Below are 57,671 nucleotides of genomic sequence, written 5' to 3'. Positions count from 1 at the left end.
CCCGTCTTCGGCATCGCCGCCATGGGCCGTGCGCGTGCGCGCCACATCAGCCACGCTGCGATGATGAACGCGATGCCGGCGAGCACCACCACCACGATGAAGACCGTGCTCATGGATGAGTGCGTGGTGACCGGCGCGGTCATTTCACCCCCCCGATGGTGTCCAGCAGCGACCAGGTCAGCAACAGCCACACCAGTGACGACAGCACCAGGTAGATCAATGCGCCGTACGCCACGCCCCGCAGCCACGGCGACAGCGCCACGCGGGTATTGTCCCGGTCCACCACCACCGTGTATTCGTAGGCCTGCGAAAACGCGCGCGCCGCCTCCGCGCCCAGTCGGCGGCCACTGGCCAGCGGATAAAGGCGCGTGCGGCATTCGCGGATGCGAGGGTTTTCCTGGCCATCGTGGCGCCGGTACATGCCCTGAAAGCCGAGCTGCAACGCGATCAGCAGCACCGCCGCCAGGTCCGCATCAAGCACTGTCCGCTCGCTGACACCCATCAGGTCGTTCACGAATTCATAGAAGCGGCGTCCCGCGAGCCGGGTGCGTTCCACGGCGTACTCAAGCATGTGTTCGGGCCAGTGCTCCGCGCCGGGCCACTGAAGATCAAGGATGAATATCTCATCGGCCAGAGCCACCATCACATAACGTGCGCGACGATACGCGCGCAGTTCCGCCTCGGTGGCTGCGGCCACCACATCGCGGGATTGCCGGTCCAGCACACCGAGCAAACGCGTCGACACCCGTTCGGCCAACTGGTGCGCATCAATGGCCGCATGCGGGTCGTCCGGCTGCAGCAGGCGCACCAGATCCCCGCTTTGCGCGGCAAGCTTGATCTTCGCCACTTCCTCGTAGAAGGCGGCGAAGCGGGCAAGCAGGAAGCTCGGGCTGGCGATGCTTGTCACCATGGCGTCAGCGGGCGGCCTCGCGCGGCAGGTATAGCGTGATGGCCGACGGCACGTCGCTGTCCGGCTCGCCCAGGATCACCAGCGTCTGTCCATCGGAGATGAAGTGCCGGTTCGTACCTGCCGCCGTCTGCATGCTGCCGTTGCTCAGCTCGTACACGAACGCACCGGCACGCAGATTCAGCGCCGTGACCTGCGCGGGCGTCGCAGCATGAATGGACGCGCCGGTCATGCGCTGGCGAACCAGCGTGTAGATCAGCGACTCACTGCCGATGCGCGCGCTGGTCATCCACTCGTTGAGCTTCGCCGGGAGCTGCCCCTGACGCGGCGTCACTTCGATCAACAGATTGTCCGTGGCGATGCCCGCAGGCAGATCGCAATGGAAACCCGAGGCCCCTACCCGCCTGAAGTCCAGCACGCGGTAGTCCGCGTTGAGATGAGCCAGCTGCTCGCGTATGTAACTGATGGCCTGCTGGAACTGCGGCAGGCAGTCATTGTGATCGTAGCCCTTCATCGCAGGCGGCTGCCGCGCGCCGGCCGTTGCCGCTACAAAGCCCACGAGTTGGGAAAGCGCCAGATACATCTGCCAGGGATGGGTGGTGCCCGCGTGCAGCAGCGCGTCAAATGTCGGCAGGCCCATTACCAGATAGCGCGCGGCCTGAATCTGCACGCTCGCCTCTCCGTCATAGCGCGACTGGCCGCGGTCATCCACCCGGACGCCCAACAGCTCGCGGTACTTCTGCCACAGCGCATCGGAAAGCAGGCTCAGCTGCCTTTGCAGCGCCGACTGGCCGAGAAAGCCCGACGCGTCGGTTCGCAGCATGGGGGGGTGGAACGGTGCCAGGTGCACACCGAGGGAATCGCCAAACAGGCGCAACAGTGGAAACGAACAGTAGCTGCGCGCGACGGTGGCTCCCGCAACCAGGCTCATGCACGGACGCATGCGGTCGACGATGATGTCGTCCTTGCCGGTGTTCTCGTCCGACTCCGGAGCACCGCGCTCGATGGTGTAGCGCTGCATGTCACCGACGGAACTGGCCGCGCCCTTGCCACGCACGGGCACGCGCACGTGCACAACGACTTCCGGCTGCGAACTCCAGTCGTGATCCTTCAGGTCGAGCATGAGGTCAAACGACTCGAAGTAGCCCGGGTAGTCGATCAGCAACCCGTCGGGCATCACACAGCGCAGACGCGAAAGCTGTACGCGCCCCTTGCTCAGTTCCGTGGCATCCAGTGCCATGTCCAGCACGCCCCATCCGTAGGGCTGCAAGAGTGCAAGGCGCTGCTGCAACAACTGGTTCCAGAAGATGTCGTTCTGCTGGAAGTGCTGTGGCGAAAGCAGCATGCCCTCGGACCAGGAGACGGCCTCGGGCAGCATGGGTGTTGTATCAACGACGGCGCTCATGGGAATTCCTACTGTTCAGTCACGGCAATCTGGCTTGCCGCCAGCCAGATCACGGCGTGACGATTAGTGGTGATGTCACCGCGCGCCTGCCCGTCCTTGCTCTGGTAATTGGCGAACGTGTACACACCGATGGCCTTGCCCGCCCGATCAGGCAGGCGCACCGTATCGACCACCGTGGCCGGCGGGATCTGTAGCGACACGACGTCCACGTTGCGGCCGAGGCCCGTCATCAGCGCCGTCTTTTGCGAGAACCACTCCGGCGCCGTCTTCGGCAGCATCGCGGTGGCCGTCGCGTTGTAGACGAACACCACGTCCAGTGCCACGGCCGAATTGAGGTTGGCACCGGGAGGTGCGGCCACACGCAGGCTGGACAGGCGCGTCGTCGGCACATGGCCTGGCATCAGCTTCGCAATGGCCCCGCACCCGGCCAGCGTCAGCAGGCATGCCAGAAGCATGACGATGCGCGTATTCAACTGAGCACCACGACGCTGACCTGCGAGGGCGTCAGGGAGATGCCCACCGCATTGGGCAGCAGCCCGTTCTGACCCATGATGCCGAGCATCTTCGTGCATGGCATCACCCCCATCATCACCTTGAAGCTTCCCAGCAGCGAGCGGAATGGCCCCATGAACATGTGCGAGACCACGCCGCCTTGCAGACCGGGCGTGTCGCCGTTGCTGATGGCACCGACCGTCACGATGTTCTCGGCCAGCCCGCCGCCGACGATCACCTGGAACTGCGCCGGGATATCCGCGAACGACAGGGCAATGTTGGGGAACGGCGCGGGTGTCGGAATGCCCAGCACGGGAATGAAGCACACGTCCGGAAACGCGAGGCTGAGTACGCCCAGGTTGGTGTTCACGAACATGTCTGTCAGCCCAGACTGATGCGTTCGGCATCAATCTTGGCGTCCTGCCTCGCCGTAATCATGGTCTGCTCACCGTGCAGGCGCAGGAGCTGGCGTGCGGTCAGCAGGTACTGTTCCATCTGACCGATATAGGTGCGTGCGGTCTGCACCAGCGACTCCGCAGCGCCCAACACAATGCGCCGCGCGTTGAGCGATACGGCACCTTCCACGGAGGTGACCTCCACCGCACCGCGCGCGCGGACGGCGATGGTCTGGCTGGCAATATCCACGTGGTCCTGGCGGATGGACATGCCATCGGCACCCGGCACGGCCAGCGTGGCGCGACCGCCCTGATCCCGCGACAGCACATGCACGACGAAGCATTCGCCCGAGGCCGAGGCAAGCAACAGCACGGCATCGCCGGGCTGCGGCGTCACCAGGCACGACACGGCCTGCCGTGCCGAACGGCCGTCGTCCAGGCGCCATGCGTTGCCGTCCAGAGGCGCGCGGATCACGCCTTCAGACCAGGCGGGCGCGAGAGGGGAAACCTTGCTGCGATGGGCGGCGAACATCAGTGACTCTCCAGCGATAGGGAACGAGATTCCGCCACAAGCCGCGCGGGCGACGTGCCACGCACGCCGGTCTGGCGACTTCCGTGCAGATCCACGGTGATGAAATGCGTGTTGTGATGGCTGCCATGGGAGAGATTGGCGTCGCGAAAGCCCAGTCCCTGTGCGCTGGCATGATCGAAGCGGGCGTAGCGCAGATCCGCTCCGGTGAGGTCCACGTCATCCAGCATCGCGTGGTCCCAGACCGTTCCCGTGGCGCGCGCGGCGTGCATCCTGACCCGGACCATCACGGCAGACTGGAACAGCGCGCCTTCGCAAATCAGCGACGAGGCATCCACGTCGGTCCACTTTGATTCGAGAAACAGCGTATTGCTGGCCTGCACATCGCGCATGTCGCAGGACATGAAGACGGCCTGGTGCGCGTTGGCCTCCCGCAGGTCGGCGCCGCGCAGGCACGTGCCGGTGAAATCGGCCGATTCCATCAGGCAGCGCTGGAGCGAGAGGCCACTCAGATCCATGGCGGAGAAATTGGCTGCGCGAAACACGCACGCGAACGCCTTCATGCCGGCGAGCGTCAGGGTGCGGAAGTCCGCATCGGGCATCACCACCAGATCAAGCGACGCGCCCGCGAAGGAAAGCCCCGTGATGTCGCACTGGGCAATCACGGAGCGATGCAGGCTGGCCGTGGAGAAGTCCGCGCGGACCAGCGAGGCCTGCGTCAGTGTGCTCAGCGCGATGGATGCACCCCGCCACTGACTGCCTGCTGCGCTGCCTTGGGTGATGGCGGTCTGCTCCAGGGAGGCGCCATCCCATAGCGACCCGTCGAGCTGGCAGTGCGTGAAGCTGCAGCAGCTCATGACGGCGCCGCGGAAGTCCGCGCCGCGCAGGTCGCAATCCACGAAGGAAACGTGCTTCAGATGACTATGCGTCAGCACGGCGCCCTCCCAGCTCACGTTGCTGGCCACCAGCGTGTCAATGTGCCGGCCCGTGCCGTCCAGTCCAACGATGGTGACGTCCGTGATCGGACGGCCAAGTCGCTGTGCCTGCTCGATGTCGCTCCAGGTCGTCATACCCTGAGCCTCCGGCCGGGTTCCAGGCGCACGCCATCAAGGCAGGCTTCCGCGAACAGGGCCTCTGTGCATTCGGCCTGCACGAAGTTGGCATCGCGAAGATTCGCCGAACGGAAATCCGCACGGCGGCACATGGCCTGATAAAAATCGGCCGACTGCGCATGGCAGGCCGTGAGCACACCGCCCATGAACAGCGAACGATAGAACAGCGTGCGCTCCATCAAGGCGTGGGTGAGCGTGGTGCCGCTGAAGTCGCATTCGCGGAACTGGCCTTCGCTGAGGTTGGCATCGGCGACGCTGGCATCCCGCCAGCTCGACTTTTCGGCGCGCACGCGGCGCAGATCAGCCCGTGCCCAATCGGCACCACCGCCGCCCTGCACGCGGGTGAGCGTTGCACCGGTCCAGACGCTGTCCGTCAGGCGGCTTTCCATGAGGACGCAACGCGTCAGCGATGCCTCCTGCCAGTCCGTGTCTGCCAGCTGCGAGCCCAGCGCCACCGTACGCTGCCATTGGCTGCGGGCCCAGCGGCTGCCCTGCGCCCGCGCGTGAAGGAACACGCAGTCGTTGAGCGTTGTCTGTTCGCAGTTCGCGCGATCAAGCACGATGTTGGGTGCCACGCACTGGTCGAAGCGTGCGCCGGTCAGGTCCGCATCGCTCCAGTTGGCATCGCTCGCCTGGGTGTTGGTGAAGATCGCTCCACGGAAGCTCGTGCGCCGCGCGAGGGTGCGTCCGAGGTTCGCCCCATCGAAGCGTGCTGCTGCGCAATTGGCACGATCCAGCGTGGCACCGGCAAGTGCCACTTCGCTCAGGTCGGCGCCATCGAGCTGGGCATCGCTCAGATCAGAGGCTTCCAGCAGCGCCCCGCGAAGGTCCGCACCGGAAAGCATCGCGCCACGCAGGTTCGCCCCTGCCAGGTCACAGCCATACAGCGAGGCGCCCTGGCGAACCCGCGACAACACCCACTGCCCGACCGCAGCCGCCACTTCGGGGGCCAGTGCGGGCAACGGCGTCTCGGGCGCCGGAGAGGCCAGACGGCCGCGCCGCTGCAAGTCGTGAAGCTGCTCGATGGATGCGGCGGGCACATCGAACATCGTGCTGAACTCCGCCAGCGATGGCATCGCTCCACCGTTGCCTTGTGCACGTGCGAGCGCTTCGTCCACCGTCATCGGATCAGAAGCGGCGGCCTGGGTAACGCTCGCCAGATCGTCGGCGCTCTGTTTGCGCAGGGCATCGGCATCGGCGCTGGCCTTATCGGCCACCGCTTGTGCGGCGTCAAGCAACGCGCCCATGTCGAAGTCACCGCGTGCAATAGCCGCTTCGCCGGGTAACGGGAGATCGGGCATCGGCGGAGCCGGTGCCGCAGGAATGCCGCTTTCGGCTTCCAGCTCCGCTGCGATGGCGGCATGGCGAACCACATGGGCCGCCTCCCGGCGCTTGCGCTCTGCCTGATCTTCTTCCAGCCGGGTAGCGCGAACGCTGGCATCGGGCTCGGGGGTGAGCTGCGATTCGTTGAACACGTGACGGGCGGCCGTGTCGCGATTCATGCGCAACGCCAGCACCTGTCCGTAGTGCGCGAACGAGCGCGGAGCGTCACCGGCATGTTCGTAGGCAACCATCAGCGCCTCGACATCCATCGCCAGGCTGTCGTCCACATCCACTTCGCCGCGATGAATGGCCACGCCAAGCGACACATCCGGGAAGAACCAGACCGTGTCGAAGCTGAGCGACACCTCGTCCACGGCATCGGCCGGATGCCCCGCCCGATGCACAAACGCGCGCGGCCGGAACTCCGGAAGCTGGCCCTCGATCATGGCCCGCTCCGGATGCATGCCTTCGAGCTGATAGGTTTCGCCACCTTCAAAGAAGCCCGGCAGTCGCTGGTCCAGCGGCGCTGCGTTGAAGAATTCCGGGTGCGTATCATCCGCCAGGCCCGGATATGGCTCACTCTGCCAGGCCTTGCCATAGGTGCCGATCCACTGGCTGCGCGGCATCCAGCCAACATCCAGCTGACCAAAACCGGCGGGCGCATAGCGGCGGCGCAGGCCACGCACCGGCATACGGGGATCTTCGATGTTGGGCATCACGCCATGGTTGCGCCCCACCCACGCGCGCACGGGCGACGGCGTATAGCCGCGGCCTTCCGGGTTGGCCGGGTGCCGGGCGCCGCCATAGGCGCGATCCCAGGTCAGCGGCATGGAAGTGAAGGGTTTCGGCTCTGTCACACTGAAAAACGGCAGCATGCCGTAAAGCCACTCGCGATCACCGAGCACGCGCAGGCTCTTGTCGATGGCACCCACTTGCAGACGGACACGCTGCTCGGTCGTGGCGATGCCGTGGGCCGCATACGCACTGCCCGCGACCAACGCCTCGCCGCGCGCCTTGGGCATCAGCTCGTCCAGTGGCTTGCCGGCTGGCAGGCTCGCCATCACCTTGCGCCATTGCAGGTTGTCACGCAGCAGGTACTGCACGCGCCCGCCCAGATCGAAGAAGCTCAGCGTCGCGACGAGCAACCGGTGCTTGCCCCGCCAGCGGTACGGGCGGTGCATCACGCCGAGCGTCATCGGTTTGACAATTTTCATGCCTGCCTCATACGTACACGAAAATGATGGGGATATTGCAACTGATACCGACGATCTCGACGGTAAGTCGCGCGCCTGCAATCGTCATGGACGCACCCGTGCCGGTCACATCCACCGAGGTGGATGAGCCATGAAAACCGAAGCGCGTCTCGCTGGCTGTCACGCTGACATCCGAACTGCTGCCGGTCACCGAAACACTGGTGCTCGCACCGGTCACACTCATGCGCGTGCTTGCACCGGTCAGGCTGATGTCGTTGCTGCTGCCGGTGAGTCCGACCTGCGTGCTGACGCCGGTCAGCGATGTGGTGGAGCTCAGGCCGGTGGCATGAACCTGCGTGCTGGTACCCGTGGCCGACATGGCAGTGGAAAGTCCGGTCACCGACGTGCTGTCGGTCAGGCCGGTGATCTGCGCATCGGAGCGCAGGCCGGTCAACGCCACGCTGCCGGCGATACCGACCGTGTGCACACCCATGCTCGCACCCGTCGTCGACACCGCACTGGACAGGCCAACGAGGTCAATGCTCGAGGTCAGCCCCACCATGTTGGTGTTGCTCTGCATTTGCGTGGTGGAGGTGCCCAGCACGATGTTCTGCGAGGAAATGCGCGTCGCCGTGCCCGTCGTCGTGTCTTCGGAGTGCGTGTCGCCATTGACCGTGGAGTAGCTGATCGAGCCACCAAGGGTGCTCTTGCTCCACACCTCTTTGGCTTCCTGCGTGTTGTACGTGCTGCCGTACGACTCCGACCGGCTCAGCAGGCCGTCGGCGCCATTCTCCGACGTGGAATAGCTGTAGCTGGCGCCCTGCGAATAGCTGGTGTCGCGATAGTCGCCGGTATCGTATGTGGAGTTGACGATCTTTACGGCGTTGTTGAGGTTGTACTGCGAGGTGCGACCGAAGCGGATGCTCTGGCCGTCGCCGTAGCTGGTGGAGTAGCTGCTGCCGACGTGCGTGTTCGCACTCCACCCGGCAGGCGTAATGACCAGGCTGCCGTTGGCTTGCACCACGCTCTGTACTTCAGGCAGTTCCGATTCGTCGTTGGCACGGGTGACCAGCACGGTCACGCCGATCTCCGGCACGGTCGTCATGTGCGCCGCCAGCTTCACCCAGGTGGGCGTGGCCGGCGATCCGGGCGTGGAGAACTCCACATACACGCCGCGCGCCATCAGGTCCTGCGGTGCCGCCTGGGTGTCACGCAACCGGCTCATTTCCGGATCGAAGTTCTTCGGCTCATAGAACCGCCAGTCGATCGGGCCGTGACCGGCCTTGTCCACCACCCTGGCCAGGATGGCACCCATCTGCGTGTCACCCACCGAGAACGGACTGAGCATCGCGTTCGCATCGGTCGATTCAAAGCTGTTGCTGTAGCCACCGTCTGCCGATGCCTTGTGCTGCACCTTGTTGAGCACGAACGCCACGCCTTCCAGCGACGGCCGCACGGGTGACGGGTGCAGGCCTGCGGCCATCTCACCCTTCAGGGTGAACTGGTAGCCGACCCGGAATCCGGAACACGTGCACGACCCGGTCAACTGGCGCGATGCACCGGCCATGCTTGACGCGGTGTTGCGTACGTATTCGCGCACCGTGGCACTGCTCATGCCGTACTGGTAGCTGCGGTACTGCTGAAACGGCAGCTCGCCCGTATCAGCCGGTGCATACGAGGCGAAAGTCTGGAATGTTGGCACCGGATCCTGGTCCGCCGCGTTCTCCTGGTGCGTGAACCGACCGTTTACGCCCGTGCTGGTAAGGGACTGCTGGAACGCGTACTGGAAGACAACGTCGTCCTGCTGCATGCCCGCCTCGTCCAGCGAGGTGTGGGTGTAGCGCAGCGGGCGATCCCCGAACGCCTTCGGATAGGCGGGCCGGTTGGCGAACACCACCGTATGCCCCTGCCCGGTATGGCGGAAGTAGTAGTAGATGTGCGCCTTGGACATCATGCGGCGCAGGAACTCGAAATCGCTTTCGCCTGCCTGGAGCCAGTCCTGCGTGCGGGCTATGGCGATGTTGTCGTGCCCGGAAACCGCCTCCAGTGAATAGTCGATGTAGTGCATGCGCATCAGCTTTTCGATCACGTCGCGCACATTCATCTGTGCATGCACGCAATAGCGGTTGGTCAGCGTCAGCCGCCACAGTGCGGGCTTCATACCCAGCCGGTAGACGCCAGGCTCTTCCATCGCGAACGAGGTGACCAGGCCGTTGTACAGCGTCATGCCCGGCGCACTGCCTTCGCGAATGGCACGCGCAAAACGCGCTGCTGCATCCGCAGCGCCATCCGGGAACGGACGGTTGAGCCCGACCGTCACCGGACGCCCGATGATCGACTCGAAAGTCAGTGCGCGACCGTGCCTCGGCGACGTGTTGCCGCGCAGTTGCAACTGGTAGTCGAACGGCTCGGAGATGGACTCCTGCCCTTCAAACGACAGCAGCCGGAAGGTCTCATCGCCCAGCCACTGGTTGCCCGCCAGCGAAATGCCGCAATGCAGATACAGCAGCGGTGAGTCGGCCTCGCCCAGGTGGCCGATGGGCTTGATCGCAGTCTGGCCCACGCCTTCGGTGACCCACGCGCTCATGCGCTGGCTCCGCTGTCGTCGGCTGTGATGGAGAAACGCACGCGGCGCGGTTCACCCGGTGCGCCCGATACCCAGCTGGTTTGCCCAAGCCGTGCGCCGAACGTGTTCTGTGTACCGCCCGGCACTCCCGTGCCGCCGAGGCCCGGTATCGGTGCGCCATCGTCGTCGAGCGTCACTTCCACCTCGACATCGACGTGGCGATCAAACAGATAGCGGACCAGAGCGACCAGCCCGCGATAACCGTCGCCAAAATGGAGCACGCCTTCCTCGTTGTGGTTTACCCGATCATTCAGCAGCGTGCACAGGCGCGCGTACGGAATCGGGCCCACGTGCAGCCGGATGCCGGCATGATTCACCCATACACGCCTGCCCAGCGGGGCCGTGTCTTTCAGCCGGCGCCGGCCAAGCCGCGTCTGGTCTCGTGCCTCGATGGGTCGCCACGCGCCGACCCATTCCTCGATGCGCACCGGGGCGTCGAGATAGATGCTGAGTATCAGCCGCGCCGGCGCCACACTCTTGCGCCCCTGCCCCACCAGCCCCGCCAGCGCGAGCAATGCGCGCTTGGGCAACGGCACTTCGCGTTGCAGGATGGTCGCGCCTTCACCCTGAAACGCCGTAAGACCCATCAGTGCGCCCACGGCATCGGCATAACGGGTGTATTCGGGACGAACCGCATCGAACGCCGGGACGCTGGCCGCCTTCAGGGCGTAGCGCAGCGCACTCAGACGATGATTGAAGATGTCCAGAAACTCGGCCATGCCCGGGTCGCTGTCGATCAGGCGCTGGCGAATCCATTCGGCGAAGCTGTCGGGCATCGGCCCGAGAACGCCGGACAGCACAAAGTTTGAAACAAACAGTTCCGTACGCTTCGTGCCATCGCGCCGGCTGACCGACAAGGCGCGCGTCCGTTCCTGGCGCAGGCGCCCGGCGGAAATCTCGCTGCCCGGAAACACCGGAGACATCTCGTTGCGAAAACGCAGGTGCCCGCTGGCCTCGCGTGCGCCGCGCTGGCGCGTGCGGATATCAAGCGTGCCTGCGCCTGGCCACGATTGCAGCCGCACCCACTGGAAGAAGTCGAAACTGGCCGGCCGCGCGTGCAGCCGCTCGACTAGAGGTTGACCTGTGCGCCAGTCAGGGGTTCCCATGACTTCAGCTCTCCTCGGCGGTCGGATGTTTCCAGAACGAGTTCGACGACGGTGTTCACTTCCGAATACAACGCGAGGAAGCGATGCAACACGCTGCCGAACAGCACGGCGCTGCCACCTTCAAAATGTCCCGGGTCCACCTGGGCGCGCACTTGCAGGCAATCCACGAAGCCACGCCATGCCTCTCGTCGCGGCATGCGTCGCTGCACGCGCCGGCTGCTGAGCGAGCGGATGCCGTCAATCTGCCGGAAGCCGGTCAGGCTGGCGGGTCCGACATGCAGCCGGAGCATGTTCTTGAGCACAGGCGGGCCACGGTCGCCGTCGATCAGGGAGAGATGGTTCAGGCACAGCTGCGACACGAGCGCCCAGGGCCGCTCACCCACCATCTGCGGTGGCTGGTTGGGCGTGGGTTTGCTGGCCACACGAAGCGAGCTGACCGGGCCGGCGCCCTCCAGATACAACACGGTACCAACGAGAAGCTGTTGCGGCAGTCGCCGGTTGGTGCACAGCGCCGTGCCCCCGATCAATTCGTCGGCAGGCAACGTGATGTCGAACTCCGCGTCCAGAAACGACACGAACGTCTCTGTGCCATGCACCGCGCCAGTCTGGTTGACCTCGCGCCGGGTAGCGTAGAAGTAATCCAGCTTGTCCATTTGCTGGAAGTTGTCCAGCGAGAAATACGGCGCGACCGGCCTCGGGCTGCGATCAGGGCGCAGCGACACCAGCTCTTCGATCCGGTAGATCTCGCAATAGCGATGGTTCTGCTCGTCACCGATCACGCGGTATTCGTAGTGCGCCTGATCCAGCGCAAACGGCTCGATGCGCTGGCGGAACAGATTGATCAGCGGCAGGCAGTTGAGCTTCAGCAGCGGCGTGTCGTACTGATCTTCCCGCGTGGCAGGCACGTCAACCAGGAACGGGTCATCCAGCAGAAACAGCAGCTCCCACTCTTCATCCACGCCGGCAAGGTCCATACCGGCAACATCGAAGAACATGAATTTCTGCGGAAAAGCGAAGTATTCCTGGAGCAGGCGATAACCAGGGTGGGTCAGCGTGTTGATGCCCAGCACCGCCTGATTTTCGTCGAAACCACACCAGGTGAGCTGGTTGGCGTCCAGATAGCGCAGTTCGCCCGTGGAGGGAATCCGCACGGCCATGCGCACCAGATGCAGGGAGAGCGCGTCATATAGCGCATAGGCCTGCTTGTGTTCGGCATTGATGCACAGGCGCAGCGACGACATGTTCATCGCGTGCACCGGCTCCTTGCCTGTGCGGGCGATGCGCGCGCAGATGACCGAGGCCGTGAGCGTGTCGCTGGCGTCCAGTGGATACGTGTTGGCTGCCACCACGTCCAGGCCGGCGATCCGCAGCGGCCACAGTGGTGTGTCGTAACACGTGCGGAAGCGGCAGCGGACCTGCTGGCCCAGGTCGTTGGTGGCCAGCGCATAGACGTAGCGATCGCGCTCGAGCGTGGCGCCGTGGGCGAAGTTGGCGCCGTCAGAGCGGACGTCGATTTCGCCGATCATCATGGACGGAAGCGGCGCTTCCAGGTGCGGATAGAGGATGCCCAGCAACGCGTTCGGCAGCACCGCCTGATCCACTTCCAGCTGATAACGCAGGCGGCCAGCCAGCCAGGCGAATGACTGGAGCAGCATTTCCACGTGCGGATCGCTGCTGCGCCCGCCGCTCATTTCCAGCGTGCGGGCCAGGGCCGGGAACGACTGACCGAACTGCACGGCCTCGTTCCGCAGGGACGACAGTTCCTGCTCGAACCACATCTTGAGGCGAGGCACTTCGACGCTCATGCCATGTCGCCCGGGCACGGCATCTCGAACCGGAACGGAGCCGGTTCGTTGTTCTGCCATAGGTTTCCGTGCACCACCATGGCATAGGGCCTGAGCGCCTTGCCGGTGGTGACCCACTCCAGCCGCGGTGCAAGCAGGCGCGGCTCGAAACGCACGATGGCTTCGATGAGGTGGCTACCGTAGACCTGGTGATCGGGCATGCCGATGCCCGAGTCCACGATGGGAGGCATTCCGAAGTCGCACACGCGCGCATCGTTGGCCCCACGGAACGGTCGGCACTCGACGATGCGCTGGATCTGCGCGGCGACCGCCTGGGCGAGGTCGAATGGCGGCGCCAGGCCAAGGCCTGTATCCGTCCGGTTGACCAGTCGCTCCATCAGGAACTGCATGCCACCCACTCCTTGAACTGCATGAGGCGGATCAATCAGCTCGTGAACTGACCGATGGGACGGTTGCGCGCGATACTCCAGCCAGAGGCGAGGTTGCCGGAGGTGTTCATGTCGGTTTCCTGGACGGTGTAGGTCCACAGGATTTCGGTGAAATTGAGCTTGAACTGCTCGGTCGGCATGTCTTCCGGATTGGACTGGAACTGAATCTCGCTGATGATCGCGTCACGCAGTTCGATGGTGAGAATGTTGGCGGTCTTCTCGCCGGAGTTGCGCGCGATGTAGATCTTCGTCGGTGCCTTCTCGCCCTTGCCCAGCGGCTGTGCGCGAAGGCAGTACTCGTAGAACTTCACCGAAGTCTTGTCCACGTACTTCACGCACGTGAACTCGGTGATGATCGGACGACCCGACGTACGGGCCGAGTTGCTGACGTCGGTGGTGATCTGCTGCTTCATGCCCTGATGCACCGAGACAAGTTCGAGGCACTGGCCAAGCTTCAGCACTTCATCGCGCCACTGGTCGTCGATGAGGCTGCCGCCGCCCTTGAAGCCGTTGGGTCCGCCAAAGATGGATGAGTCGCCGGGCTGTAACAGAATGAGATCCATGGTCGCTCCTGGTTGAGATCGCGGGGCCGAACACGCGCGTGGCGCGTCAGCCCGCGGGCAGATCCGCCACCAGGCGAATCGACGTGGTGAGTTCTTCCAGCTGGAAGTGCGGCTTGATGAACACCGTGGCCTTGTACGAACCCGGTGAGCCCGGCACCTCGGTAACGGTGACCTGCGCCGCGCGCAGCGGGTAGCTGGCCTTCACTTCCTGGGATGCGTTGTCATCCAGAAGCACGTACTGGGAAATCCAGCTGTTGAGATACGCCTCGATGTTGCCGCGGGTCAGGAACGCGCCGATCTTCTTGCGCATGATGACCTTGATGTAATGCGCAAATCGCGAAGCAGCCAGGATGTACGGAAGCATGGCCGAGAGCTTGGCGTTCGCATTCGCCTCGTCGCTGATGTACTGGCGCGGGAGGTTGGTGGTCTGGCCGCCGAAGAATGCCGCCTGCCCCGTGCCCTTGCAGTTGCACAGTGCGATGAAGCCCAGATCGTTGAGCTCTTTTTCGCGACGGTCGGTAATGGACACCTCGGTCGGACAGATCATGTTCACCAGATCCGCGCTGTCGCGGTAGGTGTACACGGGCAGGCCGTCCACCATGCCGCCACCTTCCACGCCACGGATCGCAGCGGTCCAGTGATACAGCGCGAACGCGTGGGTGATGCGCTCGGCCAGTGCCCAGGCCGCGTTGCCCCAGAGAAACGCATCATGGTCCGGGCCGTCGTCGTTGTTGACGGTTTCTTCGTAGTGCAGGCCTTCAGCCGGACGCGAATCCTTGCCATAGGGCAAACGCAGCAGCACATGGGGAAGCGCAAGGGCCACGTAGCGGGAGTCTTCGCTGTTGCGGAACTCCACCCACTCGGCCATCTCCGGCGACTCGAACAACTGCCCAAGATCACGCGGGCGGGCCAGCTTGTCGAAGCTGTCCAGGCCAAACAGGCCCGGTGCGGCGGCGGCAATGAACGGCGCATGTGCCGAGGCAGCCACCTTGGTGAGGTTGTTGAGCAGCGACATGTGATTGGGCGAGTGATCGAACTCGTAACCACCCACCAGCAGGCTGTATGGCGAGCCGCCGTAGGTGCCGAATTCGGCCTCGTAGATCATCTTGAAGACGCCGCTCTGATCGAACTCGACGGCCTTCTCCAGTTCCTTGCGCAGGTCGTCCATGCTGGCGTTGAACACGCGCAGCTTCAGCAAACGACCCGTCTCGCTGCGGGAAACCACATAGAACAGGCCACGCCACGTGGCTTCCAGCGACTGGAACGACTTTGAATGCAGGATGCCATCCAGCTGGACGCCAATTTGCAGATCCACGGCGACAGCGCGCTCGTCGATCAGGCCATTGGCGCCAAGCCCGACCAGCTGAAGTTCCTTGTTGCCCACAGGCACGATGATTTCATTGGCGTAACGACCTGCCAGGCGGCGTGCCTTGGACAGCGGATCAATGGCCAGGAACGCCTGATGGCGGTCGGCAGCCACTGCGGCAAGTCGCGCCGCCGTGTCCGTGGCCGTATCAGCCGCCGCCTTCGCATCGGCCAATGCCTTGGCCGTGTCGTCACGGGCCTTCAGAGCAGTCACCAGCGTGGCATTGGCGTCCGCGATGGCCTTGTCGCCAGTCGCAGCCTTGGCCGCAGCTTCCGCTGTGTCGTAATCCGTGGCGGCCTTCGTTGCGGCTGTCTGGGCCGCATCGCGTGCTGTCGTGGCATCCGTGACTGCCGTTGCCGCCTTGGTGGATGCTGCCGCCGCATCGTCGTCCGCCTGCTTTGCCGCCAGCGCCAGTTCCGTGTTCGCTTTCATCTGCGTGGCAAGCAGCGTCACGATCAGAGCCGGGGCGTCTGCACCCGTGGGAACATCCGGCATCGTGGCCATCGGATTTACATCAAGCGCCACCCAGCTATCAGGCTCACCTGCCGGGAAACTTGTCTTGATGGCGGTCATGGCCGCAGCGTCGCGGGTGCACATGTCCAGCGCCGCACCCAATGCGTCGTTGCACTCGGCCATGGACTGAAGCGCCCGAAGATCGGCACGGGCGTCGTAGCGCTTGTTCAGCGACGGCACCGCACGTACCACGGCCAGTGGCTCGAAATCCGCCAGACAGGTGAATGTCAGATTTCCGGTCAGTACGGCGTTGCCGCCCCGGATCGTGTCGGGAATGCCATTCAGGCGCACCGTGGGCGAACTGTCGGCCAGAATCTTGTCGAACGATTCGGCGTCGATTTCGCGCATGCGCCGGTCTTTCATCAATGGCAACGCACTTGAGTCCAGATCGCCCGAGAGGTTGGCAAACATGCCAACGATGAAGGCCAGCTCCACCTTCTCGCTCGAACCGCCGGTCTCGACGTCGTAGGTAATGCGCACGCGCGGCGGACGCACGCGCAGTAACTTCTGTTGGATGCTTTCGACAGTCATGAACGGACCTCATTGGGTAGGCGGCTGCAAGATGCTCGGACTCGAACGCTGCCGCTCGCGTTACGGACAGAGTTAATCAAGATGCGTGCCAACACGAAGAAGTGGGCTTTTGCGCGGGTTTCCGGAGGTTCTTCGCGTCTTGTCGCATGTTCATGTGTGTGGTTTTCTACACGGCACACGCGATAAAAATGCGGACTCACCCGTTGCTCAAAGCCACTGAAGCGGGGTGTGTGACGTCACACACGCCGTGAAGAAAATGACACGCAGCCTGCTTGAGAGCTGTTTGCCCGCGAAAAGATTTCGGCAAGAAGTCGGCAGCGAGCCACGCAGGCATCGTGAGCAAGCTCACTCCCGAAAAAAAACGAAGGGGATGGGAAAACGACAGTCAGCGCATGGCGCGCCAGACTTCCCTCGCACCGCAGACGCGGCGGGTTACGACCTGCTCGTGTTCAAGCAGAAGAAGCGCTTCGGTCACCGCGGACAGCGACACGTCGATGCCTCGTGGCCGGAGCCACCATTGCTGGACGCCCTCAACCGTATCGGCACTCTTCGGCTGCGCCGCAAGATGCTGCGTGATGGCGTCGGCGATGGCACGAACAGGAAAGCCGAACAAGGCCAGACCTCGCATCAGGGAATCATTCTGCCGAATCTTGCTCCTGATCGGCCGTAGAAGCGACCCTGTACTTGCTGACCAGCTTGCTGAAGGCACTGCGATCCTGGCCTGCCAGGCGGGCCGCCCGGCTGATGTTGCCCTGCGCACGCGCCATGGTGCTGCTCACGTAGCTTCTTTCAAAGTCCGCAATGACGCTGGCCTTGGCCTGCTTGAACATCGCGTTGAAGTGATCCGATGGCGTGGGAATGGCGCCCTGGTCGCGCGGCACCGCCGCACTGATCACTTCGCTGTCGCACATCAGGTATTCGCGCTGGATGAAATGCTCCAGTTCGCGGATGTTTCCCGGCCACGAATAGCGGCCCAGCGCGGCCGAGAATTCGGGATGGAATCGCTTGGGCTGGAATTGCCTGCTGTATTCCCGGTTGAGCCGGTCGAGGAAGATACGCGCCAGTTCGGTCACGTCGTTGCCACGCTCGCGCAACGGCGGCATCACCAGGGGCATGACCTTCAGCCGATAGAGAAGATCGCGGCGAAACTGCCGTGCTTCGACCAGTTCCTCAAGATTGGCGTTGCTCGCGGCAATCAGGCGGACATCGGTGTGCCGGGTCTGCGTACCGCCCACGCGGCGATAAGTGCGGTCCTGCAGGAAGCGCAGCAGGGCCGCCTGTGCCTTGGGCGACAAGGTGTCGATTTCGTCGAGAAACAGCGTGCCACCTTCGGCCTCGCTGATAAGCCCGGGTGCGGCCTGCCGCGCATCGGTAAATGCGCCACGTTCGTGACCGAACAACTCGCTTTCGATCAGTGTTTCAGCCAGCGCACCGCAATTGACAGGAATGAACGGCTGAGCCGCCCGCGCACTGAGATAGTGCACTGCCCTTGCGCCAAGCTCCTTGCCTGTACCTGTCTCCCCGCCAATGAGCACGGTCACGTCGAATTTCGCAATTCGCCGAATTTGTGCAATCACATGAGCGAACTGCGGGGAGGAGCCAAGCAAGTTGGACTCCAGTGTATCGACCATGACTTCCCCCTGTTTGAAGGCGACCGGTGGTTGACGACCGGAGCCCCAAGGCCGGTGAATGTATCGCTCCGATCCTCTGCCCGCAACTGATGATTTACGGTTGCCATACTCATGCTTCAATCAGCCGTGCCCTGTCATGACACCCCGGTGTCCGTGTCATGATGCGGCCGCCGCGACGCATACAGATCAGGGGGATGGAAGATGTTCGCCAGGCTCGGTTTTATTCTTCTGGTGCTTGTATTTGGCGTACTTTGCTTCCTTGGTGGCATGGCTGCGCCCGATGACTGGCGCGCACCCCTGGTCGCCCTGGCCGAGCGAGTTGCGCAACATGAAGTGGTCGCCAAAGCGCCGGATACGCATGGTGCCGCCCCCGCATCTTCTGCCGCAAAAGCGTCAACATCGCCAACACCACCCGCGCTGGAAAGCATGATGGTCACCAGCGAAGTCGCCTCGGCCGCACCGGCCGCCGGACAACCGGCGTATGCGTTGCAACTGGGGCAGTTCGTCACCGCGAACGACGCCGACGCATTACTGGCGCGCGCAAAAGTACTGGACCTTCCTCTCTCGCACTGGGTAGCGACAGATGCCTCGCATGCCACCTGGACCATCGTGGCGGCCGGCCGGTTTGTAACAGCCGATGAAGCCTCGGCGGCGACAGCTCGGGTGGCGAGCGTGCTGGGCGTGGCGGGTGGCTTTCCCGTGGTGCGCCTGCCTGCCCCGGCGCCCTCAGGGTCGTGAGAAAATGCCGTGCCTGGCCGCATTCGGGTCACGCCATCCTGCTTCGCCGCGCGTGGACACAAAATAGACCTTGATCTGTGCCAGGCCGATGGATGTCATGAATATCCGCGCGGTAGCTTCCCCGCGATCCTTCACGATGTACCAGAGCGCGTCGCCCGATGCGAGACCGAAGCTGCTGACCCGGTTGACCCAGATATCCGCCTCGCCGCGCGTACTCACCTGCGCCACCCGTACGGTGGCCTCGCCCATGGTGTTTGCCAGCCAGATGCGTGCCATGCGTGCCTTCCCGATCCCCGTGTGTCCGGAAAGGATCGTAGCGCACTGACGCACGCCCGGCCGCGATAAGTGGGTTTATCGCGGACTACCCCATTGGCAGCACCCGCGCAAAAGGCTCCGCGACCGCCGCGTGGCGATCAGCGACTCAACGAATGTCCTCTGCGCTCCATCGCCAGCTGTCGTGCAAAGGAGATCTGGCGTTCGATGGCCTGCTCCCTGGCGTCTGCATCCAACTGCTGGGCCTGCTCCATGCTGAACTCCTTCGGCGGTGCCGGCACGTCCATGCTCAGCGTCACCCGCTTGTGCGGCATGGTCACGACCATCTGGTTGTCTTCCAGTTGCGCGTCGTTCACGCTGATCGGTCGTAGCGATTCGTAGCGTCTGACATGACAGCTCAGCAGGGCGACCTGGTCGTTGGACACCTCCATCGGCAGGCGTTGGCGCAGATTGGAGTACAGCGGATCTTCGCCGGGCAACGGCGCGCTGGCCCGGGGCACCACGTGGGTCAGCGGATGCTGCGAGGGGACGAGTTGGCTCGTATCGTCCGGGTGGGTGGCGTCGCGAGCTTTTTCGCGTTCCCGGCGAAGCTGGTAGGTGTCTTCCAGTTGCGCGCGTTCGGCCGGATCGGTAACGTCCCGCATGAGCGGCTCATCCATGGTCGCACCCATACTCGAATTCATCGACATGGGCGATGCCATGATTTCGATCCATGCGCCATCGCGTTCGCGCGCGAAGTAGTGCTTCCTGTCGCCAATGAAGTGGGGCCTCTGGTTGGTCCATTGGTCTAAAGCCGAGAAGTAGGCAGCACTCATGTCCTTGCTGTAGATCGCCCGTTCGGCAACTCGCAGGCTGTCCACCGTGGCTATCTCGCTCAGGGTGTGGATCAGGCGGGGCATGCCGAGGAAGCGGTTGTTCAGCATGCTCTTCCAGAGCGCTTCGGTCTGGACCTCGGCGCCTCGTTCGTCCAGGCGCAGGGCTTCCAGCGCCTTGCGGGGCGTCCAGGCGTTGGGGTCGATGTTGATCTTTTTGAAGCTGAAGTCGTGCGCTTCCTGCACTTTCCTGACGGGCAGATTAAGGGCCAGATCGGGCTGCGAATTTTGGAAATGCTCCTTCCGCAAAAGCAGATCCTGCCCGATCAGGTCGACGCCAAAGTTATCCCACTCCCGCTCGGTCAAGACCCGCCTGTTGTGTTCCTTCGCATAGGTCTTGGCATAGAGGTTCGCGGTGGCACCGGGCATGTTGTCGTTACGCACGACACCGAGGGCCAGATCACCGTAGCCGTCGTCGCCGGGACGTGTGGCCAGGTAGTTCCAGTAGCGTTCGCGATTCCGCGTCTTCACGTAATAGGCGAGGATGTCCAGATCTTTTTCGGTCAATCCGAAGGAGGGCGAGGTCATTTACTGGATCTCCCCATTTTTCAGCAGGGCGCGCACGGACGCTTCGATCTGTTCCCAGTGCGGCATCAGCACGCGCATGTAATGCATGGAGACATAGACCTTGTACTCAGGGATCAGGAACTTGTGGCGGCATAACGCTCGACTTCCATCCCGCGCGATGTCGTCCACGAGCTGATCCCGTTCGAGATGTACGCCATTGGGGAGCCGACGCGATGAGCAGATGATGACGGTCGTCGGCACGCCTTCCGGATCAAAGCGCACAAACCAGTCGTCGTTCACGTCGGGCTCGTGAGCGCGGGTGTCCGGCCCATACACTTTGCGGTAGTAGGTCTTCAGCCGGTCGAAGTCGGCGTAGTACGGGATAAGGCCATAGAGGGGCTTACCCTTGATCCGCAGGTCAAGATTCTCCGACGGATCGGCACGCTGCTCCGGATCACTGGGGTTCAACGGCTGAATCGTTTTCCACAGATGGCGCGGATAGTCCTCGTCCGCGATGCGGGACAGGTACGAAGCGTTGATCGTGATGCTGGACAGAAACGTATGAGGATCATCGTGCTGATCGATCCCCATCGGTAGCGGCTGTAGGGACGGCCACTGGATCGACATGTAAATGGTGTCGATGTCGTTGTCCTGCCCCCGCTGCCCGTCATACAGATTGCTCGGCAACCGGAACCGATGCGGCCCCAGGCATGCCTCGCGTAACGTCAGGGTCTTGGTAGTCACCGACGGCTGCGCGTGGCACGGGTTATACGCCGTCGGCTCGGGCGCCGTGGGAGGCAGGGAGCGGCACGCGGCCAGGAGCGCGGCGATAAGCATGCCGATGGGCAGGGGTACGGGCATGAGGTCTCCTTGGAGCTCAGGGGGAGGCGGTAACCGGCGACGCGGTGGCCGGGGGATGGCGCAGCGCACGGCGCGATGCCCCGAGGGAACCATCACGGCCTGCTCGCCACGACGCAGGGTCATCAGGTCGTCCGCACACGGCGACAGGCACGTGAGCCGGTGCTTGTCGGGGGCATGGGCCCGGATAAACGCGTCGCACACGGGCGCCTGCGCCTCGGCCCAGTCGCGTTCGGGCGGTGGTTGCACCACGCACAGGTCGAACCGGCGCAGCAGTGCCGTCGTCGCCTTGCCGTACAGGCCGGGCAGCGTGTCGAGCCCGGCGGTCGAGACCAGCCAGCGCAGCGCCTGCGGCCCCTCCGTCAGGCAGGCCAGCGGCGGAAACGTCCGCAGGCTGTTGAGGATGACCAGCGGTTTGACCTTCGGGGCGCGGTACGCGACCCGCGCCTGCCATTGGTTCACGAAGGTCTCGATCAGCGGCCGCGCCTCTTCGCCACGGTCGCCGGGAATGTCCAGATAGATCGTGACGCGTCGCGGATCGTGGCCGCCACACAGGTCCCCATGGCGGGCGATGGCGTCCCGGTCGGGGTTCCACGAGGCGAAGGGCTCCAGCGGGCCACGCAGCTCCTGCCAGATCCGCGCGATGGTGGCCTGATCCAGCCCGCGCCACTCGCCCAGCGCGATACGGGTGGCCGAAGACAACGCCGGATGGCTGGCCAGCGCCGCCAGCGAGCGGTGGTTGGCGTGCCACCGGCACAGCCGGAACAGGTCCACGGGAGAAACCCGGGTCTCCCCCTCGCCAGCGGCGTGAAGTACATCGTGCACGACGTGCACCAGCGCGACAAACGCATGCTGCACCTGACTGGCCAGCAGCGCGTTGCGTTGCGCATGGCGCGGATACCAGCACGCCGCGATGGCACGGAGCGCCGGGTCCGACCAGCCATCCTTCGTCCACGCCGGCTGCAACGGATTCCAGCCATGACAGCCACCAAAGAGCGCGATCTGCAGCACCGGATGCCCGTCCTTCGCCCGCCAGCCAGCGGTCTCCGCATACAGGTGCCCGCCCGGGTCGATGACCAGCACCGGTCCCTGCACATGCCGCAGCGTGGTCACCAGCGAGGCGGGGGCACGGCGGCCTACCACCAGCACCGAGGCGTCCGGCGCACTGGTGCTGCGTCCCCAACGGGATGCCAGCGCGATACCGCGTCCGCGACGATACGACCACCATCGCGCGCCATCGCCCAGGCGCGCAAACGGAGGCACGGGTGTGGGCCAGTTCGCGCGCTGCCAGCGACGACACCACGCACCCAGGCCACCGCCCAGCACCACCGGCACGGCCACGCCGATCAGCGTCCAGACGCGAATGCGCGTGGCCACCGGTTGCAGATCAGGACGATCCAGCACCCACAGGGTGTTATAGATCAGATCAATACGCAGCTGCGCTAACGAAAGACCCAGCGACCACAACACCAGCACGCCGGACACATACGCGGCGGCAACCACGATACCCAACGCCAGCATCGCGGCGCACAGGGCTTTTAACCAGGGCTTCATGCCACTTCCTCAAGAACAGGGGACATCCGTGTCGGCGGATCATGGCATAGCTTCGCGAAGGGCGCCGAGTCGATGGGCACACATCACGAGTGGAAAGTGATGGGCTTCACGGGTGGCGTGCCAACCGACTTTTCCCGCACCACGAACCCTTCGATAGCCGGTTACGAAAACGCTCCACGGCAATCTGCGAAGAACCTATAATTGCCCCTCCCCCGAACACGCATGCGCGAGCCCATGAGCGACACACCCCATCGCATCCACGGGCTTGCCGGTAACGAAGTGGCGCCCGACTGGGCACCGATCACATCGCGCGAAGTGAACGCCGTGCTGGCGCACTATCCGGACGCCGGAACGTTTCGCAGCATCGACTGGCATAGCCCCCGACCGCTTTCTGCGGCGTGTCTCGTGCAGACAACCGGCGGCAGTTTTTTCCTGAAGCGTCACCACGAAAGCGTGCGACCCGGCACAACGCTGGAAGACGAACACCGCTTCATGCACACGCTCCGCGAACACGGCGTGCCCGTACCACGCGTGCTCTCCAACAGCGACAACGCATCAGCCACATGGATCGGCGACTGGGTCTACGAGTTGCACGAACGCGCGAGCGGCGTCGATCTGTATCGTGATGCGTTCTCGTGGCAGCCGCTGGACAACGCGGCGCATGCACGAACCGCTGGCACCATGCTTGCGTCATTGCACGATGCGTCCGAAGCGCACACCGCCGCACAACGGAACACACACATCCTCGTCGCGCGCATCGAACTGATCGCATCGGTCGATCCTGTTGCAACGCTGCGCCGGCAGCTTCCCGAACGACCGGCGCTTGCTACGTACATGCACGACACCGACAAGGCGAACGCCTGGCATGCCGCGCTGGCACCGTGGCACGCCGCCGTGCAGCCGCACCTGGCGCAGCAGCCACCGCTGTGGACACACGGCGACTGGCACGTTTCCAATCTGTGCTGGAGTGACGCAGGCGAAAATGCCTCCATCACCTCTGTGCTGGACTTCGGACTGGCGGCCCGGACCTTCGCACTCTTCGACCTGGCTACCGCCATCGAACGCAACGCGATTGCATGGCTGGATCTCGATGGCGCGCGTCCTGCGCGCGCGGATATCGCACTGGCGCTGATCCAGGGATACCACCAGAGGCGTCCACTCAGCTCCTGTGACCTGGACGTGCTGGCCGCACTGCTGCCCATCGTGCACGTGGATTTTGCCCTGTCTGAAGTTGAATACTATCAAGGCATTACCCAGTCCCGCGCGGATGCCGATGTGGCGTGGCACACCTTCCTCCTGGGTCACATGGCATGGTTCAAGACCACCGATGGCGTGATCCTGCTGGACGCCATCCGCAACGCTCACGGGCGTTTCGTGCTTCAATAGGCACTGAAAGAAGCGGGGGTGCCTGGTGTTGAGCCGGGCTGAGACAGTCCCTTTGAACCTGACCCGGTTAGGACCGGCGTAGGGAGCTTATCGACCATGAGGCCCGCATTGCGGCCCGTGGTCGCCGTCGCTTCGTCCCTTTCTTTGCGAAGACGACCATGATCAAACGCCACACTCCGCCTGCCCTGTTTTTCCTGCTGTCTGCCAGCGCGCTGGCCCATGCTTCCGACGAGCCACAGACCACCACCCTGGCCCCGGTGGATGTCCATGCGCGTGCGCCGCAAGGCTACCGTGCCGATGCCTCGCAACTGGGTGGCGCCGGTGCGGGCGTCGTGTCGCCGCATGATCTTCCCGCTTCCGTGACGGTGATGACGCGCGAGCAGATCGACAATCGGCAACCGCGCTCGCTGAGCGAACTGGTGCGCAGCGATGCGTCCATTGGCGACAACTACGCACCGGTTGGCTATTACCAGGACGTAGCCATCCGCGGTTTCCCGCTGGATCTGGCTACCGGCTTCCGTTTCAACGGCGGCATGATGTCGGCCGAACAGCCGCTGGCACTGGAAGACAAGCAGCGCGTGGAAGTGCTCAAGGGCCTGGGAGGCATTGAATCGGGTGTGGTCGCGCCTGGCGGCCTTATCAACTATGTGAGCAAGCGTCCGGAAGACGTCGCACGCGCCACGCTGGGCACCGACTCGCATGGCTCGCGTTATGCCGCACTGGATGTGGGCGGCTGGCTCACCCGCACCTTCGGCGTCCGCATCAATGCGGCGCAGGACAACACGCACTCGTATATCGAACATGCCAACGGCCGCCGCAGTTTCCTCTCCGTGGCCGCCGACTGGAAAATCGACGACAACACCACGCTCCAGCTGGACAGCGACTACCAGCACAGCGGCCAGCGTTCCGCATCCGGCTATCAGTTGCTCGGCGGCACAGTGATTCCCTCCGACCCGTCGCGTACGCGCCTGCTGGGTTACCAGCCGTGGCAGCAGCCCGTGGGCATCGCTGCGAGCAACACGTCCTTGCGCCTGGATCATCGCTTCACTGACGACTGGTCAGCGCAGCTATCCGCCACGCACAGCCGGACAAAGATCGACGACAACGTCGCCTTCGCGTACGGATGTTTCTACACACAAGCCTGTGCCAGCGGCGCCACGCCGGGCTATTTCTTCGCGCCCAACGGCGACTACGACATCTACGACTTCCGCAGTCCGGACGACACCCGCGTCAACGACGAAGTAAAGGGTGTTGTGCACGGCTCGTTCGACACGGGCAGCATTCGCCACGACCTCACCGCCGGCATCAGCGTGTTCCGCCGCACGATGGATCAACGTGCCTACGTGTATGACTACGTCGGCAGCGCCAACATCGACGAGAACGAACCGCCCGTCTACGCCCCGTCGCCCAATCAGCCCGGCGACTCCGTCCGTCGCCTGACCAGCTGGCAGCGCAGCGTGTTCGCCTCGGATCGCCTGCACATGGGTGACGCGTGGCAGCTTGTGGCCGGCGCCCGGTTTGTTCGCCTGCACGAGCTTGCGTACGACGATCAGGGCGCTCCCGAGCGCGATACGCAGCTGACCAAAGTGCTGCCGCAGGCCGCACTTCTGTGGACACCGGTGGCTCCGCTGACCACGTACCTCAGCTATACCAAGGGCCTGTCGCTCGGCGCCGAGGCGCCCTACTGGACGTCCAATGGAGGCGCGACGCTTGCCCCCATCGTTTCCCGTCAGGTGGAAGTGGGCGCGAAATATGCCGTCAGCCACGCACTGGATCTTCAGGCAGCCATCTATCGCATCGACCAGCCGTATCAGTACGCACAGCCGGACAGCACCGCTGAAGGGTTCACCTTCATCCAGCGCGGCAACGAGGTGCATACCGGCATCGAACTGAGCGCCGCAGGACGCGTCACCGACAACCTCCAGCTCACGGCCAGCATCAACGCGATGCGCGCCCGCGCGCAGGACACCGGCACCCCGGCCTTTGAAGGCCATCAGGTAGTGAACGTGCCGCGCGTGCGCACGGCGGTGTATGCGAATTATCGCCTGCCGTTCGTGCAGGGCCTGAGCGTGCTGGGCGGCTGGCGTTATGCCAGCACCAACACGGCCACGCCAGACGGCGTGGCCCGTGTGCCGGCGTATCACGTGTTTGATGCCGGCCTGGTCTACGACATGCAGCTTGCCGGCCACGCGGTCACCTGGCGCCTCAACGTGGACAACGTGTTCAACCATTTCTACTGGCGTGACACGGGCAGCTCCGGTGGCGACCGCTACCTGTTCCCGGGCATGCCGCGACTGGCACGCCTGTCGGTTTCCTATGACTTCTGAGCTGACCCTGTACGAAGGCGGCGCCGCGCTGGCCAGCGCGCTGGGGGTCTGGCTGACCGCGCGGCGTCATCCTTGGTGCTGGCCGGTCGGGCTGGTATCCGTGGCAGCGTACGCATGGATTTTCGTGGACGCGCGACTGTACTCAGACGCCGGATTGCAGGTCGTTTTCGCCATCCTTCTGATCTACGGATGGCAACGGTGGCTACGCCACCTCGGCGACGATGGTCGTGTGCAGGTGGCGCCGCTGCCGCGTCGTGACGCGCTGCTGCATCTGGCCATCGGCGTGGCGGGAGCGCTTTGCCTGGGCTATGCCATGCATCGCTGGACCGACGCTGCCCTGCCATGGCTGGACGCCATGCTGGCGGCCCTGAGCCTGGTGGCACAGTGGTGGCAGGCACGCCGCCACGTGGCAACCTGGTGGCTATGGATCGCGGTGGACGTGGTGTACGTGGGCCTGTACGTCTACAAGGACCTGTTCGTCACCGCGCTGCTGTACGGCGTCTTCGTGGGCCTGGCTATCCATGGCTGGCGGGAGTGGCGTCAGCAATCGCTTCGTCCTCATCCGAAAGCGGCGTGACGTCAACCGGGCGCGCTTCGTAGCCATATCGGCCGAGGCGTGCTTCCCCGGTGAGAATGCTGAGCATGGGCGTGCGCGCGCCGGGCATGCGGCCCATCGGACCAAACAATGCATCACGCCAACCGCCCAGCCACGCGTGATCTGACTGGAACAGCGGCGTGAGCCAGCGGCTGATGAACTGATACGTGCGCACATGGGTGCGACGCGTCTTCGCATACACCGCAAGCGCGCGATCCACGTCAACGTGATCGCGCAGACAATCAGCCAGCGTGGCCGCATCCAGCAGCGCCATGTTCGCGCCCTGCCCCAGCTGAGGACTCATCGCATGCGCCGCGTCGCCGATGACCACCAGCCGTCCACGGCAGGGCGAGGCCATGACCACATCACGATAGCGCGCCCGCTGAAGATCCGAGGGGTGTCTCAGATGCGCGATGCGCGGCACGATATCGGGCCAGATGTCGGCGACATCGCGATGCATGGCAGCCAGCGCGTCATCGTCAAACGACTCCACGGCGTCGCCTGCCAGGCTGAAGAAGAACGTGACCCAGCGGCCCTCATGGCCCGGTCGCGTGCCCACAGGCAACATGCCAAGCATCTGCCGCGTGCCTGCGTAGCGCTGCTGCAAATGATGTGGCGTCGCCCAGTCGTCGGCACGCACCAGGCACCAGACCGCGCCCCACGGATACATCGACTCGCGGCGCACGCTCTTTTCACAGGTCGCGCGCAGTGCGGAATGCGCGCCGTCGGCCGCAATCACCAGATCGTAGGGACCATGGCTCTGTCCATGGCTGTCGTGCAACGTGTGCGTGGCCTCGTCGTATCGGTCGATGCGCACACCCGTGCGAATGCGGCCAGCCCCGGGCCACGCATCGCGCAGCAGTTCAAACAACGCACCACGCGTCATGCCCAGCCCGAAACATCCTTCGCGGCGGTCGCCATAACGCATGGCCATCACCGGCCGGCCTGACGGCGTGGACCCGTGCAGTTCGTCGATGCGCTGGCCCATGGCCTGCGCCTTGCCGAGCAGGCCCAGCCGGGCCAGTACGCCCATGCCGGTGGGCTGCAACAGAAACCCTGCGCCCACAGGACCCAGAACCGGGCTCTTTTCGAACACCGTGACCTCATGCCCCTGTGCCGAAAGGAAAAGCGCTGCCGCCTGCCCTGCCGTTCCGTAGCCTGCAATTGCGACCTTCATGGCGCCCCCGTCCTCCACTGGATTGTTCGCCGCAAAGCATAGCAAGCGATGCGCCTTCGATCGCGCCTACGTCCAATGGTCGATTGACGCAGTCAGGTGGCCCACACAGTCTGCACACGTGATCTGGGCCGTGCTGCCCGAACAGTTTGTGGCTCTTCAGTTGAGGCTGGCGACCGGCTGTAGCCGCCAGTGTGTGTAACCCATTGAAGTTACATCGGGCCAGTTTTAATATGAAACCAATTACACGTATTGACCGGTATCGCATGGCACGCCGCAAAAGCCTCAAGGACGAACTCTGCCCGATTGCACGCGCACTGGATGTGATCGGCGACCGCTGGTCGCTGCTGATCGTCCGGGAATGCTTCGAGGGCACGCGCCGGTTTGGCGACTTCCAGCGCGACCTCGGGGTTGCGCGCAACATTCTCACCTCCCGGCTGTATGCCCTGGTGGAATGCGGTGTGCTGGCCGTGCAACCCGCTTCTGACGGCAGTGCCTGGCAGGAATATGTGCTCACCCGCCAGGGCGAGAATCTGTTTCCGGTGATCGTGGCGCTGCGCCAGTGGGGTGAGCGGCATCTTTATGCTGCCGGTGAAAAACACTCGCGGCTTGTGTGCGCAGACAGTGGCCGCATCGTCCCGGTGATGGTTCCCCGCAACGCCTCCGGACTCCCGCTCAAGCCCGCCGATGCCATGGTCAGACAACGACCACCTGCGCCGCGCAAGGCCACCAGGTAGTTTTCCGCAACAAGCCGCTGCGTCATTGCGGAGGCTGCGCCGGGCGCCGCTGTGCTTCCATCCTCATACGACATCGCCAGCCTGGCGGTGATCCTCTGTGAGGAGACGATCCGATGGCGACGAACAAGCCGGCGGCAGCCGACACATCCGCAAAGTAAGAACGGCACGCCGGGTAACGGCAAGCGGCCCCATATTCTGGTCATGTGGGGCGATGACATCGGTATCGCCAACCTCGGTTGCTGCACACCCTCTCGGGCATGGTGCTGCTTTGTGCACTTGCGGAACAAAAAAACGGCGCCTTTAAGGGGCGCCGATAAAAGGGGGCAATCGAGTAAACAGCTCACCTGCTCAGGCCACTATTTCCTGAGCGGGAAAGCCTGTGTAGTGAAGCAGCATTCAAAGCGCTCGTCTGTAGGCGCCGGCCTACAAAAACACCATAAGAAATACATATTGTGGTTGGCAATTCCTGCTCACAACGCCACAGCGTCGCCGCCGCGGTGCGCACGCCACGCGCCGAGCTCGTCTTCAATCCTGATTTCAGCATCTTGCCCCATCTGCTTCTTGATGGAGCAAGACAATGCCGTGGCATGCATCAGCGCTTCTTCACGCGTGGCGTAATGGCCCACAAGCTCGGCGCCGCGACGAAGCGTCCACTGGCCTCGCGCCGATGAGTTGAAAGGCACATACAGAATGGTGCTTTGAACGGCCATGAATTCCCACCTGGAAGCCGCATGGCTTCCTTCTTGTGAGAAGTTAGAGGCTGCTCCGTGCGCGAAGCGTTACGACCGGGTGGTGAACCCGGTCACGCTAGTTGTTGATTTCTTCGATGCGCGTGACGCGACCGTCGCGCACGAAGACCTGCACGGTCTTTGCGCCGGTGTCGTAGTCGAGGCGATCACCCTGATAGCCGCCGTGGTCCGATTCAATCGGGCGCGTGCGGGTGGGCTGTCCGGCCACCTGGTAAACCTTGCCTTCGGTATCGCCCACCGACAGCACCTGCTGTCCGAAGCGTACCGTGCTGGCCGCCGAAGCATGGCCTGCAAACATGGCGGCAAGAGCAAAAGCCGCAAATCGTAACGTTTTCATCCAATGCGTTCCGTTCTGGCAGCGTCCAGCCACACCGCGTGTTTAACGCCTCGTCCCATCGCGGCATCCACCGCGCTGCGCTCGTCGTCGAAATCGTCCAGCAGAGAAATCATCACGAAGTCTTTGGGGCCGGCGTAAGCGGCCGGCTCCACAATATAGGCAGCCTTAAATACACCCTTGGGTGTCTTCATGCTTCGCACTTCGACGCAGAAATGTCCAACGACCCGCCGATGCATGATGGTCTCTCCTTACCGAAGTACAAGACCACACGTGATGATGGGCTGGTCAACCCGATGTGTGTGCCTCGGGGGTCAGACTACCTCCGTCCGGGGAAATTCGGAATACCTTGCTTTCACCCTTGTTGACCGACGCATCGGCATCCAGGCGCTGGCTGGCACACGCACCATGCGGCAGAAGCGTCAGTTTCCTTGTGCCAGCAGGCACATGCAGCACCAATTGCTGCCCAATTTCCATATCGGCCACGGCATGGTCGTCCACATAGATGGCGCTGGAGCAGCCCGCGCCATTCAGGCCGTGATCCCGGATAAGGGTCACGGTGGCGTCGCCGTCGGCCGGGTCCTGATACATGAACGTGGTATTGGACATCGCGTCATGAATCTGGGTGTGGCGCTGGTTTTGCGCCGTGGCTGCGCATCCGGTCAGGGCTACCAGAGCCAGGGCGGTGCAGATGGTGCGCATGGATGCTCTCCCGGTAATGAATGGGACCGAGTATCCGTGCGCAAGCCGTGCAGAACAGGTGAATCGGGGCGGCAGGAGTCTACTCGTCCATGCCGATAAGGCGCTCTATGTCCTCGATGGCAAACTGCTTCGCAACGCGGATGCGTTCGCGCTTCCCCATCCACTGGCATGCCGGCCCCAGGTCCCGCGCGCGTCGCAGGCGGCCGTCCCGGCTGATCTGGTATCCCTCCGGGCCGTATTCGACCTGATAGGTCGCCTGCAACCCCCGTGAGCGTCGGTATTGGGTGAGTTCCATGCCGCCTCCCATGCACAGCCGCAGACGCACGGCCGTTGAGGCATCGTGGTCACCCACGGCCGGCATGTTCGCGACCTGGCTCACATTTCCATCAATATTGCCGGGCGGACGCCCCTGCCCGGATAGGTCAGGGAGCGGAATGGCCTGCGGTTTCCAGTGAAACGCGCACGCCCTGAAAATCCATCAGCCCGTGCAAAGGTATCGCCTCGGCAAGACGGCTGACGCGGGTCACAGCGTCCTGGAAGTCCGTGTCTTCGTCCATGGCGTCCATGGCCGCCACCGAGGCAACTTCAGCTACCAGCAACAGGTGACCGGCATCGGTGCGGGCCAGGTAAAACGGCTTGGAAGTCAGATACGCGCGTGCCCGGGCGATCTCCAGGGCTTCGGTCACCCGTGCGATAACTTCGTCCTCCCTGCTGCCCGGGTAAAGACGAATGGCCATGACGAGCGTGCGTGTCATAAAACCCTTTCCCCGAACGACGGCAAAGTGTCCTCATTCGGAAGCGGGCTGACAATAGTGGCGATGGGTCAGTGCCTTCCGATAGCCGATGGTGGCGCCGGTACATCCGCCCGGGGCACATAGCGGGCCCACGTGGCCGGCGCATCGACCCAGGGTGCCTGTGCCTCGCGCTTGTTGCGCCAGAAGCACACCACGCCCTCCAGTTCGTGCCGGTGGCGAAACAGATAGCGCAGCTCCGACCCGGTATACCCGGGCACGGACATATCGGTGGCTTGCTGCGGACGCCCCCCTGCGTGGGAGCGGTCCTTCTTGTCCACCACCCGGTCCATGTCGATGCCATCCAGCGCGAAATGGAAGGTGGCCCGTCGTGCCCCGGTCCACAGCATGCCGCGCTCGCGCAGGCCTTGCTCCAGCGCGAACTTGCTCATCTGCTTGGAGGCGAGCCACGTCGCATTCACCACGCTCCAGGCGGGCGCAAAGCGTTGTCCGTCCTGTGTTATCTGAACTTTCAGATGCTTGATGAGCGGGCCCATCAGCGAATAGCGCGGGTGCGCAAAAAGGTCGGTGAGGAAAACGCAGGCGTAAAGGGTGACCGGGTCATCCATTACCGGTTTGTCACCGCTGCCCAGTATGTGTTGCCAGGCAAAGCGGAGAATGGCGTCTGCCTCATCGGCTGTGACCTGGCCCTGAGCTGCCACACCCACGCGGAACAGGGCGTTCAGCAGGCTTTTCCGGTCATCCGCCCGTCCCAGTATCTGATTGCACCGTCCCACAAAGCTGATGTGAGCCTGCGGGCCCAGCGGGATGCAGCCGAACAGGTAACGGTAATGATGCGGCCACGCGTAATGACGGATGGTTTCGGATAGCCCGAAGATCATGTCGCCATGATCGGGCCGGAAACGGGAATCAAAGTGCACAGTACGTCCTTGTCTGCCCGATGCGTTTCCACCGGGAGTGTGTCCGGGCGGGGCGGATGACCGCCCCGCCCAACCGTCATCAGCGGTTACAGGCAGCTGATGGCTTCGTCACGATAGCGGCTGTCGTAATCGCCCTTCTGAATTTCGTACATCACGACCTGTGCGCCCGAGCCGCTGGCAGTGACATCAAGGCGCGCATGCACACCCGACTTGCTGTCATCCGCCGTGATCCGCGCCTGATCGTCCTTGCCGCTGGACTTCGCACCGGAGGTGATCGCCTGCCACTTCGGCTCCACACACTGCGCGTAAGCCTGCACGTTTTTGGTCGTGTGGCTGCTGAGCTTGGGCAGGGTGTCGGACATGCCACGGGTGGCGCAGCCGGCAAGGGCAACGCAGGCGGCGATCGCAAGAACGTATTTCATGCTCGAATCCACGGTAAGGGAGCGCCGATTCTAACGCGAGATCAGATGCCCGGATGCTGCGTGCGCGACGCTTCCACTTTTGCCAGCTGGCTGTTGGAGCATTTGTTGAGAAACGACGACGAGGAGAGCCAGCGCTTGTCCGGGTAATAGGAGAAGACCATCTGACCGCCCTTCAGCGCGTCGATGAGCTTGTGCGCCACCGCCACCCGCACGGCAGGACACCCCCAGCTGCGACCGATGCGCCCGGCCGCCTGGGCCATGGCCTGACTCACGTACGACGCGCCGTGGAACACGATGGCGCGATCCAGCGCGTGATCGTTGACGCCGGGCTCAAGGCCATTCATGCGCAACGAGTAGCCGTTCTTGCCCTGGTAGGTATCGGACGTGCGGAACAGGCCGATGCTGGATGCGAGGCTTTCCGGCGCGTTGGAGAAGCGCGTGGACATCGCATCGCCGCTATTGCGCCCGTGTGCCACCAGTTCCTGAAAAAGCAGCTTGCGATGCACCGTATCGAATACCCACAGGCGCGGCTCGGACGATGGCTTTGAGTAGTCGATGACGGCAAGCTTGTCTGAAGGCGCCATACCCTGCCCCTGCGCGCACTCCGAAGCGCGGACGGCAAGTCCAATCACCTTGGGGTCTGCGGAAGGAGCCAGTCGTGCCAGGGCGTCGCCGAGGGAGTCGGCCGCGAAGGCATTGCCGGAGAGGAAGAAGCCGGCACCCGCAGCGAGGGGTGCCATGAGGCTGAGCAAGCGTTGGGATCTGATCATGCAACCGACCGACAATTAGTGCAGCGGGCATCCTAACGCGGTGATCATTTATTAACCACATTGCCGTCACACTTCAGCCATTCATATATGTGAAAAGTTAAGACTAATGTTATTAATCCGGAAAAAGGATTGATGCAATCTATGGAAAAGAACAGTTTGAACCGGATAATCTTTTGCGGCCTGATGCTTGCCGCCAGTTTCACCGCGAGCGCGCAGATCTCTCCTGCAAGCGCCGCCTCCAGTGTGTCCCCGCCACCCATCGTGGCCACCGACCCCACCACGTCTGCCACCGCAGCGCCGCCCGCTACACCGCCCCCTGCCGACGATCCACTCGCGCAGGCCATCTATGCGCGCATGCAACAGATGACGCCGCTTCAGGGCGGCCCATTGCCCCGCTCCGACGTCACGCTGGCCAAGGCGGTAAGTGACTTCTACGCCGTGCGCCACGACGCCGCCGCGTGGACCGATCAGGCCAACACCGATGCGCTGCTCAAATCGCTGGCAGCGCTGGATGCCGATGGACTGAACCCGGAAGACTATGGCCTTACCGACCTGACACACGCACGCGATGCAGCGTTCGCACCCGGCGCCTCAGCGGAGATAAAGGCGGCCTTCGACGTGCAGGCCACCAGTGCGTACATCACCTCGCTGGTGCACCTTGCACGCGGCAAGGTGGATCCCACCAGCCTGGATCCGAACTGGAACTACGATCCGGTCGTGATTGATCCCGAAGGCAGCATGGCAGCCATTCAGACCGCGCTGGACGAGCGTAACGTGGAGCAGGCCTATGCGATGGCGCGCCCGCAGAATCCGCTGTACAGCAGTCTGCGCGACGGCCTCAAGCGCATGCGAGATCTCGCGGCACAGGGTGGATGGAAAGCGCTTCCCGATGGCCCGACGCTGAAAGCCGGCATGACCGATCCGCGCGTCGAAGCCTTGCGCGCACGACTGGTGGCCGGTGGCTATCTCGATCCGACGCTCGCCACGGGCAACCGCTTCGACAATCCGGTGACCGATGCAGTCAAGCGCTTCCAGGCCGACCAGTATCTGGATGCCGACGGCACCGTGGGCAGCGGCACCATTGCGGCGCTTAACATCCCCATCGAGCAACGCATCGGTCAGATTCGCGTGAACCTCGAACGGGCCCGCTGGTTGCTGCACGAATTGCAGGGCACGTTCGTCGTGGTCGACATTGCCGGTTACAAGATCAGCTTCTACCGCGACGGAAAGCTCGCATGGCGTTCCCGTGTGCAGGTGGGCAAGCCGTATCGCAGCACGCCCATCTTCCGCTCGCAGATCACGTACATCACGTTCAACCCGACCTGGACGGTGCCGCCTACCATCCTGAAGAACGACATCCTTCCCAAGGTGCGGAAAAACCCGGCGTATCTGGCCAACAACCGCATCCGCGTGCTCAACAGCAGCGGCCAGGTGATCCCCGCGTCCAGCGTGGACTGGAACAATCCGCGCGGCATCACGCTACGCCAGGATGCGGGCCCGGGCAATTCGCTGGGCCGCGTGGTGATCCGCTTCCCCAATTCGTTCTCCGTATATCTGCACGACACGCCGCATCAGGAGATGTTCAACCTGCAAAAGCGTGACACCAGTTCCGGCTGCATCCGCGTGGAGAATCCGCTGGATCTGGTGCAGCTGCTTTTCAACGACGACACGAAGTGGAACCGCCAGGCCATCGACGACCGCATCGCCTCGGCAAAAACACAAAACGTGACCTTGCCTACCGCCGTGCCCGTGCTTCTGGCTTACTGGACTGTAGACATCGGTGACGATGGCCGCATCGCATTCAAGCCAGACATCTACGACCGCGATGATCCGCTGCTGCGCGCATTGAACAAGCCATCGACGGTAAAACTTCCCTGAGGCTGCGTCAGGCCGTCGCTCCCTGGCGGCATCACACGCCTACACCTGAAAGTCTATTGTGGCGCTGCGGGTAAACGATCCAGAGTGGAGATGACCATCCAGGCCGCGCGACCCTGGTGATAGCACATCGGGTCGCCTCAACGCGGGAGGACACCCCATGGACCGCAACCCAGGCGCCACGACGCCCTCATCCCATTTTCCCGGCGCAGATAGGGCGCATGCGCCGATGCCCGACTTCGTGACACAGCGCGTCACGCGCTTCTACCAGGAGCGCTATGAGGCCACATGGGGCGGAAAATTAATCTTCCACGGCAGAACACCAGAAGCCACGGACGTTGTGCTTCAGAGCAACGACTACCTGTCCATTGCCAACCACCCTGATATGGCCAGGGCTATCACAGCCGCCTGCCAGCCCGGACACGACGTTCCCCTGATGTCCGCGGCGTTGCTGCTGCCGGGCAGCCCCATGCATGTGATGGAAGATGTCCTGGCCCGGTTTCTCGGCTACGACGAAGGCGTACTTGCGCAGTCGGGCTACCTGGCAAATGTCGGATTGCTGGAGTCCGTCGTCGAGTCAGATACACCGGTCTACATCGACATACTTGCCCACAAATCGCTGTGGGACGGCGTGCGCAATGTGGGAGCCCCCTGCTTTCATTTCGCGCACAACGATACGGACGCGCTGCGTGAACTCATTGCCCTGCACGGCGTGGGTGTGGTCGTGGTCGACTCGGTGTATTCCAGTAATGGTTCGCTGTGCGATCTGCAACAATGCGCCCTTGCGGCCGAAGAAGGCGGCTGTCTGCTCATCGTTGATGAATCGCATTCGCTGGGCACGCATGGTGTGCATGGCGAAGGCCTGGTTGCCAGCCTTGGCCTGCAAAACAAGGTGCATTTCGTGACCGCCAGCCTTTCCAAGGCATATGCGTGTCGCGCAGGCTTCATTGCGTGCCCGAAGTCGATGAATCTGTACATTCGCTCCACGTCCAGTCCCGCCATCTTCAGCTCGACCCTTCTGCCCACTGACGTGGCGGCCATTGAAGCGGCACATCAACTGGTCATCAGTGGCGATGCGCGTCGCACGCGGTTATGGTCGATTACCCGCTATCTGCGAGACGCATTGAGTGCGCTTGGCTACCCGGTCGGCATTGGATCGGAGCAAATCATTTCATTTGAAATCGGCACCGAGCCTGCCGTGATGCGCTTGCGCGACGTTCTGGAAAACGACGGTATCTTCGGTTCCATCTTCTGCCCGCCCGCAACGGGACGGACGCGCTCCCTGATCCGGTTTGGCATTCACGCCGGCCTGACCGATGCGCAGATCGAGCAGTTTCTTCGCGTGTGCAAATCCCGACGGGACGAATTCGCGCCCGAGACATGGAGTGGCAGCCGGTTCCTGCCGACGCCACATGGATCACTACACGGGAATGCGGCCTGAGCAGCGTGCTACCGCACGCGCCTACATCTGAAGTTGGATTGCGACGCTCACAGCGCGACATGACACTGGCGCTGGAGCATCCGCCCGTCATGAGAGTCCGCCAATGACACACGTGCCCCTGAAAATCGGCCTGCTCACATTCGTTGTGGGCCTCTTCGCTGCGATGCCGGTGGCCGCGCAGGATACGGATCTGCTATCTGCAAAGGTTACGACCTGCGGCGTCAGCACGACCGTCGTCCTGACCATTGGCCCGGTGACGCTTGTACAGCCCCTTCCCTGCGGTAAACAGGCACAGGTAAACGACTACGGTGAAGATGACGAGTCGATAGCAAAAGTCCGTGTGGCCGCACCTTATGACATCAACGTAACTGTCGATGGCTTGGTCAACCTCGCAGCGGAACGCGCCGTCGCACCTGGAGATACGGTGCTGACCGCCGAATCGCAGGCCTCGGACTTCAACCTCCTGGATGGATTCATTGAGGTCACGGGGCTCGATTCGTTCCTGGAATGCACGGCACGGAAGGGCAATACGGCGCTGACGTGCAACACCCACGTGCAGGGTGCCAATGTCTCCGTCAATGGCCAATCCATCGCCGTGCCCAGTCCTGTACCGCCCAACTTCACGATACCCGTGCCATCTGTCAACGTCAGCGTCGACGTGCCGCTGGTCGGTACGGTGCAGGTCCCGGTCGGTGGCACGCTGGTACTCAATGAAACCGTGGTAACCGGTCCCGGTACGGTGAACGTGACGGTCGAACATCACGGCATACACCTTGCCGTCGGAGGCGGCGTGCAGGTTGCGGGAGCCGGGCTGGTCAAAGTGAACGCAAACGTCACTGACGATGAAACCTTCAACCTGAATACGGCACTCGCTCACGTCATTACCGACGTGTTTGTGAACTGACGCTCTGCCGTTTGTGCGCACGGATGTGACGCGCCTACGTCTGATGGTGTATTGCGGCGCACCCCACACCACCAAACACTGCATGGCACGGCGCGAATGCGCGCCGTTGCCGATCCACACGGCACGTCCATCCTCAGGAGCAAAACCATGCGCAACCAGACCCTTGCCATCGCCTGCTGTCTTCTCGCCGGCTTTTCGATCAGCGGCGCGTACGCGGCCGACGCGGCAACGTGCCCCAGTGCCAGCACTGTCACGCCAAAGTCCTGTAGCACGCAGGAAGGCTGTGACTACTCGGTGACCACTTCCGCCGGTACCTGGGAAGGCAATGATCCGTATTCGAGCCAGAACGACAAGACCATCGTGGCGAAGTCGATGGGTGCCGCCCAGGTGAGCAAGGGTGCAACCTATTGCGACTACGAATTCCAGGACGCCAAGGGCAAGGTACTGAAGGACGGCGGCATTCGCCTCAGCCTGAACGCAAAATAAGGCTCCCTCCGGGCTGCTTTGCCCTTGACCTGTGCGGCGCGTGGCTTGTCGGCCATCCGGCAAGCCACGCCATCGCGAGCGCACTCGTTTCCGCAGGTGCGACCTGTTGTCCCGATGCGGCGAGGCGCTGGTCAAACGCCGTATAATTTGCGGATGACTACGCTCTTCGCACCGGAACTGCCGGCGCTGATCGACCTGGTACGTAACGACGGTTACGCCTTTGTCACCCATGATGCGATGGGTGGCATGCTTGAGCGCGACGGCGGCCTTGCCGACTGGGCAACCTTTGCCGCCAGCTGGAACGACCTCGCACCCGATACCTACCTGGCCGCGCACGGCCGCTATCGCCGCCGCCGGCATGCCACGTATTCGGCGCTTGCGGGGCAGGACGTCACTCCCGAACCGCATCAGGCCCACTTCCAGGCGCTGACGTACAACCGGCTGCAGGGTGACCTTCAGCGCTGGTTCGAGCCCATGACGCCGGAAACGGCATCCACGGCCAGCCTCGGCACCATCCTGCGCTTCTGCCATCATGCCTTTGGCACGCTGGCCCCGCAGGTGCCCCGCTGGCATATCGAAGTGCATCAGTTCCGCATCGAGGCCAGCGCGGACAGTGCGGGCGAACCCACGCCCGAAGGCAGCCACCGCGATGGCGTGGATTACGTGCTGGTGCTGCTGATCGACCGCCACAACATCGCCAGCGGCACCACCACGATCCACACACCCGACGGCCAGTTGCTGGGCGACTTCACGCTTACCCGGCCACTGGATGCGGCACTGGTGGACGATCCGCGCGTGTTTCATGGGGTAACCCCGGTTACGCCACTGGATAACACGCAGCCTGCGCACCGTGACGTTCTGGTGGTGACCTTCCGCGCCTCGGACATCGCGGAAGCATCCGCTTAACGTCCATCAGGCAAACGACGCTCCATCGCAATGCACAGCGCCACCAGGGCGACGCCGTAACGCCACGAGGTTCGTCCGGCACGTTGCGTGCCGGAAGCGCAGTTGTGCGCAAAGCCAGCCCCCAAAACTACTGGCTACTTGTCCTCTTCGATCACCAGGGTGGTCTTGCTGTCGCGCTGGACGAGGCCGGGACCAAACTGGGTGACCTTGCCGTCCTTCAGCACCACGGTGTAGTCGCGTGAGGAAAGGGAAAAACGGCTGCGATGCCGGTTGAGGTAACTGAGAACCTCAAACCCGATGATGGTACGCACGGCGTCAGGCTGGCCCAGGCGGTCCATCACTTCCTCACGGGGCATGCCCACGGAGAGTCGGGAGACTTTGGTACCCATGCCCTGACAGGCGGCCAGCATGAACGTCAACGCCAGCGTTACGACCAACCGCTTCATCGCATTCCCTTTCACATACGTCGGACAGCCATCGGTGGCTGCGATGGTAGCGCAACACACAGGCGTGGGGTGCCCTGAAAGACACCCCCCTTTGTTCAGAATAGGCCGCCCGTGCGGGTGAAGCCGTCCGCGCTCCACACTTCGCTGCCCACGCCGTGATGGACGAAGAACAGGCCGTCCGGATCGTAACGCCGTTTGGCGGCCGCCAGGCGCGCGTAGTTGCTTCCCCAGTACGCCTGCTGCCAGTCTTTCTGGAAATAGCTGCTCTCCGATACATAGGCACCGGCTCCCGGCGCCACGCGCAGAAGCTCGTCCATCGCCTCACCCACCCGCTTGCGCTCCCTCCGGGCACGCGGCAGATCCGTCTTTGCGCCCGGCAAACCCGGATACGCAGGATCGCCGCCGGCGCCGATGATGGCCAGGGCAAACGCGTCGGCCATGGCGGGGTTGGTGGCGGTATCGCGCGATGCCTTGCGCATTTCCGGCGTGCCGCCGGCCAGTCCCTTGTTGAAATGCAGTTCCACACCCCACTTCACCGATACTGCCACCAGCGCATCCACCAGTGCGTCCTGACTGCCCTGCAACAGGCTTTCGGGCAACCACGCCGATTCGTACGCATGGATGAACCAGCCCACCTGCCCGCGATCTCCCGCCCAAAGCACATGATTTCGCGGTGCGTTCGGGCGCGTGTCGGCAACGATGAATCCGGGCGCGTGCTCGCGGAAGAAGTCAGCATCCCAGAAATGCCTCGCAGGAAGGGCCGTTGCCTTGAGCGCTTCGGACACCACGTATTCCGGTCGCGCCTCCACCCAGTCAATGAAGGGCTTCCACGTGGCTTCTGCCTCGGCCTGGCTGATGCCCTGGAACAGCATCGACACATTCAGCCGGTTGCCCTCGCGCAAGGACATCTGCTCGCCCCAGTGCGGATTGAACAGGGCATCGCGATAGAACGACATCGCCTTCGCAACCAGGGCGCGGTAAGACGCAGGCGTGGTCGCATAAATGGTGCCGAATACCACGCCAAACACATCCGGAAGATCATGCGTGCGCAGCGTCAGCCGCGTCACCACGCCGATGCTGCCGCCACCGCCACCCTTGATGGCCCAGTAAAGCTCCGGCTCTTTCACGGCATTGACCACATGGACCTTGCCATCGGCCGTGACCACCTCAGCTTCGATCAGGTTGGACGCGGCGCTGCCAAAGTTCTTTGAAAAGCTGCCAAACCCGCCGCTCTGCACGAGGCCCGCCACGCCAACGGTGGTGCAACCACCGCCCTGCACGTACCGTCCGCCCTTCGTGGTTACTGCGTCATAGGCGTCGATCCACATCGCGCCCGCACCGACACTCACGGCCGGTTGAGGCGGCGACATGCTGCCTTGTGCCACGAAGGCGTCGTGCATCGTTATGGTGTTCATGTGGCGGGTCCACACCAGCAGCGAATCGGGGGCGTCGGAGGTGCCCTGATAGCTGTGGCCGCCGCCTTTCACCACCAGTCGCAGATGGTGTTCGCGCGCAAAATTCACGGCTGCCACCACATCCTGTGTATGGCGGGCGGCCACTGCGTAAGCGCTGGGCTCGGAAGTCCACGCATCCGCCCAGCCGCTGGTCTGCGTCAAGGCGGCCTGATCGCCGATGTAGAACGGATTCTTGAGGTTGGCCACCGCTTCGGCGCAAACCGGGTCGGCCGTACCTGCGCACGAGACAAAGGGCGAGCTGAGCTTTTGCAGACTGCCTCCGGTCTGCGCGTTGAGTTCGTCCCATTGGGCCACCGACGGCCAGCCCGGCTGGCCGGGGCGCACGCGCGATGCACCCCGCACCGCCGCCATGCTGCGTGACACCGCCGCTGCCAGCGTCTGCAATGAACCCGTGCTGGCCACAAGGGCAAGCGGTGCCAGGCAGGCAGCCTTCAAAACATCGCGTCGCTTCATTCCGTTACCCCCGGTGGTTCTGTGAGGAAGACATGATGCGGGCGTTGCCTGTTCGCGTCCGTCTGCCCGGGACGAACCCGTGGCACCCCGGGACGAACCCGCGCCGTTTACAGGTGCCGCACCAACGCGGACGGCATGGCTTCCAGATAGCGCTTCGTCCAGGTGACACGGGCGCCGTCGCTCAATACCAGACGGTACTCGCCACCGGGCCAGGGGGCCACTTCCACAATCGAGCCCAGGCGAATCAGCGTGGAGCGGTTGATCCGGACAAACTGCGCCGGGTCCAGGCGTGCCTGCATGCGCTCTACCGTGCCACGCAGCCGGTACGGGCCGCCGTCACCGTGGATGACCAGATAATTGCGGTCAGCCTCGATGCGCTCCACGCTGGCCACAGGCAGCTTGCGCGTCTGCTCGTCGCGCTCCACCAGCAGGTGCGAAGCGTATGAATCCGGTGTCGGCAGTGCGTCCAGCAGGCCATCAATGCGAGCCCCCATCTCCCCGGCAGGAACCACGCGCGCCATCAGCCGCTTCATCAGACGGTCGAAGCGCTCCGGACTCACCGGCTTCAGCAGATAGTCGAACGCGTGCACGTCGAATGCCCGCAACGCATGATCGCCGTGCGCGGTGACGAACACGATTTCCGCGGGCAGCGATTCGCCCAGCGTGCCAAGCACGTCGAAGCCATCCATATCCGGCAGTCCGATATCCAGGAACACCACGTCGGGCCTGTGCAGGCGAATCTGGGTCAGCGCCTGCGCGCCCGTGGACGCTTCCGCCACGATATCGACGCCGGGTGTCTGCATCAGATACCGGGTCAGCTTGTCCCGGGCCGGCGCTTCATCGTCCACCAGCAGCACGCGCAGCGTCACGGCGACACCTCCGCCGGCAACCACACGCGCACATGTGTGCCTTCATCCGTGGAGGACAGCTCCACGCCCGCACGCGCGCCATAGAGCGTGTCCAGCCGCTCGCGCACGTTGCCCAGGCCGATGCCGTGTCCCTGATGATGGCCCGATCCGGCACCCCGGTCGCGCACGTGCATGGTCAACTCGTTTCCCTGGCGCGATACCTCCACGTGTACCACCCGATGCTCGCCGCCAGCATGTTCGATGGCGTTTTCCGCCAGCGGCTGCAACAGCAGAAACGGCACGCGCACGCGCAGCAGCGAGTCGTCCATGGCAGATACGCGGGCATCCAGCTGACTGCCGAAGCGCGCGCGCTGCACGTCCAGATACAGCTCAAGCAGATGAAGTTCCTCGCCAAGCGTATGTTCATTGGCGGACGCCCGCAGCGTCACCCGCAGCAACTGGCCGATACGTGCCAGCATTTCATCGGCAACACGCGGGTTCTCATACATCACCGACGACACCGCATTCAACGCATTGAACAGGAAATGCGGGTTGAGCTGAAGTCGCAATGCATCCAGCCGGGCTTCGGCCAGCGCGCCCTCCAGCTGGGCGGCGCGCAGTTCACGCGCACGTCCCGCGCGCAACTGATCCAGCAGCCAGGTGAGAAAAACAATCAGCCCGTAGGTCACCACGTCACTGCCGAACTCCATGGCGTATCGCCATGGCATCTGTCCGTAGTCGTAATCGCCCAGCCCGAGCAGCGGTGCCAGCAGGAGGCGCGAGGCCCAGATCAGGCTGGTGTGTGCGAACGAGAAAGCCAGCAGCGCGCAGACATGGATACCCAGCGCCGCAAGGATTCTGCCACGCACGCGGGTGCGCCTGGCGAGGGTTACCACGAAGGGAAGCAGCAGGCCCACCGACACCGAACCACTTATTTCTTCCAGCATGCGCCGGACGAAATGCCCGTCGTGACCACGGGTGATGTCGTCCAGATAAAAGTGAAATCCGTGAAACACGCCTGCCAGCGCAAGCACCATGGTCCACAGGACATACCAGGCGCGGGGCCCCCATGACGACGGCTGCACAGGCAAAAGGGAGGATGCGGGATGTGTGCGGGACATCCGCGCATCGTGCAGCGCCTTGCAGCGAACGGCAATCCCCTCGCGATATCATGGGCCATTCACATCACCTGGCCAGACCATGCCGCCCTTCCCGTTCGATGCCGTGCTGTTTGATTGCGATGGCGTACTGGTGGACTCCGAAGCTATCACCTGCCAGGTGCTGGCCGACATGCTGGGTGAGATGGGGTGGCACCTGAGCCTCGAAGAAACGATGCAGATCTTCGTCGGCAAGGCTGTTCGCGATGAGGCCGCGCAAATCCTGTTCCGCACAGGTGTGGCCATCACGGATCGCTGGCTGGGCGATTTCCGGGAGCGCCGTAACGCTGCACTGGAACGCGATCTGGTCGCGATTCCCGACGCCCCGGAAGCGGTGCGCGCCATCGCCACGATGGTGAACGGCCGCATTGCCGTTGCGTCAGGCGCGGATCGGCACAAGGTTCAATTGCAGCTGCGCAAGGTGGGGCTGCACGACGCGTTCGCCAACAAGATGTTCAGCGGTCACGAAACACCGCGCAGCAAACCGTGGCCGGACGTCTATCTGGCAGCCGCCAAAGCACTGGGGGTCGACCCGGCACGCTGCGCCATCATTGAAGACACCGCAACCGGTGCACGCGCAGGCGTGGCCGCAGGGGCCACGGTGTTCGGCTATAGCCCGGGCGGACCCGGGCATAGTTCAACGCAGGCGTTGCTTGATGAAGGCGTGGCTACGGTCTTCCAGAGCATGGGTGCCCTTCCCGCCCTGCTGAGCCACTGGCCGGCCGATCATCGCTCCCTGATCCCGGAGCGATGATCCCGGCCGGGGATACTGACGCGTCAGAAAGTCAGCACGAAATTGTCGACGCACATACCCCAATCCTCCGGTTTGTACGCGTATCCCACGCCGAGCACACTAATACTCGTGATCGGCTTACCCAACGGCGCATTGAAGGTCACTGTCTTGGCGGTTCCCGCCAGCGGCAGGTCATCACTACCAATTTCCTCTCCGTTTGAGTACGCGAAGATCCGCTGACCCACCAATGTGTATATAGAGGCCACCCCAAACGTTACCTTCGTGCATGGCAAGTCGAAGGCAAACTCAAGGATGGTATTGCCACTTGTCAGGCCCAAGGCCCAGCCAGAGACATGCGGTGCATAGGTGGCATTCGTATTGACGGCGTACACGCGGTTGTACTGAGCGTCCCCGTACGAGCTGATGTTCCTGGCAAGAAAGTATGGAAACTTATGGCTCTCACGGGGCCAGATGCGATCTGGCAATGGCACGTTTTCGAAGGTTTCAATGACGATGACGAGCGCCTGCACATTCACTACGTACTCAGATGATGGGCCATCCAGACGTCCAGATGCGGCACGCGTGATCGTATACGTCACACTGACCGCCTTGCCGGCATTCGGCAAGATGGCTGGAGCGAGGATCTCGATGTCGATATAAGAGTCCACTTCCGTCGTTACCATTTTGGGTACAGCAACGGTGCCCGCACCCGCCGTGCCGCTCCAAAGCACGGTCACCACGTCGTTCGCCGCCAGCGCAGCGCCCGCAGGGACGCGCACCGTCGCCTTGGCCAGGTCGCCGGGCAGCGTATTGCCCGCCCCGGCTTCCCGCACGCTGGGTGCCGGCAGCGAGCCACCTTCCTTTCCAATCACGAAGGTGGTGGTGCCGCCCTGACGGGTGGGCTGGCCATCGTGGTTGATCGTGTAGCTGACGGTGACCTCACGACCTGCGTTGTCGGTGATGTACCTGGCGGCCACCGGAGAGACGACCTCCGGCCTGGCGGGGTCCACGGCGTGGATGTTGGTGTACGATTCCAGCGCATTCCAGAACACGTGCGCGAAATCGCCATGCACCGCACCGCTGTAGTCGGTGCGCACGCGGATGTTGGTGCCATCGGGTGCAGCGGACGGGTCCAGGTAGCCGTTGACCACGTGATCCACGAGGGGTGGGGGCAGGGTAATCACGCCGCCGATGCGCAGCTCCAGCCGTTGCGACGTGGAGGTGAGGCCGGTGGCAAAGTGCTTGACGGTGTAATACACGCTTACCGCATAGCCCTTGATCTGCTCGATTTCCGCCCGGGTGAGGGTAAAGACGAGCGGGATGGGCGCAGGAATCACGTCGTTACCGGACACATCCCTGGAGTCCGTCTTGAACCACGTGGCGCCGCCGTGGCCCGTGGCCGTCCAGTAATAGGTGACCTGGTCACCGATGGCCATCAGGGGATACGGTCCCACGTCCAGATGGGCCAGCCCATCGACCAGGGATTCCGGATCAAGTGCGCCGTCGCGCGCTTCCCGAACACTCGGTGCTTCAAGGACCACGGCCTCACCGATGACGGTCAGGTTGCGTTGCGCGGAACGAAGCGCGCCTTCACTCGTGCGCGCTTCGTAGTACAGGGACACACTGCCGTCGGGACCCAGCGGCGCCACCCGCGCATGGGGGATGGTGAAAATGATGAAGACGTCGTCGGTGACCTTCTCCTCGTTCGGTGTATACGGCAGCTGCGTGCCCTGACCCGTCATGCCTTTCCAGGTCAGCACAAGGGTGTCGCCGATGGCGAGTTCAGCCTGTTCGGTATCCACTTGCACATGGACGTCGCCGCCATCGAGCTTGGTCAGATCCAGCACGCCGCTCGGCGCTTCGATCACCTTGGGCGCCAGGAGCAGATCGTTGTCCGCCTGCACGTGCACCCGGGTGATCGGCGAGCGCTGGGACCAGTTGCCCACCTGATCCACGACCACGTAGCTCACCTCCATCGCCGGATTGCTGCCGCCCTCGACGATGACGTGGGCGGACAGCGGAAAGGTCACCGGCTGATCCACCGGGAAGGGCCCCGGCACCTCATAGGACACCGCGCCCCACAACAGGATCAGCCGGTCTTCCTCGAAGGCGTTCTGCCACGCGTCGATGGTGACGGTCACCGGGGTGCCTGCACCAATCACGGTCGGCGTGACGACAGGCGCAGTCAGGGTCGGGTTGCCGTCGTCGTCTTCGCCGGGGATGCGGAACTTCACCAGCACGGTGGACACGTTCGAAGGAGTGGCCGTGCCAGCCAAATTGCGCTGGATGTAGTGATAGGTTCGCCAGCCTTCCCCATGTTGCCGGATCACCCGTCCATCCACCTGCACAAACACCGAGCCGGACGTGGTTTCCTGAATCGTGGTGACACCGATCAGCTCCGCGTTGGAATCCCAGTACACGCTGACCGTGTCGCGCGGCGCCAGGGGCGTGGTGAAGTGTCCGGTCTGCACGAGGATCTTCGGAAACGGGGTACTCAGATGACTGGCATTGATGCCGCCAAACGGATCGACTTCGGGCATCGAGGGCGCGGGCCACGCAGCAAGCGGTGCCAGCGGAGCCGCCGGCTCAGTGATCACCAGCCTGGGAATGCCGCGATCCTTGCTGGACGAGATGACGAGCGACGACGGGGACAGATCAGACATGGGCAGGCTCCTGGCAGGGTTGCTACGCACCGTGCACGCACGCAACAAGCGCGTATCGCAAGAAGAAAACAGCGGCATGATCAGCGGTGAAAAAAGTCATCGCCACGGAATCGAACCCTGATCCTACTCAGCCCCTTGCACGCTGCCAGTCAGCCATCGGTTGTAGGCGCAGGTGCGTTTCGTGCCCTGTGGAAACACTGGCCGGGATCACCGCCTCTCATGCAGGCAGCGATCATCCCGGCCAGACATCCCGACGCGTCAGAAAGTCATCACGATGTTGTCGATGAACACATAATAGGCCGCGCCGTTGCCGGTTCCCACGCCACGCACTCTGATATTCGTGATCGGCTTGCCCGCGGGCGCGTTGAAGGTCACAGTCGTGGCGGTTCCCGTCGGCGGCAGGGCCGCGCTGCCAACTTGCTCTCCGTTTGAGTACGCAAAAATCCGCTCATCCGTTGAATATGTCACGGCGGCCACCCCAAGCATGACCTTCGTGCATGGCAAGTCGAAGGCAAGTTCGAGGATGGTAGCTTCACTTGTCGGGTGTAAGGCCCAGCCGGAGACATGCGGGGCATATGTGTCATACGAATTGAAGTAATGCACGCGGTTGAACGTGGGTTCCGGATTCGTGGCGAGGTTCCTGACAAGAAAGTAGCGAAACTTATAGCTCTCGCCGGGCAAGAGGATCAGTTGCCCTGGCCCGCTTTCAAACGTTTCCTCGACCAGGAAAGGTACCAGCACATTTAGCACGTACGCCGATGAGGGCCCCTCCACCAGTCCGGATGAGGCACGCCTGATCGTATAGGTCACACGCACTACCTTGCCGGAATTAGGAAAGATGGCTGTGCCGGGAATTTCGATGTAGACGTCAGAGCCTGCTTCCGTCACCACCGTTTTGTCCACGCTCACGCTGCCCTCACCCGGCACGCCACTCCAAAGCACGGTCACCACGTCGTTGACCGCCGCATTCACGACAGCCGGAACGCGCACCCTGGCCCTGGCCGCATCGCCGGGCAGCGTGTTGCCCACACCCGCTTCCAGCACGCTGGGCGCCGGTAGCGAACCCGCTTCCGCTCCCGTTCCAATCACGAAGGTGGTGGTGCCGCCCTGGCGCATGGGCTGACCATCGTGGGTGATGGTGTAGCTGACCGTGACCTCACGACCTTCGTTGCCGGTGATGTACTTGACCTCTACCGGGGAGACGACCTCCGGCTTGTCGGTGTCCACGGCGTGAAGGTTGCTGTACGGCAGCAGTGCATCCCAGTACACGTTGACGAAATCGCCATGCGCCGCACCGCTGTAGTCGGTGCGCACGCGGATGTTGGTGCCATCGGGTGCAGCGGACGGGTCCAGGTACCCATTAACCACGTGATCCACGAGGGGCGGCGGCAGCGTAATCACGCCGCCGATGCGCAGCAACAGCGGTTTTGAGTTCGATGTCAGGGCGCTGGCAAAGTGTTTGACGGTGTAATACACACTCACCGCATGGCCCTTGATCTGCTCGATCTCCTCACGGGTGAGGGTAAAGACGATCGGCTTGGGGGTAGGAATCAAATCGTTGCCCGATACGTCTCTGGACTCCGTCTTGAACCAGGTCGCGCCACCGTGACCCGTGGCCGTCCAGTAATAAATGACCTCGTCACCGATGGCCATCAGGGGATACGGTCCCACGTCCAGATGGGCCAGGCCACCCATCAGGGCTTCCGGGTCCAGCGCGCCGTCATGTGCCTCCCGAACACTCGGTGCCTCCAGAACCGGCACCTCACCGACGACGGTCAGGTTGCGCTGCGCGGAACGCAGCGTGCCTTCACGCGTGCGCACTTCGTAGTACAACGACACACTGCCATCGGGACCCAGAGGCACCACCCGCGCATTGGGGATGGTGAAAGTCAAAAAGGCGTCGCCGGTGACCACCTGCGGGCTCGGTGCATACGGCAGTTCCGCGCCCTGACCCGTCATGCCTTTCCAGGTCAGCACGATGGTGTCATCGACGGCGATTCCAGCCTGCTCGATATTGATCAGCACGTTGACGTCGTCGCCCATCAGCTCGGTCAGATCCAGCACGTTGCTCTGCGCCTCGATCACCGTGGGCGCCAGGAGCAGATTGCTGTCTGCCTGCACGTGCACCAGGGTTACGGGCGAGCGCGGCGACCAGTTGCCCACCTGATCCACGATGCGGTAGCTCACTTCCATCGCGGGGTTGCTGCCGCCGTTGGCGACGATCTCGGGCGGCACGGTAAAGGTCACGGGAAGGTCAATCGGGAAGGGCCCGGGCACGTCATAGGACACCGCGCCCCACAGCAGGATCAGCCGGTCTTCCTCGAAAGCGTTCTGCCAGGGATCAATGGTGACCGTCACCGGGGTGCCGGCACCAATCACGGCCGGCGTGACGACCGGTGCAGTCAGCGTGACGTTGCCCTCGTCGTCCTGACCGGGGATGCGGAACTTCACCAGCACGGTGGCCACGTCCGAAGGCGTGGGCGTACCGACGGAATTGCGCTGGATGTAGTGATAGGTTCGCCACCCTTCCCCATGCTCCCTGATCACCCGTCCATCCACCTGCACAAACACCGAGCCGGACGTGGTTTCCTGGATGGTGGTGATGCCGATCAGCTCGGCGTTGGAATCCCAATACACGCTGACCGTGTCGCGGGGTGCCAGAGGCGTGGTGAAGCGTCCGGTCTGCACCAGGATCTTCGGATACTCGCCGCTGAGATGACTGGCATTGATGCCTCCGAAGGGGTCAACCTCAGGCATCTCGGGCGCGGGCCACACAAGCGGTGCCGGCGGTGCCGATGGCTCGGTGATCACCAGTCTGGGGGTGCCGCGATTGTGGCTGGACGAAGTAACGGGCGATGACTTGGACAGGTCAGACATGGGCAGGCTCCTGGCAGGGTTTCTACGCACCGTGCACGCACGCAACAGGCACGTATCAAATAGAAAGCAGCGGCACGACCGTGGTGATCAGATAGCACCACGGGATCGAACCCCGATCCTACTCAGCCCCTCGCACCCTGCCAGTCAGCCGTCGGTTGTAGGCGCAGGTGCGCTTCGTGCCCTGCTGAAACACTGGCCGGGATCACCGTCTCTCATGCACGCAGCGATCATCCCGGCCAGACATCCCGACGCGTCAGAAAGTCATCACGATGTTGTCGATGACCACATAATGGGTTGCGTCGTTGCCGTCTCCCACGCCGCGCACGCTGATATTCGTGATCGGCCTGCCCGCAGGCGCGTTGAAGGTAACGGTCGTGGCCGTTCCCGTCGGTGGCAGCACAGCACTGCCAACTTGCTCTCCGAATGAGTACGCAAAAATCCGTTCATCCGTTGAAGATGTTGAGGCGGCCACGCCAAGCGTGACCTTCGTGCACCATAAATCGAAGGCAAGATCGAGGACGGTATATTCACTCGACGGCTCCAGGGCCGTGCCGGAGACATGCGGTGCGTATTGCTGGCCATACGCATCGCGCAGATACACGAGGTTAAACCCGGGGTCTGCGTTCGTGGCGCGATTCGTGGCAAGAAAGTAGCGAAACTTATAGCTCTGACTCGGCAAGAGGGTCAGTTGCGCTAGCCCGCTTTCGAAGGTTTCCTCGACGAAGACAGGCACCAGCACATTCAGCAGGTACGCAAGCGAAGGCCCATCCACCCGTCCGGACGCGGCACGCGCGATCGTATACATCACATGGACTGCCTGGCCGGCATTAGGAAAGACGGCCGTGTCGGGAATCTCGATATGGACGTCCGAGCCCGCTTCCGTCACCACTGTTTTGGCTACGCTCACGCTGCCCTCTCCCGGCACGCCGTTCCAAAACACGGTCACCACGTCATTGACTGCCACATTCACGGCCGCCGGAATGCGCACTGTCGCCCCGGCCGCATCGCCGGGCAGCGTATCGCCCGCCCCCGCCTCCAGCACACCGGGCGCCGGCAGTTGGACGACCGTTTCCGTTCCAATCAGGAAAGTGGTCAAGCCGCCCTGGTGCGTGGGCTGGCCATCGCGGGTGATGACGTAGCTGACGGTGACCTCATGACCTTCGTTGCCGGTGATGTACTCGGCGCCCACCGCAGAGACGACCTCCAGCCTGTCGGGGTCCACGGCGTGGAGGTTTTGGTACGGTAGCGGCGCATCCCAGTACACGTTGGCGAAATCGCCATGCGCCGCGTCGCTGTAGTTGGTGCGCACGCGGATGTTGGTGCCGGTGGGTGCAGCGGCCGGGTCCAGGTATCCGTATTCCTCGTGATCCACCCGAGGCGGCGGCAGGGCGATCACACCAGCGATGCGCAGTTCCAGCCGTTTCGACATGGATGTCACACCGTTGGCAAAGTGCCTGACGGTGTAATGCACACTCACCGCATAGCCCTTGATCCGCTCGATTTCCTCACGGGTCAGCGTAAACACCAGCGGCTTGGGGGCGGGCGTTACATCGTTGCCGGACACATCCCTGGACTCTTTCCTGAACACAGTCGCGCCGCCATGGCTCGTGGCAGTCCAGTAATAAGTGACCTCATCGCCAAGGGCCATGAGGGGATACGGCCCCACGTCCAGATGAGCCACGCCATCCACAATGGCTTCCGGATCGAGCACTCCGTCACGTGCTTCCCTCACCCTCAATACGTCCAGCACCACGGCCTCACCGGTGACGGTCAGGTTGCGCTGCGCGGAACGCAGCGTGCCTTCACTCGTGCGCGCTTCGTAGTACAGGGACACACTGCCGCCCGGACCCAGCGGCGCCACCCGCGCATGGGGGACGGTGAAAATGATGAAGACCTCGTCAGTGACGTTCTCCTCGAACGGCCCATACGGCAGCTCCGTGCCTTCACCCGTCATGCCTTTCCAGGTCAGGAAGATGGTGTCGCCGACGGCGAGTCCGGCCTGCTCCAGATCGACCTGCACATGGACGTCGTCGCCCTTCAGGGCGGTCAGATCCAGCACGCCGCCCGGGGCCTCGATCACCATGGGCGGCTTCAGCCGATCGTTGTCCGCCTGCACGTGCACCCGTGCGACTGGAGAGCGTCGCGACCAGTTGCCCACCTGATCCACAATCCGGTAGCTCACTTCCATCGCCGGATTGCTGCCGCCGTTGACGATGATCTCCGGCGGCACGACAAATGCCACGGGCTGGTCAGCGGCGAAGGGCCCGGGCACCTCATAGGACACGGCGCCCCACAGAAGGATCAGCCGGTCTTCCTCGAAGGCGTTCTGCCAGGGGTCGATGGTGACGGTCACCGTCGTGCCAGCGCCAATTACGGCAGGCGTGACGACGGGCGCGGTCAGGGTGAGGCTGCCCTGATCGTCTTCGCCGGGGATGCGGTACTTCACCAGCACGGTAGCCACGTTCGAAGAAATGGCCGTGCCCGCGAAATTGCGCTGGATGTAGTAATAGACTCGCGAGCCTTCTCCGTGTTGCCAGATTACCCGTCCGTCCACCTGGACATACACGTTGCCGGAAGTGGTTTCATGGATCGTGGTGGTGCCGATCAGCATCGGCGGGGAATTCCAGTACACGCTGACCGAATCGGTGGGTGCCAGGGGCGTGGTGAAGCCTCCAGTCTGCACCAGGATCTTCGGATACACGCCGCTCAGATGACTGGCATTGATGCCACCGAAGGGCTCGACCTCGGGCATCGTCGGCGAGGGCGACAGGAGCGGCGCAGGTGGTGCCAGCGGCTGGGCGAACTTCAATTTGGGCATGCCGCGATTCTGGCTGGACGAGGTGACAGGCGACGACTTGGACAGGTCAGACATGGCAGGCTCCGGGCAGGGCTGCTACGCACCGTGCACGCATGCAACAGGCACGTATCAAATAGGAAGCATCGACATGAGCAGCGGTGAACAAGTCATCACCGCTGGTCGAATCGTGATCCTACCCAGCCCCTTGCACGCTGCCAGTCAGCCGTCGGTTGTAGGCGCAGACATGGCATCTCGTCGCAGTGAGTGCACCTCATCGCAACAACGTCACGACAGGCGTTGCCTGAACTGGCCGCGGTCTTCCGGAGCATGAGCGCCCTTCCCGCCCTGCTGCTGAAACACTGGCCGGGATCATCGCCTCTCATCCAGGCAGCGATGATCCGGGCCAGAGATACTGAGGCGTCAGAAAGTCATCACGATGTTGTCGATGAGCACATGATAGGTTGTGCCGCTGCCGTCTCCCACGCCACGCACGGTGAGCGTCGTGATCGGCTTGCCCTCAGGCGCGTTGAAGGTCATGGTCGTGGCCGTTCCCGCCGGCGGCAGGATGGCACTGCCAACTTGCTCTCCGTCTGAGTACGCAAAAATCCGCTCATCCGTTGAGTCTGTTGAGGCGGCCACGCCAAACGCCACCTTCGTGCATGGAATATCGAAGGCAAGCTCAAGGGTGGTGTTTTCACTTGTCGGCTCCAGGGCATTGCCGGAGACATGCGGCGCGTATCGTTCGCCATACTGATCGCGCAGATACACGCGGTTGTACCGGGGGTTCGGGTCCGTGGCGAGGTTCAGGGCATAAAAGTAGCGAAACTTATAGCTCTCACCCGGAAAGAGGACCAGTCGCTCTGGCCCGTTTTCGAAGGTTTCCTCGACGAAGACAGGCACCAGCACATTCAACACGTACTCAGGCGAAGGCCCCTCCTCCCGTCCGGATGCGGCACGCGCGATCGTATACGTCACATGGACCACCTTGCCGGCATTAGGAAAGATGGCCGTATCGGGAATCTCGACGTCGATGTACGAGCCCGCTTCCGTGGTCACTGTCCTGTTTACGTTCGCGGTGCCCACACCGGCCGCGCCTTTCCAGTGCACTTTCACCACGTCGTTCACAGCCAGCGCGGCGTCCGCGGGAACGCGCACGGTCGCCCTGACCGCACTGCCGGGCAGCGTATTGCCCACACCCGCTTCCAGCACGCCGGGTGCCGGCAGTGAGCCTGTTGCCGTTCCAATCAGGAAAGTGGTCGAGCCGCCCTCGTGCGTGGGCTGGCCATCGTGGGTGATCGCGTAGCTGACGGTGACCTCATGTCCCTGGTTGCCGGTGATGTACTCGACGCCCACCGGGCAGGCGATCTCCGTCTCGGTGGGGTCCACGGCGTAGAGGTTGCTGTACGGTAGCGGCGCATCCCAGTACACGTTGGCGAAATCCCCCAGCTTCGCGCCGCCGTAGTCGGTGGGGATGCGGATGGTGGTGCCATCGGGCGCAGTGGCCGGGTCCAGGTACCCGTTGACCACATGATCCACATGAGGCGTCGGCAGGGTGATCACACCAGCGATGCGCAGATCCAGCCGCTGCGACGTGGATGTCAGGCCGGTGTCATAGTGTTTGACGGTGTAATACACATGCACCGCGTAGCCCTTGATGTGCTCGATCTCCTGACGGGTCAGGGTAAAGACGAGCGGGATGGGAGCGGGCGTCACATCATTGCCGGACACATCTACCGAGCCGGTCCTGAATATGGTCACGCCACCGTGGCTCGTGGCGGTCCAGTAATAAGTGACCTCGTCACCGATGGCCATCAGGGGATACGGTCCCACGTCCAGATGGGCCACGTCATCCACCAGGAATTCCGGGTCCAGTGCGCCGTTATGCGCCTCCCGAACACTCGGTGCCTCCAGGACCAGCTCCTCACCGGTGACAGTCAGGTTGCGCTGCCCGGAACGCAGCGTGCCTTCACTCGTGTGCGCTTCGTAGTACAGGCACGCACTGCCGTCGGGACCCAGTGGTATCACCCGCGCATGGGGAATGGTGAAAATGACAAAGGAGTCGTGGGTGACCGTCTCCTCCTGCGGTGTATACGGCAGCTCCGTGCCTTCCCCCGTCATGCCTTTCCAGGTCAGCACGAGGGTGTCGCCGACGGCGAGTCCGGCCTGCTCCAGATCGACCTGCACATGGACGTCGTCGCCATCCAGCGTAATCAGATCCAGCACGCCGCCCGGCGCCTCGATCACCACGGGCGGTTTCAGCGGTTCGTTTCCCGCCGGCACGTGCACCACGGCCACCGGCGAGCGCGGGGACCAGTTACCCACCTCATCCACGATCCGGTAGCTCACTTCCATCGCCGGGTTGCTGCCACCGTTGGCGATGATCTCGGGCGGCACGGTAAAGGTCACGGGAAGGTCCGCCGGGAAGGGCCCGGGCACCTCATAGGACACGGCACCCCACAGCAGGATAAGCCGGTCTTCCTCGAAGGCGTTCTGCCAGGGTTCAATGGTGACGGTCACCGGCATATCGGGGTCAATCAGTGCCGGTGCGACGATGGGCGCGGTCAGGGTGAGGTTGCCCTCGTCGTCTTCACCGGGGATGCGGAACTTCACCAGCACGAAGCCCAGGTTCGAAGAAGTGACCGTGCCAGCGAAATTACGCTGGATGTAGTAATAGACTCGCAAGCCTTCCCCGCGCTCCCGGATAAGCCGTCCGTCCACCTGGACATACACGTTGCCGGAAGTGGCATCCTCGATGGTGGTGGTGCCGATCAGCTCCCCCGGGGAATCCCAGTACACGCTGATCGTGTCGCGCGGCGCCAGGGGCGTGGTGAAGCTTCCGGTCTGCACCAGGAACTTCGGATACTCGCCGCTCAGATGACTGGCATTGATGCCACCGAAGGGCTCGACCTCAGGCATCGTGGGCGAGGGCCACAGGAGCGGCGCAGGTGGTGCCAACGGCTTGGCGAACTTCAATTTGGGCATGCCGCGATTCTCGCTGGACGAGGTGACGGGCGACGACTTGGACAGGTCGGACATGGGCAGGCTCCTGGCAGAGTTGCTACGCACCGTGCACTCACGCAACAGGCGCGTGTCGAAGAAAAAGAAAAACAGCACGATCAGCGGTCACAAGGCAATCAACCACGGGTCGAGCCCTGATCCTACTCAGCCCTTTGCACCCTGCCAGTCAGCCATCGGTTGTAGGTGCGGACGATGCATCATGCGAAGCCGCGACGCGACCATCGTGATGCGGATGACTGGACGTCCATATGCATGGCTGATCGCGTGCATGGTCTCCCGGAGACCTTTTGCACGCGACCGGATTCGCCGTGTTTACGCGCAACATCACGTCAGGGGGTGAAATAGAAGTCGGTGACAAGGAATATGCCCCGAACATAGATTGCCTTGATTCGCTTTCCCGGATACGGGACCAGCGTCGCCGTTCCGACCGACCCTGGAAGGCTGAGGCTGGCCATGGCCGGCTCGCCCCCTTCGTCGGTGGCGATCACCAGAAAAGGCGGGTTCCACGTGCAATATTCGAACGTGACCTTGCTATAGCTGTTCTTGAGGAACAATCCGCCCAGGCGGTCGTTCGGCGGACCCTGCTGATCGTTCGTGCCAAATGAGGTGAGCGGGTGTCCGCCAAAGCCCCCAAAGATCGAGAAGTACAGGCTCCCCAACTCGGGCGATTGCCGCGTGACAATCATCGTCGGCGTTTCGAGTTGATTGTTATAAGGAACTTGTGTTCCGAGCGGGATACTGGAGAAATCCTCAAACAACGGCACCGGTGCGGTGGCCTGCACATTCAACAGGTACTCAGGCGATGGGCCGTCCAGACGGCCATTACTGTAACGACGGATCGTGTAAGTCACCAGGACGGTCAGTCCGGCATTCGCCGCGATGGCGACGGCGGGAATATCGAGGTCAATGTAAGAGCCCGCTTCCGTCGTCACCGTTTTTGACACGGTCACCGTGCCCGCCCCGGTCACGCCGCTCCACAGCACGGTCACCACGTCGTTCACCGTCAGCGCTGCACCCACCGGAACACGCACCGTCGCCTTGGTCGCGTCACCAGGCAGCGTATTGCCTGCCCCCGCTTCCAGCACGCTGGGGGCCGGCAGCGGGCTGGTTGCCGTGCCAATCACGAAGGTGGTCGAGCCGCCCTGACGGGCGGGCTGACCTTGATGGGTGATCGCGTAGCTGACGGTGACCTGACGACCTTCGTTACCGGTGATGTACTCGACGCCCACAGGAGAAACGACCTCCAGCTTGGCGGGGTCCACGGCGTGGATGTTGCTGTACGGTAGCAGGGCGTTCCAGTACACGTTGGCGAAGTCGCCATGCACCGCCCCGCTGTAGTCGGTGCGCACGCGGATGTTGGTGCCATCGGGTGCGGCGGCCGGGTCCAGATAGCCATTGACCACATGATCCACCAGCGGCGGCGGCAAGGTGACCACGCCGCCGATGCGCAGTTCCAGCGCCCGGGAGGTGGACTTCATGCCGGAGGCAAAGTGCGTCACGGTGTAATACACGCTCACCGTATAGCCCTTGATCAACTCGATTTCGGCACGGGTCAGCGTGAACACCAGCGCCTTGGGAACGGGCGTCACATCGTTGCCGGAGACATCCCTCCCCTCCGTCTTGAACCACGTCGCCCCGCCGGGGGCCGTGGCCTTCCAGTAATAGGTCACCTCATCACCCAGCGCCATCAGCGGATACGGTCCCAGTTCCAGATGGGCCAGGCCATCGGTCAGCGCTTCCGGATCGAGGGCGCCGTCACGCGCTTCCCGAACACTCGGCGCTTGCAGCGTCACCGCCTCACCGGTGACGATCAGGTTGCGTTGGACGGAGCGCTTCGGTCCCGTGCTCTTCAGCACTTCGTAGTACAACGCCACACTGCCCTGCGGCGCGAGACCCGCCACACGCTCATTGGGAACGACGAAGATCAGGAAACTGTCGGTCGTCGCTGTCTCGTCGATCGGTCCATAGGGAAGCTCCTGGCCGTCGGCGGTAAGGCC

Annotated in this window: 49 protein-coding genes and 1 riboswitch (1 of these 50 running past the window's edge); of the genes, 11 read left to right on the top strand and 38 right to left on the bottom strand. The window is 63.2% G+C overall.

Features of this window, described 5'->3' with window-relative positions:
• The 16 genes from FHW69_RS13315 to FHW69_RS13240 form a co-directional block, all read right to left on the bottom strand.
• Window positions 1–113 carry the 5' end (the start) of a type VI secretion protein IcmF/TssM N-terminal domain-containing protein gene (locus FHW69_RS13315; protein ID WP_183423576.1) on the bottom strand. 3,796 nt of this gene lie to the left of the window's left edge, so only the first 113 of its 3,909 coding nucleotides appear in the window; the start codon lies at window positions 111–113; its stop codon lies beyond the left edge, outside the window.
• Window positions 114–139: 26 nt separating this feature from the next.
• On the bottom strand, window positions 140–910 hold the full coding sequence (locus FHW69_RS13310; RefSeq protein ID WP_183423575.1) for a DotU family type IV/VI secretion system protein: 771 nt from the start codon (window positions 908–910) through the stop codon (window positions 140–142).
• Between the two features lie 4 nt (window positions 911–914).
• A complete protein-coding gene (gene tssK / locus FHW69_RS13305; protein WP_183423574.1) occupies window positions 915–2,312 on the bottom strand; it encodes a type VI secretion system baseplate subunit TssK in 1,398 nt (465 codons plus the stop codon).
• Window positions 2,313–2,320: 8 nt separating this feature from the next.
• The gene (locus tag FHW69_RS13300) at window positions 2,321–2,785 is read right to left on the bottom strand and encodes a hypothetical protein (protein WP_183423573.1); all 465 of its coding nucleotides are present in this window, start codon (window positions 2,783–2,785) and stop codon (window positions 2,321–2,323) included.
• Window positions 2,782–3,180, bottom strand: a complete 399-nt coding sequence (locus FHW69_RS13295; RefSeq protein WP_183423572.1) for a DUF4150 domain-containing protein — start codon at window positions 3,178–3,180, stop codon at window positions 2,782–2,784. Before FHW69_RS13295 ends, FHW69_RS13300 begins: the two co-directional genes overlap by 4 nt.
• Window positions 3,181–3,185: 5 nt before the next feature.
• Window positions 3,186–3,731, bottom strand: a complete 546-nt coding sequence (locus tag FHW69_RS13290) for a DUF3540 domain-containing protein (protein ID WP_183423749.1) — start codon at window positions 3,729–3,731, stop codon at window positions 3,186–3,188.
• Entirely contained in the window at window positions 3,731–4,798 is a 1,068-nt protein-coding gene (locus tag FHW69_RS13285; RefSeq protein WP_183423571.1) for a pentapeptide repeat-containing protein, read from the bottom strand. The genes FHW69_RS13290 and FHW69_RS13285 overlap by 1 nt, the downstream gene beginning before the upstream one ends.
• Window positions 4,795–7,377: a DUF2169 domain-containing protein gene (locus FHW69_RS13280; protein ID WP_183423570.1), complete on the bottom strand. Its 2,583-nt coding sequence runs from the start codon at window positions 7,375–7,377 to the stop codon at window positions 4,795–4,797. The genes FHW69_RS13285 and FHW69_RS13280 overlap by 4 nt, the downstream gene beginning before the upstream one ends.
• A gap of 7 nt (window positions 7,378–7,384) precedes the next feature.
• Window positions 7,385–9,943, bottom strand: a complete 2,559-nt coding sequence (locus tag FHW69_RS13275; RefSeq protein ID WP_183423569.1) for a phage late control D family protein — start codon at window positions 9,941–9,943, stop codon at window positions 7,385–7,387.
• Window positions 9,940–11,088 (bottom strand): type VI secretion system baseplate subunit TssG, encoded by a 1,149-nt coding sequence (tssG, locus tag FHW69_RS13270; RefSeq protein ID WP_183423568.1) that lies wholly within the window; start codon window positions 11,086–11,088, stop codon window positions 9,940–9,942. The genes FHW69_RS13275 and tssG overlap by 4 nt, the downstream gene beginning before the upstream one ends.
• A complete protein-coding gene (tssF, locus tag FHW69_RS13265) occupies window positions 11,052–12,893 on the bottom strand; it encodes a type VI secretion system baseplate subunit TssF (protein WP_183423567.1) in 1,842 nt (613 codons plus the stop codon). Before tssF ends, tssG begins: the two co-directional genes overlap by 37 nt.
• Window positions 12,890–13,282, bottom strand: a complete 393-nt coding sequence (locus FHW69_RS13260) for a hypothetical protein (RefSeq protein WP_183423566.1) — start codon at window positions 13,280–13,282, stop codon at window positions 12,890–12,892. Before FHW69_RS13260 ends, tssF begins: the two co-directional genes overlap by 4 nt.
• Window positions 13,283–13,317: 35 nt before the next feature.
• Window positions 13,318–13,884, bottom strand: a complete 567-nt coding sequence (locus tag FHW69_RS13255) for a type VI secretion system tube protein Hcp (protein WP_183423565.1) — start codon at window positions 13,882–13,884, stop codon at window positions 13,318–13,320.
• A gap of 46 nt (window positions 13,885–13,930) precedes the next feature.
• On the bottom strand, window positions 13,931–16,294 hold the full coding sequence (gene tssC / locus FHW69_RS13250; protein WP_183423564.1) for a type VI secretion system contractile sheath large subunit: 2,364 nt from the start codon (window positions 16,292–16,294) through the stop codon (window positions 13,931–13,933).
• A gap of 385 nt (window positions 16,295–16,679) precedes the next feature.
• A complete protein-coding gene (locus FHW69_RS13245; RefSeq protein WP_183423563.1) occupies window positions 16,680–16,922 on the bottom strand; it encodes a hypothetical protein in 243 nt (80 codons plus the stop codon).
• Between the two features lie 7 nt (window positions 16,923–16,929).
• The gene (locus tag FHW69_RS13240; RefSeq protein ID WP_183423562.1) at window positions 16,930–17,925 is read right to left on the bottom strand and encodes a sigma 54-interacting transcriptional regulator; all 996 of its coding nucleotides are present in this window, start codon (window positions 17,923–17,925) and stop codon (window positions 16,930–16,932) included.
• Window positions 17,926–18,126: 201 nt separating this feature from the next.
• On the opposite strand from FHW69_RS13240, the gene FHW69_RS13235 reads away from it, so the two are divergent.
• Window positions 18,127–18,663 carry an SPOR domain-containing protein gene (locus FHW69_RS13235; protein ID WP_183423561.1) on the top strand — a complete coding sequence of 179 codons (537 nt, stop codon included), beginning with the start codon at window positions 18,127–18,129 and terminating at the stop codon, window positions 18,661–18,663.
• On the opposite strand, the gene FHW69_RS13230 is transcribed toward FHW69_RS13235, so the two are convergent.
• The 3 genes from FHW69_RS13230 to FHW69_RS13220 form a co-directional block, all read right to left on the bottom strand.
• The gene (locus FHW69_RS13230) at window positions 18,652–18,939 is read right to left on the bottom strand and encodes a DUF6150 family protein (protein WP_183423560.1); all 288 of its coding nucleotides are present in this window, start codon (window positions 18,937–18,939) and stop codon (window positions 18,652–18,654) included. The genes FHW69_RS13235 and FHW69_RS13230 overlap by 12 nt on opposite strands.
• A gap of 137 nt (window positions 18,940–19,076) precedes the next feature.
• Complete coding sequence (locus FHW69_RS13225) at window positions 19,077–20,336, bottom strand: hypothetical protein (protein WP_183423559.1); 1,260 nt, start codon at window positions 20,334–20,336, stop codon at window positions 19,077–19,079.
• Entirely contained in the window at window positions 20,337–22,727 is a 2,391-nt protein-coding gene (locus FHW69_RS13220; protein ID WP_183423558.1) for a hypothetical protein, read from the bottom strand.
• A 234-nt stretch (window positions 22,728–22,961) separates the two neighbouring features.
• Between FHW69_RS13220 and FHW69_RS13215 the strand changes: the two genes are divergently transcribed.
• The 3 genes from FHW69_RS13215 to pnuC all read left to right on the top strand — a co-directional run bounded on the left by FHW69_RS13215 (window position 22,962) and on the right by pnuC (window position 27,017).
• The gene (locus FHW69_RS13215) at window positions 22,962–24,113 is read left to right on the top strand and encodes a phosphotransferase (RefSeq protein WP_183423557.1); all 1,152 of its coding nucleotides are present in this window, start codon (window positions 22,962–22,964) and stop codon (window positions 24,111–24,113) included.
• 4 nt (window positions 24,114–24,117) lie between these two features.
• A riboswitch (TPP riboswitch) is annotated at window positions 24,118–24,215 on the top strand.
• Between the two features lie 56 nt (window positions 24,216–24,271).
• Window positions 24,272–26,440: a TonB-dependent siderophore receptor gene (locus FHW69_RS13210; protein ID WP_183423556.1), complete on the top strand. Its 2,169-nt coding sequence runs from the start codon at window positions 24,272–24,274 to the stop codon at window positions 26,438–26,440.
• Window positions 26,430–27,017, top strand: a complete 588-nt coding sequence (gene pnuC, locus FHW69_RS13205) for a nicotinamide riboside transporter PnuC (RefSeq protein WP_183423555.1) — start codon at window positions 26,430–26,432, stop codon at window positions 27,015–27,017. The genes FHW69_RS13210 and pnuC overlap by 11 nt, the downstream gene beginning before the upstream one ends.
• Here pnuC and FHW69_RS13200 read toward each other — a convergent pair.
• Window positions 26,956–28,212 carry an NAD(P)/FAD-dependent oxidoreductase gene (locus FHW69_RS13200; RefSeq protein ID WP_183423554.1) on the bottom strand — a complete coding sequence of 419 codons (1,257 nt, stop codon included), beginning with the start codon at window positions 28,210–28,212 and terminating at the stop codon, window positions 26,956–26,958. The genes pnuC and FHW69_RS13200 overlap by 62 nt on opposite strands.
• A 263-nt stretch (window positions 28,213–28,475) precedes the next feature.
• Between FHW69_RS13200 and FHW69_RS13195 the strand changes: the two genes are divergently transcribed.
• A complete protein-coding gene (locus tag FHW69_RS13195; protein ID WP_183423553.1) occupies window positions 28,476–28,946 on the top strand; it encodes a helix-turn-helix domain-containing protein in 471 nt (156 codons plus the stop codon).
• Window positions 28,947–29,416: 470 nt separating this feature from the next.
• Here FHW69_RS13195 and FHW69_RS13190 read toward each other — a convergent pair whose 3' ends face one another.
• The 9 genes from FHW69_RS13190 to FHW69_RS13150 all read right to left on the bottom strand — a co-directional run bounded on the left by FHW69_RS13190 (window position 29,417) and on the right by FHW69_RS13150 (window position 33,565).
• Window positions 29,417–29,656 (bottom strand): hypothetical protein, encoded by a 240-nt coding sequence (locus FHW69_RS13190; protein WP_183423552.1) that lies wholly within the window; start codon window positions 29,654–29,656, stop codon window positions 29,417–29,419.
• A 97-nt stretch (window positions 29,657–29,753) separates the two neighbouring features.
• A complete protein-coding gene (locus FHW69_RS13185) occupies window positions 29,754–30,032 on the bottom strand; it encodes a DUF2845 domain-containing protein (RefSeq protein ID WP_183423551.1) in 279 nt (92 codons plus the stop codon).
• A complete protein-coding gene (locus FHW69_RS13180; RefSeq protein WP_183423550.1) occupies window positions 30,029–30,223 on the bottom strand; it encodes a hypothetical protein in 195 nt (64 codons plus the stop codon). Before FHW69_RS13180 ends, FHW69_RS13185 begins: the two co-directional genes overlap by 4 nt.
• 94 nt (window positions 30,224–30,317) lie before the next feature.
• Entirely contained in the window at window positions 30,318–30,731 is a 414-nt protein-coding gene (locus tag FHW69_RS13175; RefSeq protein ID WP_183423549.1) for a hypothetical protein, read from the bottom strand.
• A gap of 79 nt (window positions 30,732–30,810) precedes the next feature.
• On the bottom strand, window positions 30,811–31,110 hold the full coding sequence (locus FHW69_RS13170; protein WP_183423548.1) for a hypothetical protein: 300 nt from the start codon (window positions 31,108–31,110) through the stop codon (window positions 30,811–30,813).
• 43 nt (window positions 31,111–31,153) lie between these two features.
• The gene (locus FHW69_RS13165) at window positions 31,154–31,486 is read right to left on the bottom strand and encodes a hypothetical protein (RefSeq protein ID WP_183423547.1); all 333 of its coding nucleotides are present in this window, start codon (window positions 31,484–31,486) and stop codon (window positions 31,154–31,156) included.
• Window positions 31,487–31,554: 68 nt separating this feature from the next.
• The gene (locus tag FHW69_RS13160) at window positions 31,555–32,403 is read right to left on the bottom strand and encodes a hypothetical protein (protein WP_183423546.1); all 849 of its coding nucleotides are present in this window, start codon (window positions 32,401–32,403) and stop codon (window positions 31,555–31,557) included.
• An 86-nt stretch (window positions 32,404–32,489) separates the two neighbouring features.
• Window positions 32,490–32,825 carry a hypothetical protein gene (locus FHW69_RS13155; RefSeq protein ID WP_183423545.1) on the bottom strand — a complete coding sequence of 112 codons (336 nt, stop codon included), beginning with the start codon at window positions 32,823–32,825 and terminating at the stop codon, window positions 32,490–32,492.
• Between the two features lie 41 nt (window positions 32,826–32,866).
• The gene (locus tag FHW69_RS13150) at window positions 32,867–33,565 is read right to left on the bottom strand and encodes a murein L,D-transpeptidase catalytic domain family protein (protein ID WP_183423544.1); all 699 of its coding nucleotides are present in this window, start codon (window positions 33,563–33,565) and stop codon (window positions 32,867–32,869) included.
• A 171-nt stretch (window positions 33,566–33,736) separates the two neighbouring features.
• Between FHW69_RS13150 and FHW69_RS13145 the strand changes: the two genes are divergently transcribed.
• The 5 genes from FHW69_RS13145 (at window position 33,737) to FHW69_RS13125 (ending at window position 39,207) form a co-directional block, all read left to right on the top strand.
• Window positions 33,737–35,473 (top strand): L,D-transpeptidase family protein, encoded by a 1,737-nt coding sequence (locus FHW69_RS13145; protein ID WP_255494799.1) that lies wholly within the window; start codon window positions 33,737–33,739, stop codon window positions 35,471–35,473.
• A gap of 157 nt (window positions 35,474–35,630) precedes the next feature.
• Window positions 35,631–36,911 carry an alpha-hydroxyketone-type quorum-sensing autoinducer synthase gene (gene cqsA, locus FHW69_RS13140; RefSeq protein ID WP_183423542.1) on the top strand — a complete coding sequence of 427 codons (1,281 nt, stop codon included), beginning with the start codon at window positions 35,631–35,633 and terminating at the stop codon, window positions 36,909–36,911.
• Window positions 36,912–37,014: 103 nt separating this feature from the next.
• Window positions 37,015–37,815 carry a choice-of-anchor P family protein gene (locus tag FHW69_RS13135; protein WP_183423541.1) on the top strand — a complete coding sequence of 267 codons (801 nt, stop codon included), beginning with the start codon at window positions 37,015–37,017 and terminating at the stop codon, window positions 37,813–37,815.
• Between the two features lie 147 nt (window positions 37,816–37,962).
• On the top strand, window positions 37,963–38,301 hold the full coding sequence (locus FHW69_RS13130; RefSeq protein ID WP_183423540.1) for a hypothetical protein: 339 nt from the start codon (window positions 37,963–37,965) through the stop codon (window positions 38,299–38,301).
• Between the two features lie 153 nt (window positions 38,302–38,454).
• Entirely contained in the window at window positions 38,455–39,207 is a 753-nt protein-coding gene (locus FHW69_RS13125; protein ID WP_183423539.1) for a 2OG-Fe dioxygenase family protein, read from the top strand.
• 134 nt (window positions 39,208–39,341) lie between these two features.
• Here the strand turns inward: FHW69_RS13125 and FHW69_RS13120 are convergent, their stop codons facing one another.
• From FHW69_RS13120 to FHW69_RS13105, 4 genes are all read right to left on the bottom strand, one after another.
• Window positions 39,342–39,653 carry a hypothetical protein gene (locus FHW69_RS13120; protein WP_183423538.1) on the bottom strand — a complete coding sequence of 104 codons (312 nt, stop codon included), beginning with the start codon at window positions 39,651–39,653 and terminating at the stop codon, window positions 39,342–39,344.
• Window positions 39,654–39,748: 95 nt separating this feature from the next.
• Entirely contained in the window at window positions 39,749–41,581 is a 1,833-nt protein-coding gene (locus FHW69_RS13115; protein WP_183423537.1) for an FAD-binding oxidoreductase, read from the bottom strand.
• 107 nt (window positions 41,582–41,688) lie between these two features.
• Window positions 41,689–42,450: a LytTR family DNA-binding domain-containing protein gene (locus tag FHW69_RS13110; RefSeq protein WP_183423536.1), complete on the bottom strand. Its 762-nt coding sequence runs from the start codon at window positions 42,448–42,450 to the stop codon at window positions 41,689–41,691.
• Complete coding sequence (locus FHW69_RS13105) at window positions 42,447–43,550, bottom strand: histidine kinase (protein ID WP_183423535.1); 1,104 nt, start codon at window positions 43,548–43,550, stop codon at window positions 42,447–42,449. Before FHW69_RS13105 ends, FHW69_RS13110 begins: the two co-directional genes overlap by 4 nt.
• A 79-nt stretch (window positions 43,551–43,629) precedes the next feature.
• Between FHW69_RS13105 and FHW69_RS13100 the strand changes: the two genes are divergently transcribed.
• Window positions 43,630–44,340 carry an HAD family phosphatase gene (locus FHW69_RS13100; protein WP_183423534.1) on the top strand — a complete coding sequence of 237 codons (711 nt, stop codon included), beginning with the start codon at window positions 43,630–43,632 and terminating at the stop codon, window positions 44,338–44,340.
• A 23-nt stretch (window positions 44,341–44,363) separates the two neighbouring features.
• Here the strand turns inward: FHW69_RS13100 and FHW69_RS13095 are convergent, their stop codons facing one another.
• The 5 genes from FHW69_RS13095 to FHW69_RS13075 all read right to left on the bottom strand — a co-directional run.
• Entirely contained in the window at window positions 44,364–46,982 is a 2,619-nt protein-coding gene (locus tag FHW69_RS13095; protein ID WP_183423533.1) for a hypothetical protein, read from the bottom strand.
• Between the two features lie 258 nt (window positions 46,983–47,240).
• Window positions 47,241–49,859, bottom strand: coding sequence for a hypothetical protein (locus tag FHW69_RS13090; protein WP_183423532.1), 2,619 nt, complete (start codon window positions 49,857–49,859; stop codon window positions 47,241–47,243).
• A gap of 253 nt (window positions 49,860–50,112) precedes the next feature.
• Window positions 50,113–52,731, bottom strand: a complete 2,619-nt coding sequence (locus tag FHW69_RS13085; protein WP_183423531.1) for a hypothetical protein — start codon at window positions 52,729–52,731, stop codon at window positions 50,113–50,115.
• 345 nt (window positions 52,732–53,076) lie between these two features.
• The gene (locus FHW69_RS13080) at window positions 53,077–55,692 is read right to left on the bottom strand and encodes a hypothetical protein (protein ID WP_183423530.1); all 2,616 of its coding nucleotides are present in this window, start codon (window positions 55,690–55,692) and stop codon (window positions 53,077–53,079) included.
• Between the two features lie 311 nt (window positions 55,693–56,003).
• The coding region (locus FHW69_RS13075) for a hypothetical protein (protein ID WP_183423529.1) at window positions 56,004–57,671 on the bottom strand (1,668 nt) is incomplete at its 5' end.

This window comes from Luteibacter sp. Sphag1AF, assembly GCF_014192715.1.
GTDB lineage: Bacteria > Pseudomonadota > Gammaproteobacteria > Xanthomonadales > Rhodanobacteraceae > Luteibacter.
Note: the sequence above shows the minus strand (reverse complement) of the source record. Positions and strands in the feature narration are given on the sequence as shown.

Bases quoted from the DNA above. Each gene is read 5' to 3' on its own strand.
- FHW69_RS13190 (WP_183423552.1), bottom strand. From the start codon at position 29,656: ATGGCCGTTCAAAGCACCATTCTGTATGTGCCTTTCAACTCATCGGCG.
- FHW69_RS13275 (WP_183423569.1), bottom strand. From the start codon at position 9,943: ATGAGCGCGTGGGTCACCGAAGGCGTGGGCCAGACTGCGATCAAGCCC.
- FHW69_RS13125 (WP_183423539.1), top strand. From the start codon at position 38,455: ATGACTACGCTCTTCGCACCGGAACTGCCGGCGCTGATCGACCTGGTA.
- FHW69_RS13235 (WP_183423561.1), top strand. From the start codon at position 18,127: ATGTTCGCCAGGCTCGGTTTTATTCTTCTGGTGCTTGTATTTGGCGTA.
- FHW69_RS13115 (WP_183423537.1), bottom strand. From the start codon at position 41,581: ATGAAGCGACGCGATGTTTTGAAGGCTGCCTGCCTGGCACCGCTTGCC.
- FHW69_RS13155 (WP_183423545.1), bottom strand. From the start codon at position 32,825: ATGAAATACGTTCTTGCGATCGCCGCCTGCGTTGCCCTTGCCGGCTGC.
- FHW69_RS13095 (WP_183423533.1), bottom strand. From the start codon at position 46,982: ATGTCTGATCTGTCCCCGTCGTCGCTCGTCATCTCGTCCAGCAAGGAT.
- FHW69_RS13200 (WP_183423554.1), bottom strand. From the start codon at position 28,212: ATGAAGGTCGCAATTGCAGGCTACGGAACGGCAGGGCAGGCGGCAGCG.
- FHW69_RS13080 (WP_183423530.1), bottom strand. From the start codon at position 55,692: ATGTCCGACCTGTCCAAGTCGTCGCCCGTCACCTCGTCCAGCGAGAAT.
- FHW69_RS13175 (WP_183423549.1), bottom strand. From the start codon at position 30,731: ATGCGCACCATCTGCACCGCCCTGGCTCTGGTAGCCCTGACCGGATGC.
- FHW69_RS13225 (WP_183423559.1), bottom strand. From the start codon at position 20,336: ATGACCTCGCCCTCCTTCGGATTGACCGAAAAAGATCTGGACATCCTC.
- FHW69_RS13255 (WP_183423565.1), bottom strand. From the start codon at position 13,884: ATGGATCTCATTCTGTTACAGCCCGGCGACTCATCCATCTTTGGCGGA.
- FHW69_RS13285 (WP_183423571.1), bottom strand. From the start codon at position 4,798: ATGACGACCTGGAGCGACATCGAGCAGGCACAGCGACTTGGCCGTCCG.
- FHW69_RS13195 (WP_183423553.1), top strand. From the start codon at position 28,476: ATGGCACGCCGCAAAAGCCTCAAGGACGAACTCTGCCCGATTGCACGC.
- FHW69_RS13295 (WP_183423572.1), bottom strand. From the start codon at position 3,180: ATGTTCGTGAACACCAACCTGGGCGTACTCAGCCTCGCGTTTCCGGAC.
- tssG (WP_183423568.1), bottom strand. From the start codon at position 11,088: ATGGGAACCCCTGACTGGCGCACAGGTCAACCTCTAGTCGAGCGGCTG.
- FHW69_RS13150 (WP_183423544.1), bottom strand. From the start codon at position 33,565: ATGGCACCCCTCGCTGCGGGTGCCGGCTTCTTCCTCTCCGGCAATGCC.
- FHW69_RS13085 (WP_183423531.1), bottom strand. From the start codon at position 52,731: ATGTCTGACCTGTCCAAGTCGTCGCCTGTCACCTCGTCCAGCCAGAAT.
- FHW69_RS13135 (WP_183423541.1), top strand. From the start codon at position 37,015: ATGACACACGTGCCCCTGAAAATCGGCCTGCTCACATTCGTTGTGGGC.
- FHW69_RS13100 (WP_183423534.1), top strand. From the start codon at position 43,630: ATGCCGCCCTTCCCGTTCGATGCCGTGCTGTTTGATTGCGATGGCGTA.
- FHW69_RS13090 (WP_183423532.1), bottom strand. From the start codon at position 49,859: ATGTCTGACCTGTCCAAGTCATCGCCCGTTACTTCGTCCAGCCACAAT.
- FHW69_RS13120 (WP_183423538.1), bottom strand. From the start codon at position 39,653: ATGAAGCGGTTGGTCGTAACGCTGGCGTTGACGTTCATGCTGGCCGCC.
- FHW69_RS13230 (WP_183423560.1), bottom strand. From the start codon at position 18,939: ATGGCACGCATCTGGCTGGCAAACACCATGGGCGAGGCCACCGTACGG.
- FHW69_RS13260 (WP_183423566.1), bottom strand. From the start codon at position 13,282: ATGCAGTTCCTGATGGAGCGACTGGTCAACCGGACGGATACAGGCCTT.
- cqsA (WP_183423542.1), top strand. From the start codon at position 35,631: ATGGACCGCAACCCAGGCGCCACGACGCCCTCATCCCATTTTCCCGGC.
- tssC (WP_183423564.1), bottom strand. From the start codon at position 16,294: ATGACTGTCGAAAGCATCCAACAGAAGTTACTGCGCGTGCGTCCGCCG.
- FHW69_RS13280 (WP_183423570.1), bottom strand. From the start codon at position 7,377: ATGAAAATTGTCAAACCGATGACGCTCGGCGTGATGCACCGCCCGTAC.
- FHW69_RS13310 (WP_183423575.1), bottom strand. From the start codon at position 910: ATGGTGACAAGCATCGCCAGCCCGAGCTTCCTGCTTGCCCGCTTCGCC.
- FHW69_RS13245 (WP_183423563.1), bottom strand. From the start codon at position 16,922: ATGCGAGGTCTGGCCTTGTTCGGCTTTCCTGTTCGTGCCATCGCCGAC.
- FHW69_RS13220 (WP_183423558.1), bottom strand. From the start codon at position 22,727: ATGAAGCCCTGGTTAAAAGCCCTGTGCGCCGCGATGCTGGCGTTGGGT.
- FHW69_RS13180 (WP_183423550.1), bottom strand. From the start codon at position 30,223: ATGAAGACACCCAAGGGTGTATTTAAGGCTGCCTATATTGTGGAGCCG.
- FHW69_RS13130 (WP_183423540.1), top strand. From the start codon at position 37,963: ATGCGCAACCAGACCCTTGCCATCGCCTGCTGTCTTCTCGCCGGCTTT.
- FHW69_RS13210 (WP_183423556.1), top strand. From the start codon at position 24,272: ATGATCAAACGCCACACTCCGCCTGCCCTGTTTTTCCTGCTGTCTGCC.
- tssK (WP_183423574.1), bottom strand. From the start codon at position 2,312: ATGAGCGCCGTCGTTGATACAACACCCATGCTGCCCGAGGCCGTCTCC.
- FHW69_RS13165 (WP_183423547.1), bottom strand. From the start codon at position 31,486: ATGACACGCACGCTCGTCATGGCCATTCGTCTTTACCCGGGCAGCAGG.
- tssF (WP_183423567.1), bottom strand. From the start codon at position 12,893: ATGAGCGTCGAAGTGCCTCGCCTCAAGATGTGGTTCGAGCAGGAACTG.
- FHW69_RS13185 (WP_183423551.1), bottom strand. From the start codon at position 30,032: ATGAAAACGTTACGATTTGCGGCTTTTGCTCTTGCCGCCATGTTTGCA.
- FHW69_RS13215 (WP_183423557.1), top strand. From the start codon at position 22,962: ATGAGCGACACACCCCATCGCATCCACGGGCTTGCCGGTAACGAAGTG.
- FHW69_RS13240 (WP_183423562.1), bottom strand. From the start codon at position 17,925: ATGGTCGATACACTGGAGTCCAACTTGCTTGGCTCCTCCCCGCAGTTC.
- FHW69_RS13105 (WP_183423535.1), bottom strand. From the start codon at position 43,550: ATGTCCCGCACACATCCCGCATCCTCCCTTTTGCCTGTGCAGCCGTCG.
- FHW69_RS13290 (WP_183423749.1), bottom strand. From the start codon at position 3,731: ATGTTCGCCGCCCATCGCAGCAAGGTTTCCCCTCTCGCGCCCGCCTGG.
- pnuC (WP_183423555.1), top strand. From the start codon at position 26,430: ATGACTTCTGAGCTGACCCTGTACGAAGGCGGCGCCGCGCTGGCCAGC.
- FHW69_RS13145 (WP_255494799.1), top strand. From the start codon at position 33,737: ATGGAAAAGAACAGTTTGAACCGGATAATCTTTTGCGGCCTGATGCTT.